Annotated in this window: 42 protein-coding genes, 1 tRNA gene and 1 riboswitch (1 of these 44 running past the window's edge); of the genes, 33 read left to right on the plus strand and 10 right to left on the minus strand. The window is 44.3% G+C overall.

The genetic code is table 11. The annotated features are described in order from the left end of the window. The 12 genes from JV36_RS0108240 to JV36_RS0108295 all read left to right on the plus strand — a co-directional run. Positions 1-335: the 3' end of a tryptophan 2,3-dioxygenase family protein gene (locus JV36_RS0108240; protein ID WP_032094457.1), read on the plus strand. The gene continues 757 nt to the left of window position 1, outside the view; only the last 335 of its 1092 coding nucleotides appear in the window; the start codon falls outside the window, past its left edge; it ends in the stop codon at positions 333-335. Positions 336-682: 347 nt separating this feature from the next. Next, the gene (locus tag JV36_RS0108245) at positions 683-3622 is read left to right on the plus strand and encodes a TonB-dependent receptor domain-containing protein (protein ID WP_032094458.1); all 2940 of its coding nucleotides are present in this window, start codon (positions 683-685) and stop codon (positions 3620-3622) included. A gap of 507 nt (positions 3623-4129) precedes the next feature. Then, complete coding sequence (locus tag JV36_RS0108250) at positions 4130-7030, plus strand: TonB-dependent receptor domain-containing protein (protein WP_032094459.1); 2901 nt, start codon at positions 4130-4132, stop codon at positions 7028-7030. 65 nt (positions 7031-7095) lie between these two features. Further along, positions 7096-8001 carry a class I SAM-dependent methyltransferase gene (locus JV36_RS0108255; RefSeq protein WP_032094460.1) on the plus strand — a complete coding sequence of 302 codons (906 nt, stop codon included), beginning with the start codon at positions 7096-7098 and terminating at the stop codon, positions 7999-8001. 5 nt (positions 8002-8006) lie between these two features. After that, the gene (locus tag JV36_RS0108260; protein ID WP_032094461.1) at positions 8007-9845 is read left to right on the plus strand and encodes a putative 2OG-Fe(II) oxygenase; all 1839 of its coding nucleotides are present in this window, start codon (positions 8007-8009) and stop codon (positions 9843-9845) included. Positions 9846-9877: 32 nt separating this feature from the next. Further along, positions 9878-10576 carry a 2OG-Fe(II) oxygenase gene (locus JV36_RS0108265; RefSeq protein WP_052010008.1) on the plus strand — a complete coding sequence of 233 codons (699 nt, stop codon included), beginning with the start codon at positions 9878-9880 and terminating at the stop codon, positions 10574-10576. 297 nt (positions 10577-10873) lie between these two features. Continuing rightward, positions 10874-11635, plus strand: coding sequence for a DUF3450 domain-containing protein (locus tag JV36_RS0108270; protein ID WP_032094462.1), 762 nt, complete (start codon positions 10874-10876; stop codon positions 11633-11635). A gap of 6 nt (positions 11636-11641) precedes the next feature. After that, positions 11642-13000 (plus strand): MotA/TolQ/ExbB proton channel family protein, encoded by a 1359-nt coding sequence (locus tag JV36_RS0108275; RefSeq protein WP_032094463.1) that lies wholly within the window; start codon positions 11642-11644, stop codon positions 12998-13000. A 1-nt stretch (position 13001) separates the two neighbouring features. After that, positions 13002-13526, plus strand: coding sequence for a MotA/TolQ/ExbB proton channel family protein (locus tag JV36_RS0108280; protein ID WP_032094464.1), 525 nt, complete (start codon positions 13002-13004; stop codon positions 13524-13526). Between the two features lie 11 nt (positions 13527-13537). Continuing rightward, positions 13538-13936, plus strand: a complete 399-nt coding sequence (locus JV36_RS0108285) for an ExbD/TolR family protein (RefSeq protein WP_032094465.1) — start codon at positions 13538-13540, stop codon at positions 13934-13936. Between the two features lies 1 nt (position 13937). After that, entirely contained in the window at positions 13938-14549 is a 612-nt protein-coding gene (locus JV36_RS0108290; protein WP_032094466.1) for an energy transducer TonB, read from the plus strand. Between the two features lie 2 nt (positions 14550-14551). Continuing rightward, positions 14552-15817 carry a tetratricopeptide repeat protein gene (locus tag JV36_RS0108295; protein WP_081926564.1) on the plus strand — a complete coding sequence of 422 codons (1266 nt, stop codon included), beginning with the start codon at positions 14552-14554 and terminating at the stop codon, positions 15815-15817. A gap of 269 nt (positions 15818-16086) precedes the next feature. Here JV36_RS0108295 and JV36_RS0108300 read toward each other — a convergent pair whose 3' ends face one another. Further along, the gene (locus JV36_RS0108300) at positions 16087-18660 is read right to left on the minus strand and encodes a GNAT family N-acetyltransferase (RefSeq protein WP_052010009.1); all 2574 of its coding nucleotides are present in this window, start codon (positions 18658-18660) and stop codon (positions 16087-16089) included. Between the two features lie 60 nt (positions 18661-18720). Here JV36_RS0108300 and JV36_RS0108305 point away from each other — a divergent pair, with 60 nt between their 5' ends. The 9 genes from JV36_RS0108305 to JV36_RS0108345 all read left to right on the plus strand — a co-directional run bounded on the left by JV36_RS0108305 (position 18721) and on the right by JV36_RS0108345 (position 26244). Continuing rightward, positions 18721-19146: an acyl-CoA thioesterase gene (locus JV36_RS0108305; RefSeq protein ID WP_032094467.1), complete on the plus strand. Its 426-nt coding sequence runs from the start codon at positions 18721-18723 to the stop codon at positions 19144-19146. A gap of 194 nt (positions 19147-19340) precedes the next feature. Further along, positions 19341-19445: riboswitch (TPP riboswitch) on the plus strand. Between the two features lie 56 nt (positions 19446-19501). Then, a complete protein-coding gene (locus JV36_RS0108310) occupies positions 19502-21598 on the plus strand; it encodes a TonB-dependent receptor (RefSeq protein WP_032094468.1) in 2097 nt (698 codons plus the stop codon). 12 nt (positions 21599-21610) lie between these two features. Further along, complete coding sequence (locus tag JV36_RS0108315; protein ID WP_032094469.1) at positions 21611-21874, plus strand: hypothetical protein; 264 nt, start codon at positions 21611-21613, stop codon at positions 21872-21874. After that, positions 21874-22512 carry a nicotinamide riboside transporter PnuC gene (gene pnuC / locus JV36_RS0108320; protein ID WP_032094470.1) on the plus strand — a complete coding sequence of 213 codons (639 nt, stop codon included), beginning with the start codon at positions 21874-21876 and terminating at the stop codon, positions 22510-22512. Before JV36_RS0108315 ends, pnuC begins: the two co-directional genes overlap by 1 nt. Continuing rightward, positions 22478-23413: a phosphotransferase gene (locus JV36_RS0108325; protein ID WP_052010010.1), complete on the plus strand. Its 936-nt coding sequence runs from the start codon at positions 22478-22480 to the stop codon at positions 23411-23413. Before pnuC ends, JV36_RS0108325 begins: the two co-directional genes overlap by 35 nt. Before the next feature lie 81 nt (positions 23414-23494). After that, positions 23495-23571: transfer RNA gene (locus JV36_RS0108330), tRNA-Trp, on the plus strand. Between the two features lie 238 nt (positions 23572-23809). After that, on the plus strand, positions 23810-24424 hold the full coding sequence (locus JV36_RS0108335) for a hypothetical protein (protein WP_032094471.1): 615 nt from the start codon (positions 23810-23812) through the stop codon (positions 24422-24424). A 15-nt stretch (positions 24425-24439) separates the two neighbouring features. Next, positions 24440-24892 (plus strand): ribosomal protein S18-alanine N-acetyltransferase, encoded by a 453-nt coding sequence (rimI, locus tag JV36_RS0108340; protein ID WP_152561499.1) that lies wholly within the window; start codon positions 24440-24442, stop codon positions 24890-24892. 431 nt (positions 24893-25323) lie between these two features. Further along, a complete protein-coding gene (locus JV36_RS0108345) occupies positions 25324-26244 on the plus strand; it encodes a DMT family transporter (protein ID WP_032094578.1) in 921 nt (306 codons plus the stop codon). 7 nt (positions 26245-26251) lie between these two features. Here JV36_RS0108345 and JV36_RS0108350 read toward each other — a convergent pair whose 3' ends face one another. Together JV36_RS0108350 and JV36_RS0108355 are read right to left on the minus strand one after the other, a co-directional pair. Next, positions 26252-28003 carry a diguanylate cyclase gene (locus JV36_RS0108350; RefSeq protein WP_032094473.1) on the minus strand — a complete coding sequence of 584 codons (1752 nt, stop codon included), beginning with the start codon at positions 28001-28003 and terminating at the stop codon, positions 26252-26254. Positions 28004-28392: 389 nt separating this feature from the next. After that, positions 28393-31377, minus strand: a complete 2985-nt coding sequence (locus JV36_RS0108355) for a TonB-dependent receptor plug domain-containing protein (RefSeq protein WP_032094474.1) — start codon at positions 31375-31377, stop codon at positions 28393-28395. Between the two features lie 385 nt (positions 31378-31762). Between JV36_RS0108355 and prfC the strand changes: the two genes are divergently transcribed. From prfC to JV36_RS0108370, 3 genes are all read left to right on the plus strand, one after another. Beyond that, positions 31763-33352, plus strand: coding sequence for a peptide chain release factor 3 (gene prfC, locus JV36_RS0108360; protein ID WP_032094579.1), 1590 nt, complete (start codon positions 31763-31765; stop codon positions 33350-33352). A gap of 9 nt (positions 33353-33361) precedes the next feature. Further along, entirely contained in the window at positions 33362-35092 is a 1731-nt protein-coding gene (gene argS, locus JV36_RS0108365; protein WP_032094475.1) for an arginine--tRNA ligase, read from the plus strand. A 246-nt stretch (positions 35093-35338) separates the two neighbouring features. After that, on the plus strand, positions 35339-35911 hold the full coding sequence (locus JV36_RS0108370) for an NADPH-dependent FMN reductase (RefSeq protein WP_032094476.1): 573 nt from the start codon (positions 35339-35341) through the stop codon (positions 35909-35911). Between the two features lie 81 nt (positions 35912-35992). Here JV36_RS0108370 and JV36_RS0108375 read toward each other — a convergent pair whose 3' ends face one another. Next, positions 35993-37234, minus strand: coding sequence for a DUF2891 domain-containing protein (locus JV36_RS0108375; RefSeq protein WP_081926566.1), 1242 nt, complete (start codon positions 37232-37234; stop codon positions 35993-35995). A 72-nt stretch (positions 37235-37306) separates the two neighbouring features. Beyond that, a complete protein-coding gene (locus JV36_RS0108380) occupies positions 37307-38353 on the minus strand; it encodes a PLP-dependent cysteine synthase family protein (protein ID WP_032094477.1) in 1047 nt (348 codons plus the stop codon). 393 nt (positions 38354-38746) lie between these two features. Between JV36_RS0108380 and JV36_RS0108385 the strand changes: the two genes are divergently transcribed. The 4 genes from JV36_RS0108385 (at position 38747) to JV36_RS0108400 (ending at position 44029) form a co-directional block, all read left to right on the plus strand. Then, positions 38747-39961: an endonuclease/exonuclease/phosphatase family protein gene (locus tag JV36_RS0108385; protein ID WP_032094478.1), complete on the plus strand. Its 1215-nt coding sequence runs from the start codon at positions 38747-38749 to the stop codon at positions 39959-39961. 106 nt (positions 39962-40067) lie between these two features. Beyond that, positions 40068-42959, plus strand: a complete 2892-nt coding sequence (locus JV36_RS0108390) for a ligand-binding sensor domain-containing diguanylate cyclase (RefSeq protein WP_235207796.1) — start codon at positions 40068-40070, stop codon at positions 42957-42959. A gap of 141 nt (positions 42960-43100) precedes the next feature. Beyond that, positions 43101-43511, plus strand: a complete 411-nt coding sequence (locus tag JV36_RS0108395) for a hypothetical protein (protein ID WP_052010011.1) — start codon at positions 43101-43103, stop codon at positions 43509-43511. Positions 43512-43600: 89 nt separating this feature from the next. Beyond that, entirely contained in the window at positions 43601-44029 is a 429-nt protein-coding gene (locus JV36_RS0108400; protein ID WP_032094479.1) for a DUF2177 family protein, read from the plus strand. Between the two features lie 5 nt (positions 44030-44034). Here JV36_RS0108400 and JV36_RS0108405 read toward each other — a convergent pair whose 3' ends face one another. After that, positions 44035-45126: a fatty acid desaturase family protein gene (locus JV36_RS0108405; protein ID WP_052010012.1), complete on the minus strand. Its 1092-nt coding sequence runs from the start codon at positions 45124-45126 to the stop codon at positions 44035-44037. After that, positions 45123-46199, minus strand: coding sequence for an FAD-binding oxidoreductase (locus JV36_RS0108410; protein ID WP_032094584.1), 1077 nt, complete (start codon positions 46197-46199; stop codon positions 45123-45125). The genes JV36_RS0108405 and JV36_RS0108410 overlap by 4 nt, the downstream gene beginning before the upstream one ends. Before the next feature lie 412 nt (positions 46200-46611). Here JV36_RS0108410 and prfB point away from each other — a divergent pair. Continuing rightward, positions 46612-47710, plus strand: a protein-coding gene (gene prfB, locus JV36_RS0108415; protein WP_152561495.1) for a peptide chain release factor 2 whose coding sequence is annotated in 2 segments (ribosomal slippage) — positions 46612-46686 and positions 46688-47710 — 1098 coding nt in all. Because the reading frame shifts where the segments join, the coding sequence is not laid out codon by codon here. Between the two features lie 23 nt (positions 47711-47733). Beyond that, a complete protein-coding gene (gene lysS / locus JV36_RS0108420; RefSeq protein WP_032094481.1) occupies positions 47734-49305 on the plus strand; it encodes a lysine--tRNA ligase in 1572 nt (523 codons plus the stop codon). 18 nt (positions 49306-49323) lie between these two features. Here lysS and JV36_RS0108425 read toward each other — a convergent pair whose 3' ends face one another. The 3 genes from JV36_RS0108425 to JV36_RS0108435 are packed head-to-tail and all read right to left on the minus strand — an operon-like array spanning position 49324 to position 51832. Further along, entirely contained in the window at positions 49324-50418 is a 1095-nt protein-coding gene (locus JV36_RS0108425) for a ketopantoate reductase family protein (RefSeq protein ID WP_032094482.1), read from the minus strand. A gap of 1 nt (position 50419) precedes the next feature. Next, a complete protein-coding gene (locus tag JV36_RS19220; protein ID WP_052010013.1) occupies positions 50420-51244 on the minus strand; it encodes a pseudouridine synthase in 825 nt (274 codons plus the stop codon). A gap of 9 nt (positions 51245-51253) precedes the next feature. Next, positions 51254-51832, minus strand: coding sequence for an Hpt domain-containing protein (locus JV36_RS0108435; RefSeq protein WP_032094483.1), 579 nt, complete (start codon positions 51830-51832; stop codon positions 51254-51256). Positions 51833-52171: 339 nt separating this feature from the next. Here JV36_RS0108435 and JV36_RS0108440 point away from each other — a divergent pair, with 339 nt between their 5' ends. From JV36_RS0108440 to JV36_RS0108450, 3 genes are all read left to right on the plus strand, one after another. Continuing rightward, positions 52172-55015 carry a M16 family metallopeptidase gene (locus JV36_RS0108440; RefSeq protein ID WP_442853187.1) on the plus strand — a complete coding sequence of 948 codons (2844 nt, stop codon included), beginning with the start codon at positions 52172-52174 and terminating at the stop codon, positions 55013-55015. Between the two features lie 61 nt (positions 55016-55076). Further along, complete coding sequence (gene gshA, locus JV36_RS0108445) at positions 55077-56696, plus strand: glutamate--cysteine ligase (RefSeq protein WP_442853182.1); 1620 nt, start codon at positions 55077-55079, stop codon at positions 56694-56696. Positions 56697-56763: 67 nt separating this feature from the next. Further along, complete coding sequence (locus JV36_RS0108450; protein WP_032094485.1) at positions 56764-57402, plus strand: transglycosylase SLT domain-containing protein; 639 nt, start codon at positions 56764-56766, stop codon at positions 57400-57402. Positions 57403-57671 lie beyond the last annotated feature (269 nt).

A 57671-nucleotide genomic window follows, 5' to 3' on the forward strand; every position in this document is an offset into this window, starting at 1 on the left:
TGAGTCACGAGGCGTTATTGTCTGCACTATTTATAAAGCAGTATTCAGAAGAGCCGGTTTTTAATCTTCCATTTCAACTTATCACTGCACTGACTGAAATTGATGAGCAATTAACTATCTGGCGTTATCGTCATGCCATGATGGTACAGCGAATGCTCGGCACAAAAATTGGAACAGGCGGTTCGTCGGGACATCACTACTTAAAGCGAACAACCGAATCAAATCGCATTTTCCTCGACTTCTTTAACATGGCGACCTTTCTCTTGCCTAAAGATGCGTTGCCAGAGTTACCTGATGCTATCAAACGAAAACTCGGTTTTTACTTGAGTGAGTAAATAAGAGAGTGCCAGCAAAATAAAGTGAAATTGACGCAAATGTAACAAAACGTGTCGTCAAAGTACGAGAAGTTGAAAAGCAGTTGTATGAAAAATGTACATTGCATTAAAACTATACGGTACTCTGAAAAAAATGTAATGAGTACCGTTTGTGTACTCTAGGCTTTACGTTTTCTGACTTTGTTAAAAAATAAATTGAACTTTTCAGCATACACTTGTAACTGCATGTATTGACCCCCGGCGTTTTTTTGTATTAAGTAAGGCACAGGGCAAAGCCCGATCATAAAAAGTTCGTAAAAACGAAATAAAAAACACACAAATAAAGTACTAGGTCCAGGGAGACTTACATGTTTAAAAATTCTAAGTTGGCTACGTCAGTCAAGTTAGCTTGCGTATTGGGTTCTGCACTCGCAGTATCTGCAAGCAACCTTGCCATGGCACAAGAAGCAACGAATGACAAAGCTGCTGAAGAAGCAGTTGAGAAAATCTCGGTAACAGGCTCACGCATCGCCCGTGCTGAACTTTCTACTCCAGCCCCTATCGTGTCAATTGGCGCAGAGCAGCTTGCCCGTTTCGATACTCCAGATTTGGGTAGTATATTGGCAGAACTTCCAGCAGTTGGCGCAGGCTCAACGCTTATCGGGAACAACAACAGCAACGCGAACGCGGGCTTAAGTTCTCCAAACCTGAGAAACCTAGGTGTTAACAGAACACTGACTCTTGTAAACGGTAAACGTCACGTTGCTGGTGCGCCTGGCTCATCTGCGGTTGATACCGGTACTGTTCCAGTATCTCTTATCAAAACCGTTGAAGTTGTAACAGGTGGTGCATCGGCAGTATATGGTTCTGATGCAATCGCTGGGGTTATCAACCTTGTGATGCGTGATGATTATGAAGGGTTCGAAGTCAATGCCCAAGGTAGTACAGATACCAACGGTATTGGCGTTGAAAGCTTCCGCTATAACTTCCTTGCCGGTGCTAATACGGACGACGGACGTGGTAACGTTACCTTCTTCGTTGAAAATCAAAGAATTTCAGAAGTGTTAACACCTGAGCTTCAACAAGCGAGAGCGTTTGGTACAGTTATTAACCCAGATGATACAGCTGAAGACGACGGCGTTGCAGATAGACTGACAGTACCTTTTGTAGGTTCAGAGTTTATTAACAGCACCACCGTTTTGAACCCATTTGGTGGTGGTCCTCGCATTACCTTCAACCCAGACGGTTCACCGGTTGACCAAGTTTCTCGTGACCTTACAAACAGCTTCGCATTCGGTAACTTTACTGAGCGATTTGACACAGTATTCTTCGGCGAAGACTTTGAAAACTTTACGCCGAAGCAAGACCGCGTAACGGTTGCGTCAACGTTCAAATACGACATAAGCGACAATGTTCGCGTATATGGCGACATTAAATATGTTGATACTGACATCGAGCAGCAGTTCCAGCCATCGTTCCGATTCGGTAACATCACTATTGATGTTGAAGATAATGCGTTCCTAGACCCAGCTACTAGAGCGCGTTTACTAGACGGCGGTCAAACAAGTGTGAGCGCAGCGCGTTTCTTCACTGATATAGGTAACCGTTCTGCATCTAACGACCGCTCTATGTTTAGAGTTGTGACAGGCTTCGAAGGCTTCGTAGATGTTGGTGAAACCATGTTAGATTACGATATCTCGTATAACTATGGTCAAACAGACAACACTCGTCGCACGCTTAACGACCTGATCCCAACCAACTTTGCAGCAGCTGTTGATTCTGTTATCGACCCTGAAACTGGCTTAGCAGCTTGTCGTAGCCAAGTACCTTCCGCACAAGGTGAAGGCTATGAAGATCCTGCGCTGGTTAATGGTGGTAACTGTGCACCGCTTAACATCTTTGGTTTCAATCAAGGCTCAGATGCAGCAAAAGATTTTGTTTCTGGCAACGTAACGCGTGAAGACAGTATTTCGCAAGAAGTTTTCTTGGCGCAATTCTCATTCGACACGTCTGCGTTCTTCGAACTACCAGGTGGCGCGATTGGCGTTGCATTTGGTTATGAAAACAGAACTGAGACGTCTGAAACAACCACTGATGAATTTACTAAAGCAGGTTTCTTCCTAGGTGCAGCGACGCCAGATGAAGAAGGTAGCTTTGATGTAGATGAATTCTTTATGGAAGTTCGTCTTCCTATCTTAGCAGATATGGAATTTGCGAAAGAGTTGTCTGTAGATGCTGCATTCAGGACGGCTGATTACTCTCATGCGGGTACTGCCGACGCTTGGCAGGTTGGTTTAGTCTACGCACCATTTGACGACGTGAGAGTACGTGCACAAATTGGTGAAGCGGTACGAGCGCCTAACGTGACTGAAGCATTTAGTCCTCAATCACCAGGTTTCGCTAACATCAACGATCCGTGTGATGCCGACAACATTTCGGAAGATCCAGATAGAGCGGCAAACTGTGCTGCATTGGGTATTCCTGCAGGCTTCCAAGCAAACGATAACGTAAGTATTGACATCATTTCTGGTGGTAACCCAGATCTAGATTCTGAAACAGCGAAAAGCTTCACTTACGGTGTTGTATATACTCCTACGTTCCTTGAGAACTTCTCTGTTACAGTAGACTACTATGACATTGAAGTGGAAGATGCGATTACGTTTATCCAGCCGCAAGATATCCTAGACCTTTGTGTTAATGGTTCTGCTGGTTTAGACGCTGCATTCTGTGGACAGATTACACGTGACCCAACTACTAACGATGTTGACCTTGTAACGTCTGGTTATGCTAACGCAGGTGCTCGTACATCACGCGGTGTCGACTTCCAAGTTCGCTACCTTGCTGACTTAGCTGATTTTGGTTTAGACCTTCCTGGTGAAGTTCGTTTCAACTTGTTCGGTACAAGAAACCTTGAACTTAACTTGTTTGCTTTCCAAGACCGTCCAAATGAAGCAAATGCTGAAGCTGGCGAAGTAGGTGATTCACGTGACCAGCTAAACACAAGCGTTGACTACAACGTAGGTGATTGGAACTTCAACTGGTCAAGCCGTTTCCTTGAAAGAGCAGCGCGCTTTGACGTTACACCTGAGGCATTAGGTGGTGCAGGTTCAACAGAAGATTTGGATATTCCATTCGTTGGTTCAATCTGGACTCATGACTTAGGCGTTCGTTACAACGTGAACGACGACACTAGCGTATTCCTAAACATGCGTAACGTGTTTGACAAAACACCTCCGGGCTACACGTTCAACCCACTTTACGACTTAGTGGGTCGCAGAATAACAGCTAGCGTTCGTATGAGCTTCTAAGAGCTCCAGCTAACTAACGTGTTATTTTAAAAAAATGAAGTGAAAAGCCTGCGCAAGCAGGCTTTTTTTTATACCAACAATGTCCCACTCATGATGTGCTTATTGTAAAACGCATCTCACAACAGGTAATTCTCTTCGATACACGCCTCTCACTTTAAATTCCCTTTTTAATGCCCTTCTTAACGCAGTTCTGCGGTTAAAAAAAATACAAATTGATTAATTGCGTCCGGTGTTCTCGCTAAAAATGAAATTTTTTTTAAAATGTAATCAAAAAACGTAACATGTTAAATAATGTGAGGTTTTGTAAATTTCGTATCTTTATTTGTACAAAATTTGCAAATAAGTGAAAAAAAATTGAACTTTCTACGTGTTTCGTAATGCATGGTGTGTTGACCGCTCGCTTATGTTGTGGGTATTATCCGGCTCGAGGTTTCCACCTTAACTATAATAAATCGTTCTAAACGACTCATAACTACCTCAGACAGTAGGTAGCCCAGGGAGACATACATGTTTAAAAAATCTAAAATCGCCACTTCTATAAAGTTGGCGGGCGCACTTAGTTTTGCAGCTGCTGCAAGCATCAGTGCACCGGTTTTCGCTCAAGAAGACGCTCAAGTTGACGAAAAGAGCGTAGAGAAAGTTCAGGTTGTTGGTTCGCGTATCCGTAAAGTTGACTTCGTAAGTAACGCACCAGTAGCAACAGTTGGCATCGAGCAGTTCGAACTAACTAACTCAGTTAACACTGAAGCACTTCTTAACACATTACCGCAAACTATCCCAGGTCTTGATCGTTCATCGAACAACCCAGGTGGCGGTATCGCTACTGTTGACCTTCGTGGTTTAGGTACTAACAGAACGCTTGTTCTTGTAGACGGCATTCGCGCTGTACCTAGTACTTCAGGCGGTACGGTTGATATCAACACTATCCCAGCGGCGCTAATCGAGAACGTTGAAGTTCTTACCGGTGGTGCATCAGCAGTATACGGTTCTGACGCGGTAGCTGGTGTTGTTAACTTCTCGCTTAAGAAGAACTTTGAAGGCGTAGATTTCAACACAAGTTTTGAAACCACCGAAGAAGGCGACGCTGAAATTTGGAACGGTTCATTAACACTTGGCGGAAACTTCGCTGATGACCGCGGTAACGTTGTTGTAAGCATGCAGTACACTGAGCGTTCAGCTCTTTTTGCTGATTCTCGTGCTATTTCAAGCATTGCGTTAACTGATGCTGCAGACGAAAACGGTAACCTTTTCCTTGAACCATTTGGTTCTTCTGGTGTTCCGGCAACTTCTGCATTCGTAAGTGGTTTACCTGAGTCATTCGGTGGTGCTGCAATCTTTAACCAAGACGGTAGTATTCGTCCGTTCGTTCAAGGTGGCGCTACAAACGACTTCTATAACTTTGCACCGGTTAACTACCTTCAGTTACCTCAGCAACGTCACAATATTACAGCAATGGGTCACTTCGAAGTAAGCGACACTGCTGAAATTTATATGCGTGGTAGCTTTGCGAACAGTGATGTTCCACAGCAGCTAGCTGCGACTCCTATTTTCCAAACGTCTACCTTCACATTAGATGGTAACCCGTTCATCGATCCAACTGCACAACAGATTTTATCTGACGCGGTAGGTGGTGACGTTGACACTGATGGCGACGGTATTGCTGATGAAGGTACTGCGTTCCTACGTCGTCGTCTTCTAGAAGTTGGTCCACGTATTGTTGAAGATGACAATACAATGTTCTCAATGCTTGGCGGACTTCGTGGTTCTTTCGGTGATTCAGCGTGGACGTATGATGCATACTTCCAAACTGGCCGTGTAAACCAAAACTCTATCCAACTTGGTAACGTTAATCGTGACCGTTACGACCAAGCGCTTCTTTTAGCGAAGGACGAGAATGGCGACGTTATCCTTGATGCCAACGGTAACCCGAGTTGTTCTGATACGGGAGCAAACGGTGGTCTAGTTGGTTGTTCACCAATGAATATTTTCGGTGAAGGCAATATGTCTGCTGACGCAGCTGATTTTATCAGAACCCGCGTTAACTCTTCTTCTGAGTACGAGCAAAAGCTTTATGGCTTTAACATCAGCGGCGACACCATGGATTTCTTTGAACTTCCTGGCGGTCCAGTTGGTCTAGCGTTTGGTTTTGAACGCCGTGAAGAGAGCTTCTCTTTTGACCCGTCGCAAGATTTAGCTGCAGGTACAATTGCAGGCTTTAACGGTTCAGGTCCAGTATCTGGTGAGTTTGATGTAAACGAGTATTTCGTTGAAGCATACGTACCGCTTGTAGAAGGTCTTGAGTTTGCTGAGCTAATCGACTTAGAACTAGCCTATCGTTACGCTGACTGGTCAACAGTTGGTGGTGTAGACGCGTTTAAAGTAGCTGGTTCATGGACAATCAACGACGTAGTTCGTGTACGTTCAAGCTTCAACCGTGCTGTACGTGCGCCTAACATTGGTGAATTGTTCTCTCCTCAGAACGAAGGCTTCCCTTCTGCTGAAGATCCATGTTCATCTAAAGCAACTGATCAATCAGCTGCGGTAAGTGCAATTTGTACAGCTACTGGTGTTCCAGCTGATGCAGTATTTACTCCTACATTGGACGCAGTATCTGGTCAGACTCGCCAAGTAAGTGGTGGTAACCCGAATCTTCAGGAAGAATCTGCTGATACTTTCTCTCTAGGTTTTGTTGTTACGCCAATGGATGACCTAAACGTATCAATCGATTACTTCGACATTGAAATTGAAGACGCAGTATTCGGCTTCGGTGGTGGTACAAACAACGTACTACAGAAGTGTTATGACCCAGAAGATGAGCTAGGCGGTGCAGGTTCAGCATTCTGTGACGTGGTAAACCGTCGCCCTGATGGCTCTATCGATTTCGTAGAAATCTTAAGCCAGAACGTTGGTGCGCTTAAACTTACCGGTTTCGACATGGTAGCTGACTATGCAGCGGAAGTTGCTGGTGGCAACATGCGTATTAACTACCTTGGTACATACACAACTGAGAACTCGTTCCAAACTGCAACTGGCGAGCCAGTAGTAGATTGTGCTGGTACATTCGGTAATACCTGTGGCGAGCCTACTCCTGAGTATGTTCACCGTATGACGGTAAGCTGGGGTATGGATGATTTCGACGCTCAGTTATTGTGGCGTTTTATCGGCGCGACAGAAGATGACGCCGATGGTACTACATACTTCCAAGAAGACACTGGTTCATTCAGCTATTTCGACCTTTCTGGTACATACCACTTAGGCGAAAACTATCGCTTGAATGCAGGTATTCGTAACTTGTTCGACCGTGAAGCACCACGCTTTGGTGATAACGCAGAACAGTCAAATACTTATCCTGCAACATACGATGTGTTCGGTAGAACTTACTTCGTAGGTGTTACTGCTAGCTTCTAAGCTTAGTTGTTAGATAAAAAGGTGGGCATTATTGCCCACCTTTTTTTTTACGTAAAAGGTAGATAATGAACTCAGTAGAAGAGTGGAACCAATATTGGAACAGTGCCAGTGCACCTCAATCCGATGCCTTGTTTACAGACGCTGAAGGTAAAGCGATAAAGGATTTTGTTGTCTTTTGGGAAGACTTCTTTAGTAACGGTGATAAAGACTCCCACATCCTTGATGTAGCATGTGGTTCTGGTGCGTTATTCAAAAGTGTATCCCACTTACCCTTAAGCAATATCGCGGGGCTTGATTGCAGTGAACATGCACTAGCGCTTTTTAAAGAGGCCTTTCCTCACTCCCGCACTATGCTAAATTCATCTAAAGAGCTTCCCAGCGACGTTATAGGCACCTTTGATAAGGTTGTCAGCCAGTTCGGTATTGAATACTTGGGTAAAGAGACGTTAGCCAAATTGCCGTCGCAGCTAAAGAAAGGCGCAGAATTCGTCGCGCTTTGTCATTATCAAGATGGACACATTCACAGCCGCTATGCCGCTGAAAAAAATGCGCTGGTGTTGCTGTCTGAATTAAAGGCAGTTGAACAAGCAAAACAACTGGCAACTGACTTATTTGTGAACCCAGACAGTGTTTTGCCGTCGATGTCGGCTTACTTCAAAACTCTTGAGGCTAATAAGCAGCACTGGAATGGGGGGGCTTTACATTTTATCCAAGGCGCTTACCAACTGCTTGGAAACTATAAGCAATACAATAAGAATGATATTGTGAATTGGATAGAGGGTATGGATAAGCAGCTACAGCTTGCTTACCAGAGAGTATCGGCCATATGTGACGTTGCGCTTTCAATGCAAGATGTAGACGATATTATTGCTATTTCCAATCAAGACCATCAATGTTGGACTGCCAAGCCCTTTTATATGGCTAACAGCAAACTTCCCGTAGCATGGGAACTAAGATTCAAAAAAGTGTAGCAACTATGTACGACCTACAAAAAACCTTGAGCCTGCATCAAGAGGGTAAATTAGATATCGCGGCTAAGAGCTATCAGGCTTTGCTCGCAAAAAGCCCTAATGATATCAATGTAAATTTTCTGTATGGAAAGCTGCTTAACGATACACAGCAGCCCAAAAGGGCAGAGGCATTATTGCGTAAAGCGTATAATGCGGTCTCGACAAATGTGGGCATTTTAACGGAGTATGCAAAATGCATGTTGTCGCTAGGTAAAAGTGAGGACGTCATTGGCCTACTGTCGAATCATTGTAAAACGTCGGTAGAGCTGTCTAAGCTCTTTCTTAAAGCGCAGCACCTTGTGTGTAATACCGCCGAACTTACCGAGCACTATCATAAACAATTATCTTACTGGAATGACTCAAGCAGTCTGATGCTAGTGATGGCTCAGCTTTGTGATGATAGGGGAGAGCTCACTGCTTCATGTGATATCTACCTTAAGATTCTCAATAAAGACCCTAACAATGTATTAGCCCTTCACAATTTAGCCACAATTAAGAGACGGCTAGAGTTGCCTAAAGACGCTCTTGCGTTACTTAAGCGAGCACAAGCTCTGGGCCTCGATTCTTTTCAGTTGCACCATAATCTGGGTAATGCTTTTTCTGATCTCAATGATATCGATAGCGCAATAGCCGCATATTCAAAAGCGATATCACTCAATCCCTATTATATTGATAGCTACAAAAATTTAGCCGCACTTTACAGTGAATCAGGCGACATTGGCTCTGCAATCGCGCTGTATGAAAACGCTATATCTGCCAATACGATATCTAAAGACATCATTCTAGAATTGATAAGAAACTATTTACGTGTAGGAAACACTGAAAAAGCAAAACTGCTAATTTCAAAATATTTTTCTGCTGGCGAGGGCTTTGCAAAAGACAGTGTTGATTTATATGACACCGACACCGACACCGACACTGACGGGGACATTGCGCTGGTTAATGCCGAAATAAAATATCTAGAAAATGATATTGCAGGTGCTTTTGATGCGCTATTTGGCACAACAAAGGACATAAAGTCAGACAAGGTACTGCTTCAGTGCGCAAAGTATGCAATTCAAACAAACAATACGTCTTTTGTTTTAGAACACATGCCTGAACTCACCAATAATAAAGACAGTGCAGTGATGGCAAAAGCTTATCTCACACTTGCCGAGCGTTTGTCAGGCCAAAACGCCCATAGGCAAAGTTACTGTCACTATGAAAGCCTAGTAAAAACCTTTGAACTTCCCGATGCTATATCTCGTGATGGTGCTGCCGATTTTTGTAAAAAGCTTAGTGCCTATCTATCCAGTCAACACACAGCCAAATCTGCGCCTTTGCAACAGACACTGAACGGCGGAACTCAGACTAGGGGAAATATATTCTCTCAGACTGACAACGAACTCATAGTATGCTTAAAAGCATTTTGCGAACAGTCAATTAAAGACTATATAAGCGAACTTGATAGCGTCGCGCAGGCTCATCCATATCTACCCGCGTTGTCTAACGACATAAAATTTGTCGGTGCCTGGTCGGTAAATTTGAGTAACAAGGGGTACCACACAAACCACGTGCATCCAGAAGGCGGCTTGAGTGCGGTGTTTTACGTAGATATACCTAATAATCTTAATAAAAGTAATGAAGAGGGGCATCTCGTGTTTGGCAAGCCTAACTTTGATTTGCCCCAAGATTTAACCCATGAATATTCAGTCATGCCAGAAATAGGTAAGCTGGTTGTGTTTCCCTCTTACTTTTGGCACGGAACAATCCCTTTTCATTCATCAGAAAAACGACTGACTGTCGCCTTCGATGTTTCATCCTAATCAACCTACTTCAAATCATTGACGAGTAACTAATGAATACCCCTTTTAACAATGACATAGACCTGAGTGAATTTAAAAATACCTTCGCTGATAGTGGCAAAGTAAGAGTTAACGAAATATTGCCCTTCGAAAATGCTGCGCATTTATATCAAGCACTGAGTGAGCGATTTATATTTGATAATGCTATGGCGATAGATGGACAAAATATTGTTGTGTCGCCAGATGAGTGGAAAGCGCTTACAGATGAGCAAAAAAAGCAGACCTACTTCAAATTGATGGAAAACGCGGCAAAAGGAAATGGATTCTCCTACGGAAGAAAATACATTACCGCTGATGAGCCCGACGAACTTATTAGGTCGTTTTATACGGTATTAAACAGTGAAGATGTTCTCAATGTGATGAGCGACCTCACTGGTGTTGGAGAACTCAATTATGCCAGTATGCAGGTAACGCGATTTATACCCGGGCAGTTTCTTACTCGTCATAAAGATGTTGTAGATGCTGAGGGACGTAAATTGGCCTATGTATTTAACCTATCTCCCGAGTGGCATCCAGATTGGGGAGGACTGCTTCAATTCTTTAATGAAGATGGTACTACCAGTGAAAGTTGGACGCCAAACTTTAATACGCTCAGTCTGTTTACCGTTGAAAATATTCACAGCGTGACGTATCTAACTCCGTTTGCTAAAAAACCAAGGTTTTCAATAACAGGCTGGTTTGGCAAGCGATGACGGTTTGGTAAGGCGCTTCTTCGCAGACTTTATTTACAAACTAACAGTACACAAAATGCATTGTTGGCATAACGTTTGTTTTTTAGTCAGACGACGCTTCATTTCAATGGTGTAAACATAGTGTTGCTTGACTAACCCTCACATTCCGTGTGAGTATAATAGGTTCGTAGTGCTGGTTAGCGCCTCATGCACTACATATTTGAAACAACATTGTAAAAATTTAATACGCCCCTTGCCCGAATATTTTCCTATCGGCGAGGATTCAAATAAGAAATTTGGTTGGGAACTATGTCCAAAATGAGCAAGAGAACTCTTATTGCTTCTACTGTTACAGGTGCATTCGCACTAACAGGTAGCGCAGTCTCTGCAGATACCCTTGATGATCTTCACAGAGAAGAAGCAAAAATTCATGCGGCTGCAGCGAAATCGCAAGAAAAAATCAACACGTTGTTTGAACAATCTCAAGAACTACTTGTTGAGTATCGTCAAACAGTAGACCAGACAGAAAACCTCAAAATCTACAATGATTATCTAGCTAGCCTTGTTGCTGACCAGCAGCGCGGCATCAACTCATTGCAACGTCAGATTGACAGCATTGAAGAAACTAAGCAGGGCATCGTTCCGCTTATGTTCCGCATGATTGATAGCCTAGAGAAGTTTATCAAACTAGATCGTCCTATTCACTTAGACGAGCGTCTTCAGCGCGTTGAGCGTCTTCGCGACCTAATGGCTAACTCTAACGTTACTGTATCAGAGCAGTTCCGCCAGGTACTTGAAGCGTACCTTGTAGAAGTTGAATACGGTACTAAGATCAATTCATACCAAGGTACAATCGATGATGCAGGTACAGAAGTAACTGTTGATTTCTTCAACCTTGGTCGTGCAGCACTGCTTGCGCTTTCTCTTGATCAAACTCACGCGTGGGTTTGGAACAACGAGAGCCGTGCATGGGAAAAACTTGGTGATGAATATCTTTCATCAGTTGTTGATGCAGTTAAGATGGCAAATGGCGTCGTTCCTGCAGATCTCATCAAACTACCAATTAGTGCAGCGGAGTAATAGTTAATGAAACCAGTATTCAAATCTCTTTTAGCCGCTGTGACACTTGCAGTTGCGGCAACCGGAGCACAGGCTCAGGAAGCAAAGAGCCTTAAGGATCTGCTTGACCAGGTTCAGCAGAACCGTGTTTCTGAAGCACGCTTAGACAAGCAACGTGAGGCTGAGTTTCAGTCTGCTCGTGCTGACAAGCAAGCGCTTCTAAGAAAAGCACAAAACGAACTAAAAGCAGAAGAAGATCGTGGCGATCGTCTACAACAGCAATTTTCTGACAACGAAGTAACGTTGAACGAAAAAGCGGCTGAACTAGACCAAGCTACAGGTACTCTTGGTGAGATGTTTGGTGTTGTACGTCAAGCGTCATCAGAAGCATTTGGTCGTATCTCTACGTCAATTGTAAGTGCCCAATACGCAGGTCGTGGTGAGTTCCTTGCTGCAATGTCAGAAGATTCTAAAGGTCTTCCTAACATTCAAGAACTAGAAGACCTATGGTTTGCACTTCAGAAAGAAATGACTGAAGGCGGTGAAGTTGTTAAGTTTACTACTGAAGTTGTAAACCTAGACGGCGGTTCATCTCAACAAGAAATCGTACGTGTAGGTACGTTTAACCTTGTTGGTGCAGACGGTTATCTTGCATACGACGCAGAAGCAGAAGTTGTACAGCCTCTTGGCCGTCAGCCAGATGGTCACTTTGTATCTTCAGCAAATGACTTAGTATCTGCTACTTCTGGCCTAGTTCCTTTTTATGCTGACCCTTCTCAAGGTGCGATCCTTGGTCTGTTAAAGCAAAAAGCAACTATGTCTGAGCGCTATCACGCTGGTGGACCGGTAGGTTACACAATTACAGTGATGCTAGTTATCGGTTTGCTTATCGGTGTTTACAAGCTAATTACGCTTACTGTTGTTGGCGGCAAAATGCGCTCACAGCTTAAAAACGTAAACAACCCGTCTGAAGGCAACCCTCTTGGTCGTATCCTTAAAGTATACGGCGAGAACAAAAATGCTGACGCAGAAAACTTAGAACTTAAACTTGATGAAGCTATTCTTCGTGAACTTCCACGTATCGAAAGCGGTATCAACGTAATTAAGATCTTCGCAGCGATTGCACCTCTACTAGGTCTACTAGGTACAGTACTTGGTATGATTGAGACATTCCAAACCATCACATTGTTCGGTACTGGTGACCCACGTATGATGGCAGGAAGTATCTCAATGGCTCTTGTAACTACAGCTCAGGGTATCATTGCGGCACTACCGCTAATCCTTACTCACAGCATCGTAGCTTCTCGCAGCAAGTCAATCATCCATATTCTTGATGAGCAAACTGCGGGTATCGTAGCTGCTCACTCAGAGTCGGAGAAGGCGTAATATGAATTACCTGATTGGATTATTTGAATCGGTCAGGGACTTTATCGCTACCGGCGGTGACGTGCTTTACTTCGTCGCTGCCGCGCTCTTTCTCATGTGGGTTTTAATGATTGAGCGTTATTGGTATTTAACCTCTGTTTTTCCAAAGGTGAAGAAAAACATCATCGCTAATTGGGATGCACGAGCAGATACTACTTCATGGTATGCGCATAGAATCCGTGACGCGTGGATTTCTCAAGCGTCAGACGACTTAACCGCAAGAATGCTAATCATAAGAACGATTATTGCAATGTGTCCTTTAATTGGACTACTTGGAACAGTAACCGGGATGATCAGCGTTTTCGAGACAATGGCCACACAAGGAACCAGTAATGCACGTCTTATGGCATCTGGTATCTCTATGGCTACAATCCCGACAATGGCGGGAATGGTAGCGGCGCTATCTGGGCTGTTTATCAGTTCACGTCTTGAAGCGAAAGTGAAGCTGGCAAGAGAAGGGCTAGTTGATAGCCTGCCACATCATTAGAGAGAGAGATTATGCCTCGAAAAGTCAGAACCGAGGAAGAAGATGCACAGATTGACATGACTCCCATGTTGGATATTGTCTTTATCATGCTTATCTTCTTCATCGTTACCACTGTTTTCGTTAAAGAAGCAGGGATTGAAGTTAACAAGCCAGATGCGAATCAGGCGGTTCTTCACAAAAACGCAAACATCTTTATCGCCGTAACGGAAGATGGGAATGTTTGGTTAGATAAACGTGAAGTAGCGCCAGATAGCGTAAGAGCGAATATAGAAAGACTGCTTACCGAGCAGCCAACTGACTATGTAATCATTCAAGCTGATGTTAAAGCGAAGCATGGTTTAGTAGTTGAGATCATGGATCAGGTCAAAGCCGCTGGCGTTGACCGAGTCTCGGTAGCGGCAAGGGGATAAGATGTTACGTATAATTGTATCTATATTATTAGGTGCTGGTGTTGCATTTGCCCTATTCGTTCTTATGGCCAAGCTGATTGAAAACTCATCTAGGCCAGCAGACGAAGTGCCGCCTGCACCCGTAATCGATATTGTGATGCAGGAACCAGACGACCAGACGCAAACACGTCAACGTGTTCCGCCTCCACCGCCGCCTCCGCCTCCACAGCCTCCTAAAATGGAGCAAGTAGAGCCAGAAGCTGCGGAGCCAGATGCAGATGGGTTTAGCTTAGCTATTCCTGCTATCGATACTGGCGGCGTAGGTGTAAACATCGGTGGTGTTGGTGCTATGCAGCGTGATGGTGAAGCAACGCCTATCGTTCGTATCGATCCTAAGTATCCGCCGCAAGCAGCCAGAGATGGCCGTGAAGGTTGGGTTAGGTTATCTTTCACTATCAACGAAGTTGGTGGTGTAGACGATATCGAAGTTATCGAAGCAGAACCTAAGCGTGTATTCGACCGCGAAGCACGTCGTGCTCTTCGCAAGTGGAAATACAAGCCTAAAATTGTTGATGGCAAAGCTGTTAAGCAAACCAACATGTTTGTACAGCTAGACTTCAAACTGGAGCAATGATAATGATGAAACGTTCATTCAAAATGTCAGCCGTTGCTTTAGTGCTAGGTGCAGGGGCGATGTTCACATCGTCTGCTGCCTTAGCGCAGTCATCTGCTGTAGTTTGTCCTGGATACGAAAAGGGCAAAACAACACTGGTTGGCGAGCGTACTGGTAAGAAAGTTCAGAAAGCCTTTGAGTTTTACAATGAAGACCAAGTCGATGAAGCGTTGAATATCCTTTATGATATTGACCCGTCTGATGACTTTGACAAGTCTTATGTAAAGCGCTTCATCGGAAACCTGCTTGCAGCGCAAGAAGGTAAAGGTGCCAAGGCTTATGGATATCTTGCAGACTCAGTTCAACCGAAGGTACTTAACGACCTAGAGCATTCTCAAACACTTAAATTGTTAGGTGACTTGAGTATGCAGGAAGAAAAGTTTACTGACGCGGTTAAGTGGTACAACTCGTGGATGGATTTCACGTGTAAAGAAGACGCTGATGTGTATACGCGTTTAACTCAGGCTTATTATGAATCTAAGCAATTAGATAAAATGATTGAGCCAGCGGATAAAGCGATTGCTTTATACGAAGAGCCAAATAAAAACCCGTATGTGCTAAAGCTTACTTCGTACTACGAGCGCAAGATGTTTCCTGAGACAGTTGCTGTAGCAGAAGAGTTGGTGCGTAACTTCCCTGAAGAGCCACGTTGGTGGAGTCAGTTAGGTTTCTTTTATCTTTCAGTGGAAGATTATAAGAAAGCACTTTCTACATTTGAACTAGCACACATGCAGGGCTATCTAGAAAAAGAAAGTGAAGTTAAAGCACTTTCTCAGCTTTACCAAACTAATGGCATGCCGTATCGCGGTGCCAAGGTAATGGAAAAGTTCATGAAGTCTGGTTTGCTAGAAGAAGATGAGAAGTTGTTAGCAAGTCTTGCTAACGCTTATCACTCTGCGAAAGAATTCAAAACTGCTGCGTCACTTTATGGCAAAGCCGCTAAAATGAGTTCTGATCCTGACCTTTATAAGAAGCAAGGTACATTGTTACTTGTTGCTGAAGATTATAAAGGTGCTATCTCTGCGCTAGAAAATGCGCTAGAGAGAGGTATCGAGAAGCCGGCTAAAGTTCACTTCACGCTTATGGAAGCGAACTTCTATGCAGGTAACTACAGAGAAGCCTTCAGACACATCCAAGAAGCTAAGAAAGATCGCTCACTACGCCGTAACGCCTCAGCGTGGGAACCTTACATCAAGGAAAAAGCGAAGAACCGTGGTATCAACATTTAATTGTTAATACCAACGCTTAGTAAGAAAGCCTCCTCACGGAGGCTTTCTTGTTTCTGAGCATATTAGAGATGAACTAATCAGGTGCATTTTTTAGAGAGGATTGTATAAAAGCCGAGGGTATATAAGCGGTGGCTGAAGCTATAGTCAAAGTGAGAGTAGAATAAAGAAGAAAGATCAAAGAAAAAAGAATAAGAGCCTGCTCAGGTGCAGCTACCAGCCTAACTATTTGCTATCAAGATAATAACAGCGTGCCGATAATAACAGTGTCCCTAATCTGCCATCTCAAGCCTGATGATAAAGCGGCTAATAATTTCTTTTAACGCAGCAGTTGTTCCTTTTTTCCCTTTTGTTTTTAGCGTGTTAGAGAGTGAATCATAGTTAGGGCGGGGTTGTTGTAGAAGTTTTATCAATTCACTTTGTACTTCATTAGCTTGGTTGCCGGTAAATTCTCCTATTGCAGTAAAGAGTGCATCAAAGAATGAATCTGAAGTAGAACGCGTTTTTTGCTGGTCTCTTTTTGGTGTACGTCTGGTTAATGTACTTTTGCTTAATGTACTTTTGTCCAATGTGTTTTTGTTTAATAAATCTTGGCTTTGTGTATCAGCGTTAGATTCAATATCAGTCAGCTTATTTGCGCTTACTGCCTGTGCAGATAGTTCATCCAATGTAGCGGTATCTATGTCATGTAAGGGGGCGCTCAGGTAACTCTCGGGGTATTCAGTGCAACAGAGTACAATTGCATTTATCTCTCCCCATATGTTATCTAGGCTTCGATAACCCGCTATAAAATGACGAAGTTTGGTAATACAAAGTAATTGCAAAGAAGCAGAGAGAGAATCATAGGTGGTTTGCTTATTCTTAGCGTCGTATATGCTGGCTAGTTCTGATGAAAGTGTTCGTGCTCGGTCAGAAAGAGGCGCTATTCGCAATACGCTTGTTTCACCACTCGCTTTGTTGGCTTTCTCACCTTTGTGTACGCATACAAATTCATTGTGTTGCCAAAATCTATCTAGTTTATCCTCTGAACCGTACGACGTGCTTAAGCTATCAATGTCAGCTTCCTTAGCAGCTTTTTCTATGGACGTTAAAATAGAGGTACCAAACCCTTTTCCCTGAAGTTCTGGACACACCGCAATACGGTTAATACGCCAATACTTCAACGTGGCAAGGGTAGGGTTTGCACTCATAAGCGTTAATTGCTGTGCGCCTAAATGTCCCTTAGGTCGACGTTCACCCGTTGCTATATTCTCAGCAATGTCTTTCAGTTTCTCGCCACCTTCCTCGTTAACAACCGCGGCACCAATTACTTTGGCATCCTGATACAATAAAAACACTATGAGGTCTGGGCTATCTAAGAGGCGCATTAAGTCATCAGGCGTGGTTTGGTAATGGGCAAGTGTTAATAGCTTCATCACGTCGCCCAGCGCTGTCTCACTGAGCCGTTGAAACCTTGTTTTGCTCAACGAGGTGTCACTAAACGAGTTAGTCGGGACTAATTGCGCTTCGACTGTTTTGTCGCTGTCTTCTTTATCGCATCCAAGAAACGATTCTGAATTTTCAGCACCTGTATCAAATAAACATGCTTTAGTGATAAAGCGTTCAATCGGGTCATGGTGCAACCAGCGAAGTGGCGTGTGTAACTCAACAATGTTGACAGATTTACCTTCACTCTCGTTTGAGTGAGCGTGTAATTTCGGAATAAGTTTATGAATAAAGCCGCTACCGCTGCCCTCATAACCTTGTAATGTGGTGCTAAGCAGCCACTGCTTATGATTTGTGATTATATTAAGCACTACGGGTATAGGTAATGAAGCTGCCTCATCAATAAAGACGATATTACAATGGCCGCTAGAGAGGACTGGGTTATCTGGTGCAACCCATTCAACGGTTCCCTCGCCAACGCACCGTTTTTTCTCAGGCGTTTTATTCAATACTTTATTCAAATTTTTATCCGAAGAAGAAAAAGACTCAACATGCGGATCTTTGCTATCGTCGGTAGAAGTTTTATTTTGTTCGCACATTCGGTCAATCTGGCGGAAAACAGCATGTACGTTTTCAAAAAGTGTGCTTGTTAGCAGAATATGTTGGCCTTCATTTAACAAGTGCCATATGAATATTCCTAGTAGGCTTGATTTACCGCGCCCTCGGGGTGCCGCTAAGATAGTATGCAAATTATCCTCTTTAAACTGTGCGCTCAGCGCATTAAATGCGGCTCTTTGGTCTTTAGAGCTGAATAAAGAGGGTGTTAAGTGTTGGCTATCCTGATAAGTCTCTAAATAACCCATATCCTGCTTTGCATCTAGATACGGTATATCTTGATTCGGTAGGCGGGTACCTTCAAGGCTGTGAATTGCGGTGTGCTTGTCATCTAAAAGTAATGTTATAAATCGGTTTAAATAAGCACTGTCATTACTTTCGTAGCCGTATGAAATGAAAGAGGCATGGTGTTGCTGTGGCCACTTATCAAAAGAAGGGCAGGTAACAATGAGGCAGCCGCCGTGCTTAATTGTGCCAGCCAGCGCCAAAAAGTTGCCTGGATTAAAAGACTCATGGCAATGAAAAATGGCAATGTCCCGTTCAGAGCCCAATAGCATTTTTCTGTTTTTACTTTTTAATTGGCTCTCGCTAAACGCTTCTGCACGACACTGGACTGGTAGTTCAGCGAGCAATACATCAATAGTATTCTCGATAAACTCAACGTCGCCAGATATAACAAGGAGTCGGCGATGAATCTGTGGCCGTTCTGCATTGTTTTGTGCATTGTATTCTGCATCGCTTTTTTGCTTTGCAGCCTGCGTGTAGTAAGGGGCGAGTAGCCAATCACGTAATTGTTGTAGCGCCATGAAGAGTTTTTTTCTGTATAATTGAACGCATATAGTAGCGATTTATATTAAGGAATTCGAATGCGCTTTCTTTCTCGGCGTTTAGTGATGCCAAACGACCTCAATTACGCCAACTCATTGTTCGGCGGTAGAGCATTAGAATGGATAGATGAAGAGGCCGCCATATGGGCTATTTGTCAGTTAGAAACCAATTGTTTGGTCACCAAGCATATAGGCGAAATTAGTTTTGAATCACCAGCTTTACAGGGCGATATCGTTGAGTTTGGTCTTGAGACCAAGGCAGTAGGGCGCACGTCTATTACGGTGAGCTGTTTAGTGCGTAATAAAGCCACTAAAAAGACGATTTGTTTTGCAGACGATATTGTTTTCGTTAAGGTGGACCCAGAGACGAGACAGCCGGCTTCTCACGGAAAGACATTAGAAGGGTTAATTGCGCAAACTGATGATGAAGTGCGCAAGCTCAATCTTAATATAGAGAATAGCTAAGTCGAGTTTAGTTCGTCACACTAAATTTGTAACGGCTTAGATTTGTAATAACCTAGATTAAATATGAACTTAGCTTAACGAGCGCTGCGCTTGACGGCGTGTTTCGAAGTGGTAGACTCCACGGCGTTCGTTAAGTTGATGACTTGTGCTCGTTTAATTCAAGCAGCTTGCACATGACGAGTGAGTCACTTGCGAATTATACCAAGGGGTGTCCGTTTTTCGGTCTGAGATCCACACTAGTGGGAACCCTTAAACCTGATCCGGATAATACCGGCGTAGGAATGGTTTACAATATAGCCTGATCACCTGCCGCTAAACCCGGATCTTTTTTCTTATTAAGAGAACAAGAGATCCCATGTACAAACAACTTTTCACACTCTCTCTATTGGCAACCTCAATAAGTGCGATAGCACAAACTGAAGCCTCTGATAACGCTCAAAAAAGCACTGACACCATTGACGATATTGAAAAAGTAGTGGTGACGGGCAATTTTCGTCAAACTACCCTAGCTCAGCTTAGCGCCAGTGCAACCATACTGAATCAAGAGCGCTTGCGCAGCAGACAGCCTTCTCATGTTGACAGTATTCTCAATAGTATTCCCAACGTAAATTTTGCGGCAGGTGCCTCTCGCGGCCGCTTTATACAAATTCGTGGTATTGGTGAGCGTAGCCAGTTTGCTGAGCCGATTAATCCGTCTGTCAGTTTTATCGTTGACGAGTTTGATTTTTCTGGTCTCGCTGCGTCGGGCATTATATTTGATACTAAGCAGCTTGAGGTTTATCGCGGTCCCCAGGCCACGCTATATGGCACGGGAGCACTAGCCGGAGCCGTTAAGCTATCAAGCAATGAAACAGGCAGCGAGGCGCCTGACTATGTTGAAGCGCGAATTGGCAATAAAGATAGCTATCGCGTTGAAGCTGCCACTGGTGATGACATCAACACCAATTGGGGCTATCGCGTAGCGCTGGTTCACAATCGAAGCGATGGTTTCGTTGAGAATACGTTTTTAAATAGAGACGATACGAATAATATTGATGAGACTGCGCTTCGTTTCGCTATAGATGGAAATGTTGCTGACAACAGCACATTGGCATTGGCTTATCGTTGGTATGATATTGATAACGGCTACGACGCATTCTCTTTAGACAATGACAACAGAACGTTGTCTGATGAGCCGGGTTTTGACGAGCACCAAACCCACGCAGTAAGTGCCCGTTCTACCACCACCACTGGCGCAGGCGACCTTATCTTAATTGCGACACATGCTTCTCATAACATCGCCTATGGCTACGACGAAGATTGGACATTCACTGGTTTCCACCCTTTCGGCTACACATCCTTTGATGCTTACTATCGTGATGTAGAAACACAGACAGGTGAAATCCGCTTTGTTTCCTCTCGCGATGCTGCCCTGTTCAATGGCATGACAGATTGGACGGTAGGGGCTTTCTATAAACAAACTGAGGAAAACTTGCTTCGTCAATATACGTATTTAGACAGTGATTACGCCAGTGAGTTTGCCCCCACAACAACCGCGCTTTATTTAGAAACCGAAACCCGCTTAAGAGATGATTTAACGCTGGTAGCCGGTATTCGCGCAGAAAATTATGATTTCGATTTTGCGGATAATCGTGGCCTGACCCGCGATAACGATACCAATATGCTGGGCGGCAAAGTGGCATTGCAGTACACACTGGGCAAGCACTTTTACTACGGCAGTATTTCACGTGGCTATAAAGGACCTGGCTTTAACCCTGATAACCGGGTTAACGACGAACAACGGTTCTTCGATGAAGAATACAACGTCAATTACGAACTAGGATTTAAAGGGCCGCTGTTAACCCCTGACTTAACGGCCCGCGCTGCTATTTTCTACATGGACAGGACAGACACTCAAGTTAGCGATTTTGATGTAATTACTCGTGAAGACGGCACGGCCGGATTTATCGATATTATTGATAATGCCGATCTTGGAACCAACAAAGGGGCTGAGCTTGAGTTGTCATGGTTGGTTTCTGATGTATGGCAGCTAAGTGCGAGTGCAGGATATTTGTCAGCCACATTTGAAGGTTATACGTTAGCCGATGGCACGCAAGTAAATGAGCAGCGTCAGGCTCAGGCACCGAAGTGGACAGGTAATCTATACAGTGAATATGCGTTAACCGACAATGTAACGTGGCGAGTAGATATAGATTATAAAGACGAATATCGCTTTTCAGACGGACACAACGTAACGTCGCCATCTACCACGTTGGTGAACTCAGAGTTTGTAGTAAACCATGGCAACTGGCAAACCTCTGTGTGGATCCAAAATGCGTTCGACAGAGAGTATTACACACGGGGCTTTGGCGGCTTTAGCAATGATCCAAGAGATGAATATGCGTTTGAAGAGCCGTATTATCAGCTTGGTAATGGCCGTCAATTTGGCGTAACTGCTAAGTATGAATTTTAAGGGAGTATGAATATGCAAGTCATGGTTGAATTGTCGTTATATCCGTTGGTGAATGAGTATATTCCTCCTATCCAAAATTTTATTGATAGGCTTAATAGCTATACTGAGTTAAGCATTAACACCTGTTCCACCAGTACTCAGGTCACTGGTGATTATACAAAGGTGATGGAAATTTTAGGAAAAGAGATGCAACGGACACACGAGGAAGTAGGGCAGGCGATCTTCGTCGCCAAATTTCTTAACTTTGATGCAATGCAATCAAGAAAGTCGTCGTAGTGGACGGCTTTCTTTCTGATTTTATTGCCCAAATAGCGGGCACCTCTCCATTAGAGTGGGTGGCCGTTGTGCTCGCTCTAGGGTATGTGCTGCTTGCCGCAAAGCAAAACAGTTGGTGCTGGGCGTGTGCATTTGTGAGCACTGGCATTTACACCTGGTTATTCTGGCAAGTCACGCTTCCCTTTCAAGCTGCCTTAAACCTGTTTTACATGGCAATGGCCGGCTATGGATACTATCAATGGTCGAAGGGCAGCACAGCAGACGGGCAGGTTAAGCCTGTGCGTTCATGGGCCCTGTGGGTTCATTGTTTAATCGTGCCTGCTATGCTGCTGCTTGCGTGGGCGTTAGCTCAAGTTGCGGGCTCACAATTTATTAGCGATTACTTACTCTTAGATGCCAGTATTAATTTACTCAGTGTTGTTACTACCTTTATGGTTGCCCACAAAATCTTACAAAATTGGGTGTATTGGTTTTTTATCAATTTGGCTTCGGCCTATTTATATCTACAGGTAGGGTATGCGTTATCTGCATGTCTTTTCCTAGGGTATGTGGGTTTTTCTATATTTGGTTACTATCAATGGTTCTCCCAATGGAAAGCGCAAGATGACAGACAATCAACTGCTACAGCTGTTACATAAGCCTCTAGGGCTGTCTGCTGAGGCAAGTTTGTATCGCTGTCCTGCAGGGGCGGTTAACCATGTGTATCATTTGCGGGATGCTAACCTTAGCGCGGCGGTAAAATGGCTTGGTGACGATAACTTCAGTGGCGTAAAACGACGTGAGCAATTTGTGCTGCAGCAATCCTTATCGCGTTTAGGCGCTGCGCCAGAACCCATTTGGTTGAGTGCTGACGAAACAATTTGGGTAGAGCTGTGGGTAGATTGTGACGCCAATCAGATAGAACAGGACAACAGTGCTCAAAAGAGCTCTGTGCAGAAAAACTATAAACAGGCAAATAGTCAACCAGAGGCGTTAACACCTCAGCAAATGGCGCAGGTGTTAGCACAGCTTCATGCATTACCTGTTAGCGGTCATCCTTTAAATCTGTATGAACGTTGGCAGCATTATCTTGAAGTGGCAAACATTACATCGACAAGTGCTTTATTCGATAAAGTGTGTGAGCTGAAACACCACGTTATAAATAGCGAAAGAGAGTATTGTGGCGACTCTGATGCCGAAAACAGAAGCAATGATAGTGTTGGTGAGAGCGACATCGTTATTTGCCACAACGATTTATTGAGAGCTCATGTATTAAAAGCGACGGCCACACCCCCTCTTCTGATTGATTGGGAATACGCTGCCATTGGCAATCGCTATTTCGATTTAGCATCATGTTGTTTAATCAATGGGTTTACAGATGCCGAAAGCCTTCAGCTAGTTAACACCTACGCCGATGAAATGGGCATTTGCCCACAAAGGGCATTGTCGCAGCATAAGTTGTTCACTGACATCGTGGATGTAACCAACGCGTTATGGCGCGCAGCAATGGATGCGACAGCGAATAATGAGACACTTTTGAATGAAAATTCAACGCATTGAGTGTAAATTAAGCATGAGAGCAGGGCAGCTAACAAAAAGTCTTTACCTTTTAATTGTCATACGTATAATGCACAGCGCGCTAGGGGTGTAGTTCGAATTGGTAGAACAGCGGTCTCCAAAACCGATGGTTGGGGGTTCGAGTCCCTCCACCCCTGCCACTTTCCCTCTGATTTATTTCTGGTTACTCTTTTACAAATTCTCGTAGAGCCTCGAACCTTAATGTAATTCCCTTTTATTCCTTGTTATTTAGTTCCCCATTTTTAATGTTTTCCAATTGTGCAAAGTCTGTGGAATACGATTAGTCATTCAATATCTCACGTCATTGCAGTACACTACGGATACGTTTCTACTACGCTATTTCTGCTTAAAGCATTAATCTAATTTGCCGGTATTATTATGCTCATTACGCCTTATCAACACGCTGTTTTGCAAGAGATGGGTATTCCCGTTTGGATATCTAAAGAGGCATATTTTGCCGCACAAAATAGTAAAGAAGGCAATGGGGCTAATAAGAATACGGGCGGTGAGAATACAGCTAAATTGCCTTCTAGAGAAAATGCGCCTGCTCCAGTATCTAGCAAGCCTATTTCACAGCAAGAAAAGCAGTCGAGACTTGATCAGCTAAGAGCCCATGTTGGTGGAGCGACTACTCATAAAGAAAGCCCACCCATTAAAGAAAACTCAGCCGCTAAAGAAAGCTCAGCCGCTAAAGAAAGCTCAGCCACCAATAAACCACAGCCCACTCAAAGCGATACCAGCTCTCAGTCTCAGCCACTGGGTATACCGTTAAGTGCTAGTCAGAAAGTAGCAAGCGCAGCATGGCTTTCCGATCTCACTTTAGCCTGCGTACAGCTAGGCCTCTCTTCGAGTCAGGTTAACGTATTCATTGGAACAACACTCAGTATTCGTAAAGACGCTATAGTTTTACCTGCACCGCCAACGCAGCTCAATACGCAGCAAAAACGAGATCTATGGCAGGCGTTAATATCAACTAGCCAAAATAGCGAGTAAGCACGAGTGCCAAACTTGACGATTGTAAACTCGCATACGCCATTAGATTCTCTTCACGAGGCCCATCGCATTCACGAGTCTGTACAGGTGGAACCATGGTCTTTCGCTACTTTTGAAGATTGCCTTACAGCACCTTATTACGGCGTATTCGCTTATCTTGAGGGAGAGGTTGTAGGGTTCGCCATTGTGCTTGAAGTGCTGTCAGAAGCCACGTTAATGGATATTGCCGTAGACAAAAAAGCAAGAGGTAAAGGACTTGGTAAAGCGCTGCTTACCTTTGTACTGGAGCAATCTAAACGTCGCAGCATGGATGAGATGTGGCTTGATGTGAGGGAAAGTAATGAAGTTGCTATTTCCCTTTATAAACAACAGGGATTTTCCTATATAGATACAAGGAAAAATTACTATCCCACAGAAACAGGCAGAGAGAATGCTTTAGTTATGAAGTGGAGTAATGCTGAGCCGTAGAGATTGTCACAGCCCTTTGACTGAGCCCACTAGGCCTACAGGACTGTTTCGCGATTAAAATGCTTCCATTTAGCCCAAAACTCGTACAACAAAGATCAACACGCCCTAATTACAATCGCATTCGATAGCAAAGATGCTCGATTATGATGATGCAGTCCAAAGGTATCTTAGTCTATTAAGCTGTAACTAAAAGTTGACCATTTGGTCATATTCCGTTTTGCATTTTTCCGCCCTTCATTTCAATTAGGCTAGTTTTACCTTATAGTCGCGCTCTTTACAGATAATACCAGTGCACCTGCGGTAACACGCCGCGATGACGCACATTTTAAATCTCGCTGAGTGGGTAATTATCTATGCGGGCTGGTATAAGAGGTGCTCAATACCTCAGTGCGCAGCAACAGCGCAAATGTAGCCAATTGGATCTAATAACCATGCAACACACTTCCACAATAGATAAAACCCAGTCTAAAGGCATTAAAATGCTTTTAGTTGCCGTGCTGTGCTTGGGGTTTAACTGGCCCGGAATGAAAGTAGGGCTTGAGATAGTTTCCCCGCTGTGGATGGTGAGTTTACGCTTTTTACTCAGCTTACCAGTATTAGCGCTTTTTGTGGTGTTAACCAAGAAGCGTTTACCTATGCTCAATCGAAAAGACAGGTCCGTCATTCTTGTTGTCGCTTTTTTTCAATTTATTTTATCTATGGGCCTAATTACGGTCTGCCTCCAGTTTATTCCTGCAGGAACGGCGAGTATTCTCATTTACACCACGCCGCTTTGGATGTTGCTAATTGACACCTTATGGTACAAACAGCGTGCACCATCAAAGCGACTCATACTTACTGGTATATCCACTATTGGCTGCGCAATGATTTTGTTTGCATCTGGTGAGTCGGGCGCACGCCTGCCGTTGTTGGGAATGTTAGTCGCCTCTGCGCTTTGGGCTGTAGCAATCCGCAGAGTGTCATTTCACAAGTGGCAAGGTAGCGTAATCGAGGCAGTATTTTGGCAGTTCGCCATCGCAGGAATTGCTATGGTGGGATTAGCCTTGGCTTTTGAACCTATCCCAGACTTTGCACTTTACACATGGGCAGACTGGCTTCTATTAACCTACATTGGTCCTGTGGCAACAGGATTGGGGTTTGGGTTAATGGTGGCTGCTGGGCCTAAGCTTCCTCCTGAAAAAATTGTGCTTATTTCTACGCTGACTCCAATAGTGGGCTATGTAAGTTCAGTGATTATTTTACAGGAAACCTTATTGCCAATGGTGGTCGCTGGCGCAGTGTTGATGATTGCTGCACTGATAGTGAACGGGTTGTCACCGCACACGTTGAAAAAAGTGTTCCGGCTGCCCTAGGCGCTTTTTACTCCCCCTTTTTGGCACGAACTATACAATTTCGACCTTTGTTTTTCGCAATGTAAAGGGCTTTATCTGCCCGTCTAAATGCGTCGACCACATCAGTTTGGCCTGTACACATGGTAAAGCCAATACTGGCACCCACTGTTCTATCCCCTAATTCTGAAAGAGAAAGCCCGTTGATGTCATCGTGTACGTTATTGAGCATATTATAAAATGTATTGTCATCCATATCTCGCGCAATAATGGCAAACTCTTCTCCTCCAAAACGGCCCGCTAACAGGTTATCGCCATTAAGCGCGTCTAATGTGTTTGCAACCTTTTTCAATACAATATCGCCCACGTTATGACCAAAGGTGTCGTTAATGGTTTTAAAATGATCAAGGTCGATAAGCGCTACCGCAATATTCCGGTCGCCTCCTACTAGGTCTTCAAAACTTGCGTCCACAAATAAGTCGACACTTCTTCTGTTTGGTAGGTTGGTAAGCGCATCTTTAGATGCTAATTCAGCAAGCATTCTGTTTGACTGCTCGAGTTCTAAGGTTCTCTCTTTTACTAACGACTCTAAGATGGACGTTTGTTCGCTTTTCATTCGTGCCACCTCCTTTTCTGCATCCCTTTCTTTTTGAAGTCGCTTTATCAAGTAATTGGAAGTTATTACTATCATGAACATGCAGGTCAGTAAGATCCCAGCCATGAAGGTGGCAACAGGGTCCCAGGTTGAGAGTGTATTATTGAGCGCGATAAGCACTAAAAACAAAGAGCTTACTGTTATGGGCAACATGGCAAGTGCAAACCGTTTTGCTATGTCTGACCCTCGCTTATGCTCCACTATAATTACCACAACAGAAATTATTAGGTAGGGAAAGAACAGTAAAACGGGAAGCCGTAACGCTAAATCTAATCCCAAGGTTTGCCATACAGCGATACCAATAAGCGGCAGTAAATAGCAAAACCACTTGATAAATTTTTCACCGTAAATCTGTCTGCCTGGTCTTTTCAATACCGTTACTATCACCCCGAAGGCAGAAAGTAGCAGTGCGTAAATACTGACAGCGTAGCTGATATCATTAAGTTCAGGGGTTTGAGGCCATAGTATTTCAAACGCGTAACCGAACACTCTGAAAAACCAAAAGGTGGTTGCAAAGATAAAAACCGCGAAGCTTAAAAACGCAATTTTGCGCGTGGCAAAAAAGACCAAAAATGATAAGGCAGTCAATATGGCCATGGCACCAAAAAAGGCCATGTCTCGCTGTAGGGTATCGACATAGTCATTAATCACTTTCTCTGGTGTGGCAAGAGAGAAGTTGTAGCGAAGAATTTCACCCCGCATATGGCCGGTAAACGTCACGCTGCCATTAGCGGGCAATATTGATGGAAAGTGGTAATTCGGTAGGTTAATCTCTCTTGTAGAAAAGGGGAGTGCATCACCTGTGTTCCATACCCGTCTACCGTCTGATACCTGTAGGTGTTTAATAGCAGGAAACGTAATATTGAACCATACCGGTGTAGGTCTATTACTCTTACTTTTTACTTCTATTTTAAAGTGCAGATATTGACTGGGCTTCCTGTCTAAACCACTTGGGTCATCAACCCAATTTTCACGGCCGGTTAATACAGAGGTGTTAGATATGGCGAACTGTGCATGCTCAGTGAGTGCTAACTCTTCATTCGTATCAATGAAAATTACATTACTGTTTACTGAAAAAACAAACACGCTGTAGAGCATGAATGTAAGAAACAGTTTCAACCTCACCATCGAAAACATCCTTTTAATATAATTTTCTACTATGTCTTTTTAGCACAAGAATGGATCCTAATCTTAACACTTTCAAATTAATACATGGCGTTGCATATAAATTGACCATGCCAATGCGTTAATGTTTTACCCTAATTTCCCATATTCTTTCATAGGAATAAACGGTTTTAGTGTCAATAAGGTTAGGTGGCGGCGAGTAGAAGCAAGAGACAAGATTTCAACCCTGCCCCAAAAAAATCAGACAATATCAGAAAACTGCAGGCTGACGTCCAAGATAGTAAAGGCAAAAATAATAAAGGCAAAAAAAAGCCCGAGAATATCTCGGGCTTTGACTACATGTTTATGTTTTAAACTTATGTTCTAAACGTGTTTTATAACACGGTTGAGTTTTAGAACTTACCTCTTAAACCAGCAAAGAAGTTTGTGCTTGTGTCATACACTGTAGGGTAAGTATTACCGTTACCTAGCGCTGGGCCAGCACCTGAGTAAACAGGAGGCTGTTCGCCAAGTAAGTTAAGTGCACCAAGCGTAAACTCGAAGTTATCTGACATGTAATACGTTGCCGAGATATCTAAGTAGTTAATAGCATTGAAACCGGTTTCTAGATTATCGTTTTCATCATCGTTATCGGTTGCACCAAAGTGTCTCCACGTTGCTGTAATATCGATGTCTAGCTCGGTGTTCCACGTTGCCATAAATCTATGACGGTATTCTGGGTTTGGCGCACCACACGCGTTACCAAAGAAGCCCGCACATTCAACTGCATCACCACCAGGGAATGGCACTGTATCTAGCGCATCAAGCAATGTTGCTGCGTAATCTAGCTTGATGTTGCCAAGCTCAGTATCAAAGTTATAGCCAACTTGTAAATCCACACCCGATGTTTCAAGGGTTGCAATATTCAAGTTTGTTTGCTGGAAACCAACACCAAACGTACCTGCTGCAAGTGAACCTGCAGATGAACGTGTGATTAGACCACAGAATGTTGGATCACCTGTTTCTAGACAGTTGTCAAAGATAGTCTGTGCTGGAATACCGGCAGAGATAGCGTCATCTACTTTAATATCGAAGTAATCGATACTGATTGAAAGGCCCTCAATGCTTTCAGGTGTAATTACAGCACCAAAGGTTACTGTGTCAGCAGTTTCTGGCGATAGGTTAGGGTTACCACCTGTTAGAGACTGTGTTTGACCTGAAATTACGTCAAGGATGCCGCCATACTGAGCCGCAGTTACACCCGTGCGCGCACAAGTTTCTAGTGACGCAAGAGGGTTACTACCCGCACACGGATCGTATAGCTGCTCACCACTTGCATCAGTACCTTTAGGACTTAAGTTTGGAAGACCTGTGTTTTGACCTGTGAATAAATCAATGACGTTAGGAGCACGCACCGCTCGTTGGAACTGTGCACGTAGTTTAACGTCTTCAACCGGTGTCCACGATAACTGATAGCCGTATGCATTGGTATCAAAGCTGTTGCTTGTACCATTGCCGTTTGCATCGTAATCAGAGAAGCGGTATTGCGCGCTCAGCACTAACTGCTCAGCAAAAGGTGCGTCTGAAAGTAAAGGAACTTGTGTTTCTAAGAAGAATTCGCGAACTTCAATAGAACCCTCAACGGCAAGAGTCGCACCGCCCACACCGGTAAAACCACCGCCTTGAACTTGGCTGATTTCATCAGGTGAAGAGGCTAGCGTATCTTTACGATACTCAACACCCATCAATAGGCCAATGCCATCGTCAGCAGTAGGTAACTGAATACCGTAATCGCCTAGGTTAGCTTGAATGTCTGCGCCAAACACTTTCTGTGAGGTTTCGCCGTTAACGATACCAATACCTTGAATGAAATCGAGCTGGTCTTGCGTAACTTGGCTCTCACCGCCTGGGCGTTGGAAAATGTTGTAAGGTACACAACCGCCAGATTGGTCAGTACACACGACATTGCCGTCGGCATCTGTAGTGGCAAGTAACGCTTGTTGTAGGTTAGCTACAACAAAATCGTTTGTAGAAGCGCTTTGATCGCGAGTTTCAGAGATTTGACCAAATACGTTCCAGGCCCATGTATCGTCGATAAAGCCTTTTAAGCCACCCACAAAGCGCCATGTGCTGTTTTCAAGACGAGAGTCACGAGCTCCACCTTCCACGTTACGGTGAGAAGCGGTCACGCCGCTAACAATGGCATTGTTGGCGATATCATCAGCAGAACAGCCAAAGATATCTGTAAACGCAATACCGCTGTTGCCTTGAATTAGTGGGTTACCACAGTTTATGTCATAAGCACCAATACCAAATGATGCACTCGGAGCAATTTGTGCGTTACTGGTGTTGTTAATAAATGAGAAGTCTGCATAAGCTTCTAGGTTTTCAGTTAAATCGTAATCGCCTTTCGCGTAAAAGTGATAACGCTCTGAAGGCCGTTGGAAGAAGTTTTGCGCACCAAAGTTAAAGGTTTGCGCAGGTCCGCCAGCGTAAGGAATGATGTTGCCATTTTCTTCTTGGAATGCAAAACCACCCGGGCCGCCAAATAAACGGAAGTTAGCAGAACCAACACAGCCTAGACCTTCAAAGCTAGATGCGCCGCTGCTTTGGCCAAGAGTACACGCAGAGAATACGCGGTCTGCTTGAACAATTTCATTTCTGTCTTCATAAGAAGCATAAATGGTTACGTTACCTTTGCCATCGCCTGTTGAGGCGCCGAACATGGTATAGATAAGAGTTTCGTCGCCATCCATGGTTGAACCAGGAATAGGCTGGTTAGCTGCGTTTAAAACGCCTTCGTAAAGACCATTGTCGTTATCGGCGTAGTTTGAACTAAACTGACCGCCGAACTCTACGCCTTCAAAATCGTCACGAAGAATAAAGTTAGCAACACCACCAACAGCGTCTGAGCCGTATACCGCCGATGCACCACCGGTTAGGATGTCTACACGCTCAAGCATTTGGGTAGGCACTAAATCGACGTTAGCTGCCGCTGTGCTTGATGAACCGTAAGGCAGACGTTTACCGTCGATAAGCACCAAAGTTCTGTTAGCACCAAGACCACGCAGGTTTAGCGTTGCCGTACCTGTTGCGCCGTTTGATACTTCAGAGGCCTGACCTGCGAACACCTGAGGTAGCACATTTACGAAGTCTTCTACACGTAAGTTACCACGAGCAGCAGCTTCAGCACCTGATACACTTAGTACTGGTGTAGCAGCTGCAATATTTGGGTTTGAAAGTAGACGAGAACCTGTAACTTCAATTTTTTCGACTTTTTCGTCTTCGCTGTCTGCATCTTCTTGTGCATACACATTGCCGGATAATGCTATGGAAGCCGCAGCTCCGAAAGCGCAAGCTAGTCTGACTGACTTAGCCAGCTTGTGGTTTGTAAACATTGTAGTCTCCCTAGACTGTGTGTTGTCTTAGAACTTTTGATTTTTTTTATGTGTGCGTTTTTTTTGCGCACATCTAATGTATACACAAAGCTGTCATATAATCAACTGAGCTATGTAATATTTACAAAATATATGTTTAAAATTGAACTCTTTATGATTCAGGTTAATAAATTCTTTTGCTGCTAAGCGTGTAAATATTTCTTGGAATAAGGCTCTACTGTTACCGACGGTAAGATGCTAAAATCACCAACAATTAATACACCACCCGAATTTTGTTTTTTCATTACATTCGCTAAATGGAAATTCAATGCATTGTGGTTCAAATGTCGGAGTCGAGTTGGCTAATCAGCACGACATCCAAAAGCACAGAAAAAGATTATTATTAATGTCAGATCTAAAGCTTCTTGAAGAAATAGGAAAGCGACGCACGTTTGCGATCATTTCACACCCTGATGCGGGTAAAACCACCATTACTGAAAAAGTGTTGTTGTTCGGTCGTGCTCTTCAAACCGCAGGTACGGTTAAAGGGAAAAAGTCGGGCCAGCATGCCAAATCAGATTGGATGGAAATGGAAAAAGAACGTGGTATTTCCGTGACGACCTCGGTTATGCAATTTCCTTACAACGACCATTTAGTGAATCTACTCGATACCCCAGGGCACGAAGATTTCTCTGAAGATACCTATCGTACACTTACCGCTGTTGACTCCTGCTTAATGGTTATTGACGCCGCAAAAGGGGTAGAAGATAGAACCCGTAAGTTGATGGAAGTTACTCGTCTGCGCGACACGCCAATCGTTACCTTTATGAACAAGCTCGACCGTGACATTCGCGACCCGTTAGAACTTCTTGATGAAGTTGAAACCGAGCTAGATATTCTGTGCGCTCCTATTACATGGCCTATTGGCAGCGGAAAGCGATTTAAAGGTACTTATCACCTGTATCGCGACGAAACCGTGTTGTACCAAAGTGGTCAAGGTCACACCATTCAAGAAGTACGCACTATCAAAGGGCTGAATAACCCTGAGCTTGATGAGGCAGTAAGCAGCGAGTTAGCAGATATACTGCGTGATGAACTCGAATTAGTACGCGGTGCGTCAAATGACTTCGACAAAGAGCTGTTTTTAGAGGGGCAATTAACCCCAGTATTCTTTGGAACCGCATTAGGTAACTTTGGCGTTGACCACATGCTCGATGGCTTAGTCGAGTGGGCTCCAGAGCCTTTAGGTCGTGATACTGAAGCAGGCAAAGTTGACAGCAAAGACGCCAAGTTCAGTGGGTTTGTATTTAAAATACAAGCTAACATGGACCCGAAACACCGAGACCGAATTGCGTTTTGCCGAATTGTGTCGGGTAAATACGAAAAAGGCATGAAAATGCGCAATAGCCGTTTAGGTAAAGACGTTCGTATTTCTGATGCGCTTACGTTTTTAGCCGGCGACCGCTCTTTGCTTGAAGAGGCTTATGCCGGCGATATTATCGGTTTACACAACCACGGTACTATTCGCATAGGTGATACTTTTACCTCTGGCGATAACTATCGATTCAGCGGTATTCCTAATTTCGCTCCTGAACTATTTAAACGCATTCGTCTAAAAGATCCCCTTAAACAAAAGCAATTGTTAAAAGGCCTTATACAGCTTTCAGAAGAAGGTGCAGTTCAGGTGTTTCGTCCGCTTGCGAATAACGATCTTATTGTTGGCGCCGTTGGTGTGCTTCAGTTTGATGTGGTGGTTGCGCGTCTTAAGGCTGAGTACAACGTAGAAGCCTTGTATGAGCATATCAATGTAAGCACAGCGCGCTGGGTTTATTCTGATAGCGAGAAAAAGCTAGACGAGTTTCGTCGAAAGGGTGAGCAAAACCTTGCGCTAGATGGCGGAGACAACCTCACTTACATTGCACCGACTATGGTGAACCTTCAGTTAGCGCAAGAGCGCTACCCAGACATTCAGTTTACGAACACGCGCGAAAATTAAGAACACACTATGAATATACATGCTCTATTAGTTAACCGATTCAGCGAAGCACTTCAAAAAATGGGCGTTGAGAACGCGCCTATTCCTGTTTCTCGCAGTGCCCGTCCAGAATTTGGTGAGTATCAGTTTAACGGCGCCATGGCGTTGGCTAAGCAATTGCGCCAAAAACCTCGCGATATTGCAGAGAAAATCGTCGAAATAGTGGAACTTGACGACGTATCTTCAAAATTAGAAGTCGCCGGTCCGGGGTTTATCAACATTCACTTGAGTGACGAATGGCTTGCTAGCCAATGCGAAATTTCACTCGCAGACCCTCGCTTAGGCATCGCTAAGTCGGATGAACAAAATATTGTTGTCGATTATTCTTCACCAAACTTAGCTAAAGAAATGCATGTAGGGCATTTGCGAACCACTATTATTGGTGACGCGGTAGTGAAAGTGCTTGAGTTTTTAGGGCATAAGGTCATTCGCCAAAACCACATGGGCGACTGGGGTACACAGTTTGGGATGCTGTTGGCACACCTGTCTGACAAGCTCCAAGAAGAAGTGGCTGAAACTGCGCTGTCTGACCTAGAAGATTTTTATCGCGAAGCTAAAGTTCGTTTTGATGACGAAGAGGGGTTTGCCGATCGTGCTAGAGAGTACGTAGTGAAACTTCAAGGCGGAGACAAGCAGTGTTTAGCACTTTGGGAGAAGTTTATCGATGTATCGATTGCTCATTCAGAAGAAGTGTACAAAAAGCTTAATGTCAGTCTAACTCGCAACGATATTATGGGTGAGTCGGCGTACAACAGCGATCTGGCTAGTGTCATTGCAGACCTTAAAGCAAAGGGAATTGCTGTTGAAGACCAAGGTGCTCAGGTGGTGTTTATTCCTGAACTTGCCGACAAAGAAGGTAATCCTGCTGTTTATATCGTTCAAAAATCTGGTGGCGGATACCTTTATGCCACTACCGACCTTGCAGCGATGCGCTATCGCAGCGGTAAGTTAAATGCCGACCGCACGCTGATACTTACCGATGCCCGTCAGGCGTTACATTTTAAGCAAACTGAAATTGTAGGCCGCAAAGCGGGCTTTATGCTTGAAACACAAACCTATGAGCACTGTCCGTTTGGCATGATGCTAGGCAGCGATGGCAAGCCTTTTAAAACGCGTACGGGTGGAACGGTTAAGTTGGTAGAACTGCTAGACGAAGCTATTGAGCGCGCAGGTAAACTGATTGCTGAACGTGACAACGATTTAAGTGAAGATGAACTGAATGAAGTTGCTTACAAAGTAGGTATTGGTGCGGTGAAATATGCCGACCTATCTAAGAACCGTACCACTGACTATATGTTTAACTGGGACTCGATGTTGAGTTTTGAAGGCAACACAGCGCCTTACCTACAGTATGCTTATACTCGAGTGAAAAGTTTATTTAGAAAGGCTGGGGTAGACATGGCGTCTATGCCGGTTGATATCTCATTGGTGGAAAAACAAGAGCATGCGCTAGCTGTACTTCTTTTACAATTTGAAGAAGTTATCAGTATGGTGTCTCGTGAGGCAACGCCGCATATTCTCTGTACTTACCTGTACGATGTGGCATCAGCCTTTATGACGTTCTATGAGGCGTGCCCAATGCTTAAAGACGGCATAGAGCCAACAGTTCGCGACAGCCGGTTGGCATTGTCAGCTTTAGTTGCCAATACGTTGGAAAAAGGTTTGACCCTTCTCGGTATCGAAATACTAGAAAAAATGTAATCTACGTCATACATTGCACAGTATGAACTAGTTATATGAGCAAGAGGCTGGCAGTAATGTCAGCCTTTTTCATTTCTGCAAGCCAGGTCAACAAGGCTTTGTCTTTATGGATTGAAGCTTATATCGAAGCGCGTATACCGGTCAGCTTTTTTACATAAAAGCTGATAGTAAAAGCAGCGTGGCCATTACAAAAAAATAACGACAAAACAACGACAAAAAAACGACAAAACAACAATAGGAAAACCAATGACAAAAATTCTCGCATTCGCTGGTAGTACTCGAGACGGTTCGTTTAATAATGCTATCGTAAAAGTCGCCGCTGAAGGGGCAAAAGAAGCAGGGGCCGATGTAACCGTTATCAACCTAGCTGATTATCAAATGCCAATATTCAATGAAGACGAAGAGGCTGAGTTTGGTATTCCAGAAAAAGCATTGGCGTTTAAAGCGCTCTTAATGGAGCATGATGGTTTTCTTATCGCGTCGCCTGAATATAATTCCAGCTATCCTGCTTTGCTGAAAAACGCTATCGACTGGGCTTCTAGAATGAGTGAAGGTGAAAAGCCGCTTCAAGCATTTAAAGGAAAAGTTGCCGGTATTATGGCTGCATCTGCTGGTGGGTTAGGTGGCTTAAGAGTGCTGGTAGTGCTTAGAATGCTGTTGGAAAACATCGGCGTTATTGTTAGTCCAAATCAAAAGGCTATTGCGAAAGTAAACACCTTGCTTGACGATTCTGGCAGCGTAAGCGATGAAAAAACAATAAAACAACTTAAGAACTTAGGAAAAGAAACCGCAAAGCTTGCGCGTAAGCTAGCTGTTTAATACTGATTGTGGGTAAAGCGGTTGATCTAACACATGTTGGTCGTCAACCGCTTCCCAATTTACAACATTAACAAAAAGCCTCTAGTTTATCCCTCTCGACGTTTCCAGATAGCTTGCGAAACTGCCAAGCCAGTGGCTTCCCATATAGTGCATATCTTCAAGGATTGCGTTTAGTCCTGCATCGCGATGTGCTTTCATCACATTTTGCAACGCGCTTACTCGCGGATCATTTGGGTCTAACGCACTTACCATGCCCTCAATCATCCACGCTCTGCTGATATTTAAACCGTCTAAATGTGCTAATTTTCCATCAGATTTATCGGTTACCGTAGCGGGCTGCAACCAATCGTTGCTTGTGCTAGTGAGCGTAGGGAAGAAGTCAGTAAGCCATTCGCCGTATTCTTTCTTAGATAAAACTCGGCGCATTAAATCTGCTTCTGCCAAGCAGGGTGAAAGAAAGTCTTGCCCTGATGGCTCATAGCTTATTGGGCAGCGGGTATCGCTTTTATAATAATCTTTTATTCTTGATGTGAGTAGGGCTTCAAAGGATTCACTTTTTGCAATACGACTCCAATCTAGCATTAAGCCAAATGCAAAGGCAGTTTGACTGTGTTCTCCTGTGCGTATGGGGTAGGCGAGCTTGGGTAACCAACTTTCTATTCGCTCAACAATAATGTTTTCTAAAGGCTTAAGTCGCGAAAGCCATGTGGTTGCTTCAGGCAACGACGATTGGCGCAGCTCAGCAGTTAGCTGTAAGAACCATGCAAGGCCATAGGGGCGTTCGAATGCGCTGTTATTTGGCCGTTGTATTGTTGCTACTTCGCCTTCGATATTTTGCTGGCTAAAACTTTTATTCAAACTGGCAATAATCGTGTCTTTTGAAATGTTATCGCCGCCAGTATTGAGCATGCGAACCAACAACCAATGACCGTGTACGGAAGAGTGCCAATCGAGACAGCCATAAAATGCAGGGTAAAGAGCTTTCGGCGTCTTTGCATCGGCATTGCTGCTCATAGTGTGTTTAATGATATTGGGGTATTCTTGGTGAATACATTGAAGGGCGAGGTCTGAAAATACCTTCTCGTAGCCACTATCTTGTTTGATATCTCTGTTACTTGAGTCATATACTGCACTAGTACTACTTTTTGCGTTGTCACTGACGTGTGCAACAGCCGTTGTATCGCTAGTTTTCAAACCAGTAGCAAGGCCTTTAGCGTTCTCACTAGCGCTACTGTTCAAAGAAGCATTAGCGCTGAATGTAGCGCTGGCGAAAAATGAAATAGCGGTTAGAGAGAAGAGAATGGCGTTTTTGACCTTTCGCATACAGATTCCTTTTTAGTCAATGTGAAATTACCTTCTAAGAGATAACTTTCTAAGAGATAAACGTATAAGAGATTAACTCACTTCTAGGGTGTTTAATATCTCTTCATAGTCACATGTATTGCCTATTTCTCTGTCAATCCACTCGCGATTATAATAGGTATCTAGATAGCGCTCTCCGCTGTCACACATTAGCGTAACAATAGAGCCTTGCTCGCCTTTTTCTAACATAGTTTGAGCAACTGCCAGCGCACCCCACAAATTTGTTCCCGTGGACGGGCCCGCTTTTATACCCATCGTGTCATTTAACCAATGCATGGTGGCCACGCTTGCTGCATCAGGAACTTGAATCATATCGTCGATAACATCGCCCTGAAATGAAGCCTCTACTTTGGGCCTGCCAATACCTTCTATTCTACTGCCTCTATTGGCCGTTAATGAGGAGTCTCGTTGTTTATAGCTGTCATAAAACACGGAGAACTCCGGGTCTACCACCACCAATTTAGATGCCATACCTTTAAAGCGAATGTAGCGCCCTATGGTGGCAGAAGTGCCGCCCGTACCCGCACTCATCACTATGGTATGGGGCAGAGGGTGAGGTTCGGCCTCCATTTGGTGAAAAATACTCTCAGCGATGTTGTTATTTCCTCGCCAATCTGTGGCGCGCTCTGCAAACATGAACTGATCCATAAAGTAACCGTTATTCTGCGTAGCAACATGAATTGCCTCATCGTGCATTTGTGTCGGGCAGTCGACAAAATGACAGCGGCCTCCAAATTGCTCAATAAGCGCAATTTTTTTAAGGGCGGTAGAGCGTGGCATAATGGCGATAAATGGAACGCCAATCATACGAGCAAAGTAGGCTTCAGATACCGCGGTGCTTCCAGAAGATGCTTCCACGACGGTAGTGTGTTGATTTATTTTGCCGTTACACAAGGCATATAAAAATAGTGAGCGGGCGAGACGATGCTTTAAACTGCCGGTGGGATGGGTACTTTCATCTTTTAAGTAAATATCGATACCGTTAAGTTTGAGTGCATCGAGTTTGATAAGGTGCGTATCCGCTGAGCGCTGATAGTCCGCATTTATTTTTTTTATCGCTTGGGAAACCCAATCTGCCATTACAATCCCTTAAAACATGTCGCCAGAGGAAAATATGACTGTAGAATAGCAGTGAGTTTTCAGTTTTTCTGTGCGTTTTTTTCTATATTTAATAAATTAATTGCGACTCAATGCCAAAAACTAACGATTAAGAGGTTTTTGATTCTATATGACGTTTTTGAAGCGAAGTGTTCGGCAGTGATACGTGCATAAATTGTTTGGGCTTCATAAAAAACTTGGTATCTTGTGCTAGAACACTAGGACACTAGGACACTAGGACACTAGGACACTAGGACACTAGGTCACCAGGTCTTAAGTCTTAGGTCAGTTCATTTCACCCTAAATCATCATGCCCAAGGACAACGTGTCTTAGATATTCACGTCTTAGGTAAATTATAAATTAGGAAAAATACTATGAGAGCTCTGCTACTCATTTTTTTATTTATGCTGTCGCCATATTGTCTTTCTACTGAGACACTGAAAGTCGCTACGTTCAATGTCAGTATGGAGGCGGGAAACTACCCTGAGGCTTTAACAAAAACGAAAAATTCACAAGGGACAAAGCAAAAGTCCGCGCCGAGTATTGACGTGCTTCAACGAGTGCTAAGTACGGGAGAGCACCCGCAAGTTAAAAATGTGGCTGAAATTATTCAGCGCGTTAATCCAGACGTACTGCTATTGAACGAGTTCGATTATATTGCGGATAAAACCAAAGGTGTCGACGCCTTTATTCGCCACTACCTCAATGTTTCTCAAAATGGCCAGCAGGCTGTTGACTATCCCTATACTTATATTGCACCGGTCAATACGGGGCTTGCCACGCCATTCGACTTAGACAATAACGGTCGGGCTGAGCAGCTTGGAGGAGATGCTTACGGTTTTGGCTTATATCCAGGCCAATACGGTATGGGACTGTTGTCGAAATATCCCATCGACATCGATAATATCCGCACGTTTCAACGGTTCAAATGGCACCACATGCCTCATCCACAGCAGCCATATATACCCAATTCCCAGCAAAAAGAGACTGAGTGGACGCCTTGGTATGATGCCACAGAGTGGCAGGCGCTGCGTCTAAGCTCAAAGTCTCACTGGGATGTGCCAGTACTGATTAATGGCGAAAGCATTCATATATTAGCGATGCACCCGACGCCGCCTTCTTTTGATGGGGAAGAGGATAGAAACGGCAAGCGCAATCATGATGAGATTCGTTTAATGGCAGATTACTTATCGCCAGATAAAGGAAGCTATATTTATGATGACAACGGCAAAAAGGTGAGTTTGCAACACAATACGCTATTTGTACTTGCTGGTGATTTTAATGCTGCCGACATCGGTGATAAGTACCGTGAGGGTGTTATTGAGCAACTAACGGAAAACCCGTTAGTTAATAATACAGTTTTGCCAATAAGTCGCGGCGGGGCAGAGTCGTTTGACGTCTCTTACAGTGACCGCTATACGGCAAGTTGGGGCGCTAGGGCTGATTATGTGCTACCCTCTGCACAGTTCGACATCACTGACGCTGGCGTTTTCTGGCCGACAAAAAACAGCGAGCTTTATCGTTTGGTGGACGGAAGGAAGGCAAGTTCGGATCATCGCTTGGTTTGGGTTACGTTAGCACTTGATTAACCCTTCTATTCGCAAGCTATGCGCTTTCCACACAGTGCTAGCGTTTGTTTGCCCAGTAAGGTATTGCTTTGCAGCAGTAGTATTATTATTTGAAAACGAGAAACCGTTGAAATATTTTTCTCTCCCATTTGCGTTTTTTGGCATGCTGTCAATGTTATTGCTAGCCCATGCAGGCTTAGTTTATGCCGACGGTATCGTACCGCTCAATCGATACTTTCCTCAAACATGGGGTACACAAGATGGCCTACCTCACAACACCATAAACGCGCTCGCGCAGACTCAAGATGGCTATCTATGGGCCGGCACTTGGGAAGGCTTGGCGCGATATAATGGTGTTGAATTCGATGTGTTCACACGGGGAGAAGAAACAGGCCTGCCTGACTCAGGGATCCGAAGCCTGTTTTATCACTCAGATTCCCAAGAATTATTGGTTGCCGGCAGTAGAGGAGGACTTTCCGTACTCAACCAACAACAATGGAATGCTCAGAAAACGGCTACATCAATGATCAACCACGGCTTCAAAAGTAGTGATAACACCGTGTGGCTAGCAATTGAAGACGGTGGACTTGAGGTAAGGTTTCCAGATGGTACAGGCGCTCAATTCCTCTCCCATACCAGCGCCTATCGAGTAATTGAGGACAGACAAAAGCGAATTTGGATCGCAACCAATGCGGGGCTCTACGTTTACAAAAACAATGATGTGGAATTGGCAGCGCCTAACATTCCGGCGCTATCTGGCCCATCTTTTACTTTTGCCCTAAACCAAGATGGCAACGTGCTGATAGGCACTGAGCAGGGGGTGTGGCAACACAAACCTGAAGGTTTTTCAATGTTACACCCAGCACTGGCAAGGGAATCAATCAGCAGTATATTACTGGATAGTCAAAACAGCATTTGGGTGGGCACCATCAATCATGGTTTGTATAGGTTAAGTGGATTTGGTCTAGAAAAGCTTGATGCAAACGTTGGGCTTCCAGATAACCGTATTTTCTCTTTGCTTGAAGATGCGGAAAAAAGCATTTGGGTAGGCACCAACGGCGGTCTTTTTGCGTTGCGACGTGCGCCGTTTACTACGTTTACGCAAAGCCAAGGATTAAGTGGCGACTACATTCGAACGGTTATGCAGCACAACGAGACTATTCTTGTTGGCAGTAGCAATGGCCTAGATGTGCTAAAAGACGGTCGTTTTACGCCGATACCATCTCCCCTCAAGCGTCCTACCTCAGTATTAAGCTTAGCTAAATACACTGACAATGCAGTATTAGTGGGTACCTATACTGACGGTGTCATGGTGTTTAATGATGAGAAGTTAACGCCTTTTCTAAATCGTGCTGGTGGATTACCCAGTAATGAGGTGAGAGCTATTTTACATGCCAAAGACGACAGCGTGTGGTTTGGCACTGCACACGGTTTAGTCAGGCTGCTCCCCGATGGTAGCCTTGAACATTTTGATGAATCAAGGGGGTTGCCTGCCCATTTCACCATGGGGCTAGCAGAAGACAAGTTTGGTCGAATTTGGGTTGGTACTGGTTTGGGCGTTGCCTACATTGACAATAAACGAGTGTATAACATCAAATTTCCCGAAAGTTCTGATGCACAGTATGCGTTTAGTTTTCTTGCCGACAATGACGGGCTCTGGATGGCAACCGATAGGGGCGTCGCTTTTTTTGACTTTGCGAAAAAGGCAGTGACACTTGCTGGGCGTGCTCAAGGCTTGCCTGTAGACAAAGTATTTGCCATACGGTTTGATAAAAAGGCGCGTGCGTGGATAAGCTCCAATCAAGGTGTCTTTTTAATTTCTCGTCAAAACTTACAAGCATGTATGGAAGACACATCGAAACAGCTTGAGTTTGAGCAGTTCAAAGAGGCCGACGGCCTACAAAGTATGCAAATGAATGGTGGGTCGCAGCCTTCACTTTTTGTCAGCGATGAAGATAGCATTTGGCTTGCTACCGCTAAAGGTCTCGCCAACATACAGCCTCAAAGCTTAGAACGCATCAATGGTTTCAACATTCCTGTGAATGTAGAGCAGGTTTCACTTGATGGTAGAGTAATACCTTTACTTCAAAGTGATAAACCAATTGAAGTATTACCGAATATCGACCGCATTACGTTTGAATATGCCGGGCTGGGTTTTGCGATGCCCTCTCGAATTGAATATCAAACTAAACTGGTGGGATTTAACCAAAACTGGTTAACTCGAGACCAAGTTAGGTTAGCGGAGTATACCAACCTAGCGCCTGGTAACTATATATTCAAAGTGCGAGCTCGTTACCCCAATGGACAATGGCAAGAAAGTCGTATGCCAATCAGTTTTGTTGTACAGCCTAAATTTACACAGACTTATGTGTTTAAGCTCGGCGTAGTTGTCATTATTTGTTTATGTATATTAGTGCTGTTTAGATTGCGTTTTCATCATTTACGAAAGTCAGAAGCCCTGTTACGAGAAAGAGTATTAGCGCAGACAGAATCACTTGAAACGCAAACTAGGCAATTTGAATATCAGGCCACTCATGATGGATTAACCGGCATAGCCAACCGACGGGCCTTCGATGCCCGAGTAGTTGAATTGTTTGTTCAAGCTAAAAATAAGAAGCAGCCACTTTGTTTAGCGATTATCGATATCGATCATTTTAAACAAGTTAACGACCAGTACTCCCATCTCATCGGTGATAATGTCATAAAAGAGGTTGCGGCACTCATCGAAAAAGCGCTACCCGTCGACGCTGTTTGTGCTCGTTGGGGCGGAGAAGAGTTCACTGTTTTGATGCCAAACTTTGATTTAGCCACCGCAAATAAGTGTATTGATACGCTCCGTTTATCCATTAAAAAACACGATTTTAGCTGGATTGCCGACAACCTAAGCGTTACCGTAAGTGCGGGTGTCGCGAGTATCAAGTTCGCTAGTGATCACGACAGGCTGCTAAATCAGGCTGACCAAGCGTTGTATCAAGCCAAGCAGCAAGGTCGAGATAGAGTCATTGACTACAGCTTTTGAAGTGCTGTAGCGCTAAGTGCAGAACCTGAGCCTTTGATAACGCGAGACAGCATGTAAGTTAGTGCATGCGTCAGCGTTTAAGTTAGCACTGGCAGCGAAAAGCCCACTGATAAAAACCAGTATAAGAGCAGAGAGTTCTATATGCGTTTACTAGCGTTTGTTTTTACCTTAACGCTCGCCGCCTGCGGTGCGCAGCCTAATGAAGACTTCATTGATATAGAAGCGATACAGAATTTAGAGCAAGGCGTCGATCACGACCTTCCCCTTATTGCGCAAGCATATTCGATAAAACGCAGTGAGCTGTGCGAAAAAGAGGGCGGCACATGGAAGCAAAATGATAGCAAGCAATCTGCTATTTGTGTGTTGCCCGCGAGTGATGCCGGAAATGTGTGTTCTGATAGCTCTGAATGCACAGTGGCGTGTGTGGCAAAGAGTGACAATGTCACTGCTGGAACGAAGGTTGAAGGCATGTGCTTAGAATCTACCAATCTCTTCAACTGCCCAATTTATGTGTCAAAGGGCGTCGCCGAACAAAGTATGTGCGCTAACTAGCTAATGCGATGCTCACTACAAATTGACTCCTAACGAGTTTTCACCTAACCAATTTATTCCTAACAATTTATAAAACAGGGACATGTTAGATGCTTCAAAATATTCAACACTTTGCAAAATCCATAGCGGTTTCTCTTTTCGCTATTTTCATCTGTTTTGGCGTGCTCGATTTCCTGTGGCTAGGCATTATTGCCGATAGCTGGTATCAAACCGAAATGGCGCCGTTGCTACGCTCGCAATTTATTACGTGGCCGTGGCTAATATTTTATCTTATGTACGGCTGTGTTGTATTTGTATTGGCAGTGGTAGCCAACCGCGACAAGTCGCTATTGTATGCTGGTATTGATGGCGCCTTACTTGGGCTTGCCAGCTATGGCGCTTACAACCTCACGGCGTACAGCATTATCGACGGCTTTACCCTGTTTATCATGCTGATAGATTGGGCATGGGGAACATTCCTAACCAGCGCTAGCGCTATGGCAGGCTGGTTAGGATTCAAAGCAGCGCTACGGAAATAGCTGTTTTACGGAAATGAATAGCGAACAATGCGTTTTAGCACGCTGACATACTGCTTAAAAAATCCGCCAGTGTTGTAATGCATGCCGTGCTCTTTGAAAATGGCTTGTACCCGGGGTGCCATTTCTTTGTAGCGGCGTGCGGGAATATCTGGAAACAGATGGTGCTCTATCTGAAAGCTCAAGTGGCCGGTAAGTACGTGAAATAACTTGCCGCCTTTTATGTTGGACGAACCAAGCCCTTGTCGGTAGTACCATTGCCCTTGGGTTTCATCAATACAGTCTTCAGCGCTAAAGGTTTGCACATCCCCCGTAAAATGCCCGCAGAATATGATGGTAGATGTCCATAAATTCCTTAGTAAGTTGGCCACCAAGTTACCGGTGAAAACGTAAAGAAAGAATGGGCCAGCGAGTAAAGGGAATAACACATAGTCTTTAACTAATTGACGGGCCCCTTTGCTAAAGAAGCGACGCTTTAACTCAGCATGTGATAATTGATTTTTGCGGTTGTCTTTTTTCTTACCAAAAAATACGCGCTCTGCCGCCATCTCATGATACGACACCCCCCATTGAAACATGACGCTAAGCATTACGTAGGTAACGAACTGCCAAAGATTTTTTACGCGCCAGCGAAAGTCATTCGACAAGCGCAGTAAGCCATAACCAAAGTCTCTGTCTTTGCCAATAATATTGGTATAGGTGTGGTGTTCGTAATTATGCACACGATTCCAGCTAGAGCCGTCACAGGCAATATCCCACTCATAGGCTTTGGAGTTGATGTGCTTATCGTTCATCCAGTCGTACTGGCCGTGCATAACATTGTGACCAATTTCCATATTATCTAAAATTTTAGCTGTGGCTAAACTCAGCACACCTACTACCCACAGCAGTGGTTGTATAAACCCTAACATAAGCAGTATTCTGCCGGTCCATTCACACGCACGCTGGGCCAATATTACCCGTCTAATGTAGGCGGCATCTTCACTGCCAATTTTACTTTTTACGTCGGTTTTAACGGCATCAAGCTGAATGGCAAGTTTGGTATAGTCAGGTATCTTTGTATTGCTATTTACGGTGTTTGTATTAATTGTCCTAATCATGCTTGAAGCTCCAAATCGGTAACGGCTTGAGATACACAAAGTTGAATTAGCTGCTCGGCGTTATCTGATAGCGCGCCGGTTCGAGTATCTCGAACCACGCCACGTTTTTTTACGCACTGGCATTGGTGACAAATGCCCATGCCGCATCCGTAGGTAACAGGTCGGTTAGCTTGCTGAAGTTGTGTTAATAGCGTTTGCTGGTTATCTACTAAAAGAGAGCTTCCGTTATGGCTTAAAGAGAAAAAGGCTTTTTCACCACTGGCTTGCGCAGTTGCCACGGGAAATGCGGCAAAATGTTCGCTATCTAATGACACATCATTAGCACGGGGAAGATTCGCATATGTATTTGCCACTTCATCATAAAGAGACTTCGGGCCGCATACCATCCAGTGTGCATCAGTGTGGCTAGCCAAAAGCTGTTCCACCCCGCCATCTTTTTGGCGACACAGTAATTCGTAGGTGAAGTAAGTATTTAGGCGCTTATATTCAGCAAGCTCTTGTGTGAGTAGATGCTCATTCTCTTTAGCGAAATACAATAAGTGAACAGGCCGACTTTGCAGATTATCGCTACTTGCACTGTTTAGATCTTCTAGCATAGCGATGAAAGGCGTAATGCCCGAGCCGCCAGCTATCATTACAACGGGTTTGATTTGTTCAGGTGCTGCTTGTTCTAATGAAGAGGTCTCAGGCTTATTTAAAAGCGCTGCGTTTGTTATAACAGTGTTTGGCATAACAAAGTTGCCCATTGGCGCAGAAATATTCACTGACACTTTTGATGCCGTTTTTGATAAAAGGGCGTCCAAATATGGCGTTAGCGCACCGTCTTTCTTAACCCGTATCACCAATCGAATAGTGCCTTTATCCTGTCGGCTCTTTTGGCCGCTGGCGATGGTAAATACCCGAGTGACTAACTTGCCGTTTACTTCTATGGTAAGCGCAATATGTTGACCAGCGGTGTGTTTTGGCCAGCGCTTTTGTGGCGCAAGTACAAGCTGCACCGTCGTGGCATTTAGCGTAGTTGCTGATTTTACGCGAGCCTGATAATACCCGTCCCGCCATGATGGATTCACCATTTGAAAAACCGTTTCCCAATATCCTGCCCACGTAGCGTGGTGGAAGAAAACGGCTGCGGCCTTATTTATTAATGTTTTCACTGCGATGTTTACTCTTTGCTCTTTTATTGGCTTTTGTATTGGCTCTCTGGGAGCCTTCAAAAATAGGTACGGATAGCGTTTTTACTATCACCAAAGATATGTAAAACCTTTGGCTTACACTTGTACGCTCAGTCAGCGCACAAGTGTAAGCTTAAAAAAATAAAAAGCAAGAGGGCGATTATTAAATGTTCAAACACGACAAGCGCAATTAAGTCAAAAAGGGCTGGTAAAATAGGCTGTCTAAATTGAGTCTTATTTACTGCAGCCTCTATCAAAATTGCTCTAAATTCGGTAGTATCCGCGGTCTTAATTTTTAATTAATAAGCGGACTATGTTTGAAATTAACCCGGTTACTAATGCGATAAAAGATATCCGCGAGCGCACCGACGCGCTTAGGGGGTATCTTTGACTTTGATGCGAAGTCAGAGCGTTTAGAAGAAGTAAGTCGAGAACTTGAAAACCCAGATGTGTGGAATGAACCAGACAGAGCGCAAGCACTGGGAAAAGAAAAGGTAGCCTTAGAGCAAATTGTGGAAACCATTCACAATTTAGACCAAGGCACCGAAGATGTTGAAGGTTTGGTTGAACTTGCCGTAGAAGCCGAAGACGAAGAGACATTCGAAGAAGCGCAAAATGAACTGAATAGTTTAATTGAGGCGCTAGAGAAACTTGAGTTTCGCCGTATGTTTTCCGGACCAAACGATGCCAACGATTGCTACATTGATATTCAATCTGGGTCAGGCGGTACGGAAGCTCAGGATTGGGCGAATATGCTGCTGCGCATGTATCTTCGCTGGGGTGAAGCTCACGGTTTTAAAACCGAACTTATCGAAGTATCAGACGGTGATGTTGCCGGCATAAAAAGTGCGACATTACGCATTCAAGGTGAGTATGCCTTTGGCTGGCTGCGTACCGAAACAGGTGTTCATCGCCTTGTTCGAAAGTCGCCATTTGACTCTGGCAATAGAAGACACACCTCGTTTTCTTCGGCGTTTGTATACCCTGAAGTTGACGACGATATTGATATCGATATCAATCCTTCCGATTTGCGTATTGATACTTACCGAGCATCAGGTGCCGGTGGACAGCACGTAAACCGAACGGACTCCGCTGTGCGTATTACCCATGAGCCCACCGGAATTGTGGTGCAGTGCCAGAACGATCGCTCGCAGCACAAAAACAAAGATCAAGCCATGAAGCAGTTGAAAGCGAAACTCTATGAGTTTGAACTGCAAAAGCAAAACGTTGAAAAACAAGCGATGGAAGACAGTAAGTCAGATATCGGGTGGGGGAGCCAAATACGGTCTTACGTATTAGACGATTCTCGCATAAAAGATTTGCGTACTGGCGTTGAAACACGCAACACCCAGGTTGTCCTTGATGGCGATTTGGATAAATTCATTGTAGCTAGCCTGAAATCTGGGCTGTAGACCGAACAACGAAGTGAAAGGTTATGACTGACCAACAAACTGACGATAACAAATTGATTGCAGAACGCCGTGCTAAGTTAAGCGCTATTCGTGAGCAGTGCCGTGCAAACGGTTTCCCTAACAGCTTCCGTCGCGAAAATTACGCCGACGAATTACAAGCTAAGTTCGGTGAATTCGATAAAGAAACGCTGCAAGAGCAGGGTAATAAAGTAAGCATTGCCGGACGTATTATGGCGAAACGCGGTCCATTCATGTTGCTTCAAGACATGACTGGACGTATTCAGGCCTATGCTGATAAAGAAACGCAGAAAGTGCTTAAAGCCAAATACGGTGCGTTAGATATTGGCGATATTATTGGTGTTGCCGGTGATTTGCACAAATCTGGCAAAGGCGACTTATACGTTAACATGGCCGAATACGAGCTATTGACTAAAGCACTGCGCCCATTGCCTGAGAAGTTTCATGGTTTAAGCGACCAGGAAACCAAGTATCGTCAGCGCTATGTGGATTTGATCACCAGTGAGCAAACCCGTAAAACCTTTATGATCCGCAGCAAAATTGTGAATGGTATTCGCAATTATCTAACTAAGCGCGACTACTTAGAAGTAGAAACGCCAATGCTGCAGGTTATTCCAGGCGGCGCTACTGCGAAGCCTTTCGTTACGCACCACAATGCATTAGATATTGATATGTATTTGCGTATTGCCCCTGAGCTTTACTTGAAGCGCTTAGTGGTAGGCGGTTTTGAACGTGTGTTCGAAATCAACCGCAACTTCCGTAACGAAGGTTTATCAACTCGTCATAATCCAGAGTTCACTATGCTTGAGTTTTATCAAGCCTACGCTGATTACAACGATTTGATGAATCTTACGGAAGATATGCTTCGCACCTTGGCTGAAGATATCCTTGGCACTAGCATTATCACCAATACTACAAAAGACACTGATGGCAACGTAACCAGTGAAGTTCAGTACGACTTTGGCCAGCCTTTTGAGCGCTTAAGCATGGGTGATGCAATTCTGAAATACTGGCCTGATGCCAATGAAGCGGCTATCCGCGACCCAGAAGCTAACCTTGATGCACTTAAAGCCATGGCAAAGCAGCTGCATATTAAAGAGCCTGAAGTGGATGGAATTTGGGGCGCAGGTAAATACCTTTGCGAAATCTTTGAAGCTACTGCAGAAGAGAAGCTTGAGCAACCAACGTTTATTACCGAATATCCATGGGAAGTTTCTCCGTTAGCCCGTCGCAACGATAATAACCCGTTTATTACTGACCGCTTTGAGTTCTTCGTTGGTGGTCGTGAATTGGCCAACGGTTTCAGTGAGCTTAACGACCCAGAAGATCAAGCGGAACGTTTTGCTAAGCAAGTGGTAGAAAAAGACGCTGGCGACGATGAAGCTATGCATTTTGATGACGATTACATTCGCGCCCTTGAGTATGGCTTACCGCCTACAGCGGGTGAAGGTATTGGCATCGACAGATTAGCCATGTTGTTTACCGACAGCTCAACTATCAAAGATGTTATTTTGTTCCCTCACATGAAGCCTCAAGCAGGCAACGACGCTGAGGCAAAAGACTCAAAAGCCGAGTAAAATAACCGAATAAAAAAGCTAGACAAGGAGCGCTTTCACGCGCTCTACAAGAAGGGTATTGGTGGGAACGCTAATACCCTTTTTCTTTGCCATAGACACAATATAGCCGTTGATCGCGTCTATCTCAGTTTCACGTTTATACTGTACATCTTGATGCATACTGGAAAAATTACTGCCCGTCGCCTTTGCTACCTGCATTACCTTGTCTTTAACTTCACTAAGGTCAAAGTGCTCACCGCAAGCTCGAGCTACTGCAACAAATTCTTGGCAGATATCGTGTATCAGTTCGCTGTAGCTCTCATCACAAATAGCAAGGTTTGGGACATTATTAAGGGCAGTTAGTGGGTTTATGACTGCGTTTACTGCAAGCTTGCTCCAAAGTGCGTGTAGGATGTTGTTGGAGAGTGCCACTGGCGGCAACGCCTTATTCAGTAATGTATAGGCTCTCACCAGCTGTCTGCTTTCATACTCTGATTTTGATAACGGGCCTGCTTTTGATAGCTTGTCTGTTTTCCCTAAACTGTCTGTTTTCAATAGACTGTCAGCATTGAATGAGTCGGCTAACGTACACAAGTTAGGGTGTTTTATACTGCCTAGTGTAGTACTTCCCAAGCCCGTATACACAAGCTGTTGCTGTGCATCGTCTCTGTGCTTTTTCAACGCACCGTGGCTCGTTGTCGCTAATAACAGTGGATAGTCATCACCTAGTAAAGCCCGCGCTATTTCTTGTCCGCCCATGCCATTTTGTAGCAATACGATAACCGGTTTGGCATGTAAAAACGGTAGCCATTGGCGAAGAGCCGATTCCAGTTGATACACTTTAAGCGGAAATATTAGTACATGGTTGGCATCAATCTTTGTGGGTGATGCAATAGCGCCGTGTAGGGGAAAAGAATGTCCATCAAGCCATGTTGCTTCGTTTGGAATGCTAGACTTGTTTGGAGTGCTAAAAAATGTAGAGAGTGTTGGTTTATCACAACGCTTGGTAGCTTCATTGCGGTGCGAAGACGAAAAAAAACGAGGGTAGCGAGTATAAGTCACCTTGTGCTTTTCAGCGCCCGCCGCCAAAAGACTCCCAATAGCACCACTGCCCACAATATGTAAGTGCGTCATATCAGCTTGGCTTTCCGACCGCGTTAGGTGCACTTTTATGAGCGAAGCGAGAGGGGAGTGCAGGCCACGCAAAGTTATCGGGGTTTGCGATAGTCAAAAGCCACTGCTTAACGGTTTCGTCGATAAATTCATCGCCCTCTAATAAAGGCGCGGTAAAGGTCAATGTGCCGCTTTTCAAAGGTAATGAAAGTATAAAGGCGTGCAAATACAATCGGTCGGCACTGCTACCGCCGTAAAGTGAATCCCCTAAAATAGGTGCGCCTATGCTTTTTAAAGCAACTCTAATTTGGTGAGTCTTACCTGAATGGGGCTTTAATAAAAAACCGCGGATCCCTTGTTTTGCCGACTGGCTAAAAAATTGAGTGACGGCGGGGTTGTCAGTGGTTTTTAGCAAAATGTGTTGACCACCTCGTCGGTTTTTCATGTCGCCGATGATTAAGCCCTGCTTTTTCTTCGGCTTTTTATCACTGAGCGCTAAGTAGTACTTACTTACCTGGCGAGTCTCGAATAGCAAACCAATTTCTGCTGCCAAATGCTCATTTTCAGTAAGGCATAAACAGCCAGAAGTGCCGGTGTCTAAGCGGTGGCATAGAAATAATTGAGGTACATTTAACTGCCGTTTTAATAACTCGACTATACCCAACTCCGGTTCAAGCTTTGAACCAAGTTCTGCATCGAGTTCTGAACCAAGTTCTGTTTCAAGTCTTGTACAATGTTTTGAACCGTGCTCGCTATGCGTAGGTGACCTAGTATGCATGGCAATGCCAACGGGCTTATTGACAACAATAACCCCGTTGTTTTGATAAATAATAGGAATGTGCTGCACTACCTAACTTCACTTAACGACTAGGGTTGCTAGAGCTTCTTCGTAGTCTAATTCGTCCACCGCCTCAATAATTGCTGCACGTTTTTCATCGCTAAGGTTCATGGCATTTAGCCAGTCATCGAGGGTAGTTTGTGAAATAAACTCACTGGCTTTTAGCGCTGCCACTAGCTGTTTCTCAGCGCGCTCTGCAGCTGCGCTATTTGTCACATTATTCGTCACATTAGTTTGCGTTTCAGATACAGCGGGCTCAGCAGTCACGCTGTCTATTTCGGCAACCGTGTCATTAAGCAATGCAACAAATTGAGGGTAATTATCGGGTAGCTGTTGCTCGTTTCTAATTGCGCTTTCTATTTGCTTGCTGTCATTGTGAAGTGCGAATAAGCCCAAGTTACCGGTTACACCTTTAAGCGTGTGCATAAGAGAGTAGGCGTCGTCATACTGCTCTTTTTCCATAAGCGCTTGTAAGTTTGCATCTAAATTTCGGTATTCATCTGTAAATTTACCGAGTAGGGTAAATAAGAGTTTTTTGTTCCCGCTTAACTGCGACATTCCAAATTCGAGATCGACTAATGTGGTTGACTTGTCCATGCAAGTATCCTTCTACAACACGTTAAGGCGACGTTATTCCAACGTCGTTGGTCATTGCTTTACTACCATTGAGCGAAACAACATGGCACTGGTTTACATTACCAGAGATGATAGAGCGTATAGTGGTGATAGTGTATTTCAAGATCGCACAAATTAATACAGCCATAGCGTTGCCTGTACAAGTAAAGCATTAAAAATTCTGTTAATCTTCAATGCAAATGCAACGCCCTCCTCCTGTTGTAAAATAATAAAAACACCGCTTTAAAAAGCGCGGTTTATAACGTTGTTAGTTAAAAAGGAAATAACATGCCGCTACATCCCTCCATCCGTATCGTCTGCATGGCGCTTCTAGTGTTAATCATTGGCGCTTGCCAACGGGTGCAGGTAGAACAACCGCAAGAAGAAAACTCAGTTTCTATTCCTTTTGAGAAGTACACCTTGGATAACGGCCTAACCGTCATCCTTCACGAAGATAACTCAGACCCACTTGTGCACGTAGACGTGACTTATCACGTTGGCTCTGCGCGGGAAGAAGTTGGCAAATCAGGATTCGCCCACTTTTTTGAGCACATGATGTTTCAAGGGTCAAAGCACGTTGCTGACGAACAGCATTTTAAGGTTATCACCGAAGCAGGTGGAAACTTAAATGGCACAACAAATACAGACAGAACCAATTATTTTGAGACCGTACCTGCTAATCAATTAGAAAAGGTTTTGTGGCTTGAATCTGATCGCATGGGCTATTTACTTGAAGCGGTAGACCAGAAGAAGTTCGAGAACCAGCGGGAGACCGTCAAAAACGAAAGGGCCCAACGAGTCGATAATCAGCCCTACGGGCTTCGATTTGAGCTAAACGGCGAAGCGCTCTATCCCGAGGGGCACCCTTATTCATGGTTAACAATAGGCTACGTTGAAGATTTAGACCGCGTAAACGTTAACGATTTAAAGGCATTCTTTAAACGTTGGTATGGACCAAACAATGCAGTGCTCACCATTGGCGGCGATATTGATGTGGCCAAAACAAAAGCCCTTATTCAGAAGTATTTTGGCGATATACCCGCAGGGCCAGAGGTTACGGATGCTAAGCCTCAGCCTGTGACGCTTGATGAAACGCGGTACTTAACCTTAGAAGACAAAGTACATTTGCCCCTGCTGCAAATAACCTACCCCACCGTTTATGCCCGTCACGTTGATGAAGCGCCTTTAGATGTGTTGGCCAATATTCTTGGCGGTGGTAAAACGTCGTTGTTTTATAAGAACTTGGTAAAGCAAGGAATGGCGGTGCAGGCCGCTGTGTCTCACCCCTGTCGCGAGCTAGCCTGTGAGTTTCAGCTATTGGCCTTAGCCAATCCCGCTAAAGTGACATCGCTAGCGACACTTCAACAAGCGCTCAACGATACATTAAAAGAATTTGAAACCCGAGGGGTTACCGCCGATGACCTTGCCAGAACGAAAGGTCAGTTAGAATCTAGGACGGTATTTGGGCTTCAAAGTGTTTCGGGTAAAGTCTCTGCGCTTGCTGCAAATGAAACCTACTACAACACGCCCGATCTCATTGCAGAGGACATTGCGCGATACAATTCGGTTACCGCTAGCGACATTATGCGTGTATACAACGACTATATTAAAGACGCCAACAGCGTTGTATTAAGTGTTGTGCCAAATGGCAGCCCTCAGCTTGCTGCAGCAGAGCCCACTTTCGAGCGACCCACGCGCACATTGCCAGATGACCAATTACAACCTGAGCATCAATCAGCCTCTGATAAGCACAAAGGTGACAATGAGTCGTTCGCTAGCGCAGCGTCAACGTTTGATAGAAGCATTATGCCAAGTGCTGGGCCTGCGCCGGTTTCTAAAGTGCCAGACTACTGGGAACGTTCGCTACGTAATGATATTAAGGTACTTGGCGTAACCAGTAATGAAACGCCAACGGTAACCATAACCTTAGGCATGGACGGTGGCATGTTGCTAGATCCAGAAGGCAAAGCAGGCACCGCTTACCTTACGGCGCTACTGATGAATGAGACCACGAAAAACTACAGTAATGAAGACTTAGCAAACGAACTTGCTAAGCTAGGCAGTTCAATTCGCTTTAGCACGGGTGGAAGGTTCACTCAGATGTCGGTGTCTACCTTGACGAAAAATATTAAACCCACGCTGGCGTTGATGGAAGAGAAACTGTTTAACCCTGCATTTACTGAAGCAGATTTCTCGCGCATGAAAGAACGCGTTCTGCAGGGCTTGCAGCAGCAGGCAAAAACGCCCTCTAGCCTAGCGCAGAGAGCCAAAGACTTAATTTTGTTTGGGGAAGAAAATCGAGTAAGTTTGCCTGATGGAGGCACTATAGCGTCGGTAAACAATATTGCTTTGGATGATGTAAAAGCATTTTACGAGCGCTATTATTCACCCGCAAAGGCCAGCATGGTTGTTGTGGGTAACCTGACGCCAGAGCAGACCATGGAAGCGCTTGGCTTTTTAAATAACTGGGAAGGGCAAGACTATGATTTTGTCGATTACCATGAATTTCCTCAGTACGAAGAACAAAACCTGTATGTAGTACACAGTCCTGATGCGGTGCAGTCGGTGGTGTATATTGTGGATAGAGGATTACCCTTTGATGCCACAGGCGAATATTTTAAATCTCGTCTTATGAATTTCCCGCTAGGTGGAGCCTTTAACAGTAGGATCAATTTAAATCTACGAGAAGATAAAGGTATAACCTACGGTGCGAGCAGTGGCTTTGTTGGTGGAAAAACCTTAGGTTGGTTTGAAGTGAGTACTGATTTAACCGCAAAGGATACTGCACTGGGCATTACAGAGATTTTTGCCGAGATAAATGCGTATAAAGAAAAGGGCGTTACTGAGTCTGAAATTGAATTTATGCGAAATGCCTTTACATTAAGTGATGCATTGGCATTTGAAACACCCTCTAGCAAAGCTCGCTTTTTACGACAGTTGCTCAGCTATGACTTGGAAAAAGGATATCGAGACGAGCAGCTCGACATCATTAACCGCATAGATAAAGCGGCTATTAACAGGCTAGCAAAACAATATTTGAATGCTGATAAGATGCAAATTATTGTAGTGGGTGATAAGACAAAGATTTTGCCACAGCTGAGCTCATTAAATATACCGATGGTTGAATTATCGGTAGAGGACAACAAGCGAGAAGCGTTAGACTAAACAGCCAACGTATCTTGAATTTACACTATTGCCGCCCATGACTTCTAAACTGGGCGCAATAATGACATCACGGAATACCATTTTGACAGCAGACAACACTTGTTTCGACGCGCGCGTTAAGGCGCTTAAATCGCCAGAATTTTTAGCCTCGTTAAAAGACATAAAGCGTGGTGTAGAGCGAGAGGCGCTTCGAATCAATCCAAACGGTACGTTGGCACAAACGCCACATCCTAAACCGTTGGGCTCGGCCCTGACTCACGAATCTATCACGACAGACTTTTCTGAGTCTTTGTTAGAGTTTATTACTCCTCCAGAGGCAAGCTCAGCAAAGACCGTTGCACAACTTCAAGATATTCACCGCTTTGTTGCAGATAATATTGAAGAAGAGCAAATTTGGCCGCTTAGCATGCCCTGCTTTATTGATGATGAGACCGAAATTCCCATTGCCTACTTTGGCGAGTCTAATGTGGGTAAAATGAAGCGTGTGTATCGCATCGGGCTTAAAAATCGCTACGGTAGTATGATGCAGGCTATCGCGGGTGTTCATTTTAACTTTTCCTTACCAGAGAGCTTTTGGGCACTGTGGGCGAAACAAAACGGTACTACTCATTCACAAGAGCAAACGTCGGCAGAGTATTTTGGCCTTATTAGAAACTATCGTCGCTTATGCTGGCTAATTCCTTATCTGTACGGTGCGTCTCCTGCGTTGTGTAGCTCGTTTTTAAACGGCAAAGAATACAGCCTTCCGTTTAAAAAAGTGGGTAAAGGTACACTGTATATGCCTTACGCCACATCGCTTAGAATGAGCGACTTAGGCTATACCAGCGCAGAACAGTCTTCGCTAAAAATTTGCTACAACGAATTGGATAATTACGTTCGTTTGTTGCGCGAAGCGATGAGCACACCTTCCACTCGTTTTGAGCGATTTGCCTCAGGTGAAGGCGGAAATTATCAGCAGCTCAATCACAATATTATTCAAATTGAGAACGAGCTTTATTCTCCTATTCGTCCTAAGCAGCCTACTGAGTCAATGGAGAAACCCACCGACGCTCTCGTAAGGCGCGGCATTAGCTATATTGAAGTACGTGCATTAGATGTAAACCCGTTTTCTGCCATAGGCATCTCTGATACACAGTTCGATTTTCTTGATGTATTTCTGCTTTCCTGTTTGCTGATGCCCAGTGAAGCGTTAGACGAACAACAGCTTAATGAAGCAAAAGAAAATATGGATCGCGTTGTATTGGAAGGACGAAACCCGGAGCTAATGCTGACAGAAAACGGCAACGCGGTATCCTTACCTCAATGGAGCGAAAAGCTTTTTGCATACTTTGGTCAAGCGGCCACATTGCTTGATGAAGCGAATAACACAAAACAATACACCAAGGCGGTGAGTGACGAATACGCTAAAACTCAAAACCCCGCTTTAACCCCTTCAGGGAAAATGCTTCAGTCTCTGTTAGATGGTGACAAAGACAATAGTATTTTTGGGTTAGAGTTAGCGCAGAAATACAGCAACGAAATGAAAGGGTTTGACTACACGTTTACCGATAGTGCTGAGTTTGTTAGACAGGGCGAAAGCTCTTTTGACGCACAGCGAGAAATAGAGGCGTCAGATGAAAAAGACTTTGATACCTTTATTACTGACTATTTTGCCGAACCCCAAGCAAAAAAAAATGCCTGACATAGGTCAGGCATTAAAGGGTTCCAGGGAAACACACATTTTACTAGAACATTAATTAAGACACGCTATGAGCCAAAAGTTCAAAAAATGGGTTGTTTTTTTATCAGCCCTTATCGTTCTTTTTCCGCTGTTAATCGCGGGGTGTGCCACAACGCCCCCGAAAAACAGCAGTAACTTGTGTGAAATCTTCTACGAAAAAGAAGATTGGTATGATGCTGCTGCCGATGCAAGGGATAAATGGGGCGTTCCCATTCACATACCCATGGCGATGATGTACCAAGAGAGCTCCTTTAGACACGACGCACTGCCTCCCAGAGACTATGTTTTCTTTGGATTGGTTCCTTGGGGAAGAGTGAGTTCGGCGTATGGTTATTCACAAGCGAAAACGCCTACGTGGGAAGATTACATAAGAGAAACAGATAGCAGTGGCGCAGACAGAGACGACTTTGAAGATGCCATTGATTTTATGGGCTGGTTTATCTACAAATCGCAAAAGGTTAATGGTGTGTCTAAGTGGGATGCTTACGCCCAGTACCTTAATTACCATGAAGGTTGGGGCGGGTATAAGCGCCGCAGCTACGATAGAAAGCCATGGCTTAAAAAGGTGGCATCAAAGGTCAAAGCGCGCTCGTTACGCTATGCCACTCAGCTAAAAACCTGTGAAGAAGATCTTCAGAAAGGTTGGTTTATGAAGCTATTCAGCTAAAGCTACTTCGTAATGCGTTTGTTCTTGTCGCTCTGCGGGCTATTATATGCTCTTTGAAATTAGACTTTGAAATTAGCCTATTGAGCTAGCGTATTAATAAGCAGCATATATCAAAACAAAATCATAAAACATTAGAACAAAAAAAGAGGGGGTAGATTATCTCTACCCCCTCAGCGACGCTAAGCTAAGACCGTTTTTTTGACCCAACGTCGAACAGGCATACTCAATGTATTGCAAATGAGAATGATTTGCAATAGCAATTTGATGTA

Origin of the sequence: Alteromonas sp. LOR, assembly GCF_000753865.1 — a bacterium.
Classification (GTDB): domain Bacteria; phylum Pseudomonadota; class Gammaproteobacteria; order Enterobacterales; family Alteromonadaceae; genus Alteromonas.

Excerpts from the sequence above, each read along its gene's own strand:
- JV36_RS0108325 (WP_052010010.1), top strand. The coding sequence starts at position 22,478 with ATGACAGACAATCAACTGCTACAGCTGTTACATAAGCCTCTAGGGCTG.
- JV36_RS0108285 (WP_032094465.1), top strand. The coding sequence starts at position 13,538 with ATGCCTCGAAAAGTCAGAACCGAGGAAGAAGATGCACAGATTGACATG.
- JV36_RS0108380 (WP_032094477.1), bottom strand. The coding sequence starts at position 38,353 with ATGGCAGATTGGGTTTCCCAAGCGATAAAAAAAATAAATGCGGACTAT.
- JV36_RS0108250 (WP_032094459.1), top strand. The coding sequence starts at position 4,130 with ATGTTTAAAAAATCTAAAATCGCCACTTCTATAAAGTTGGCGGGCGCA.
- JV36_RS0108300 (WP_052010009.1), bottom strand. The coding sequence starts at position 18,660 with ATGGCGCTACAACAATTACGTGATTGGCTACTCGCCCCTTACTACACG.
- JV36_RS0108270 (WP_032094462.1), top strand. The coding sequence starts at position 10,874 with ATGAGCAAGAGAACTCTTATTGCTTCTACTGTTACAGGTGCATTCGCA.
- JV36_RS0108315 (WP_032094469.1), top strand. The coding sequence starts at position 21,611 with ATGCAAGTCATGGTTGAATTGTCGTTATATCCGTTGGTGAATGAGTAT.
- JV36_RS0108260 (WP_032094461.1), top strand. The coding sequence starts at position 8,007 with ATGTACGACCTACAAAAAACCTTGAGCCTGCATCAAGAGGGTAAATTA.
- argS (WP_032094475.1), top strand. The coding sequence starts at position 33,362 with ATGAATATACATGCTCTATTAGTTAACCGATTCAGCGAAGCACTTCAA.
- JV36_RS0108280 (WP_032094464.1), top strand. The coding sequence starts at position 13,002 with ATGAATTACCTGATTGGATTATTTGAATCGGTCAGGGACTTTATCGCT.
- JV36_RS0108450 (WP_032094485.1), top strand. The coding sequence starts at position 56,764 with ATGAGCCAAAAGTTCAAAAAATGGGTTGTTTTTTTATCAGCCCTTATC.
- JV36_RS0108350 (WP_032094473.1), bottom strand. The coding sequence starts at position 28,003 with ATGGTGAGGTTGAAACTGTTTCTTACATTCATGCTCTACAGCGTGTTT.
- JV36_RS0108305 (WP_032094467.1), top strand. The coding sequence starts at position 18,721 with ATGCGCTTTCTTTCTCGGCGTTTAGTGATGCCAAACGACCTCAATTAC.
- JV36_RS0108385 (WP_032094478.1), top strand. The coding sequence starts at position 38,747 with ATGAGAGCTCTGCTACTCATTTTTTTATTTATGCTGTCGCCATATTGT.
- JV36_RS0108295 (WP_081926564.1), top strand. The coding sequence starts at position 14,552 with ATGATGAAACGTTCATTCAAAATGTCAGCCGTTGCTTTAGTGCTAGGT.
- lysS (WP_032094481.1), top strand. The coding sequence starts at position 47,734 with ATGACTGACCAACAAACTGACGATAACAAATTGATTGCAGAACGCCGT.
- JV36_RS0108440 (WP_442853187.1), top strand. The coding sequence starts at position 52,172 with ATGGCGCTTCTAGTGTTAATCATTGGCGCTTGCCAACGGGTGCAGGTA.
- JV36_RS0108375 (WP_081926566.1), bottom strand. The coding sequence starts at position 37,234 with ATGCGAAAGGTCAAAAACGCCATTCTCTTCTCTCTAACCGCTATTTCA.
- JV36_RS0108265 (WP_052010008.1), top strand. The coding sequence starts at position 9,878 with ATGAATACCCCTTTTAACAATGACATAGACCTGAGTGAATTTAAAAAT.
- JV36_RS0108425 (WP_032094482.1), bottom strand. The coding sequence starts at position 50,418 with ATGACGCACTTACATATTGTGGGCAGTGGTGCTATTGGGAGTCTTTTG.
- JV36_RS0108345 (WP_032094578.1), top strand. The coding sequence starts at position 25,324 with ATGCAACACACTTCCACAATAGATAAAACCCAGTCTAAAGGCATTAAA.
- JV36_RS0108255 (WP_032094460.1), top strand. The coding sequence starts at position 7,096 with ATGAACTCAGTAGAAGAGTGGAACCAATATTGGAACAGTGCCAGTGCA.
- JV36_RS0108310 (WP_032094468.1), top strand. The coding sequence starts at position 19,502 with ATGTACAAACAACTTTTCACACTCTCTCTATTGGCAACCTCAATAAGT.
- JV36_RS0108395 (WP_052010011.1), top strand. The coding sequence starts at position 43,101 with ATGCGTTTACTAGCGTTTGTTTTTACCTTAACGCTCGCCGCCTGCGGT.
- prfC (WP_032094579.1), top strand. The coding sequence starts at position 31,763 with ATGTCAGATCTAAAGCTTCTTGAAGAAATAGGAAAGCGACGCACGTTT.
- JV36_RS0108400 (WP_032094479.1), top strand. The coding sequence starts at position 43,601 with ATGCTTCAAAATATTCAACACTTTGCAAAATCCATAGCGGTTTCTCTT.
- JV36_RS0108410 (WP_032094584.1), bottom strand. The coding sequence starts at position 46,199 with ATGGTGAATCCATCATGGCGGGACGGGTATTATCAGGCTCGCGTAAAA.
- JV36_RS0108355 (WP_032094474.1), bottom strand. The coding sequence starts at position 31,377 with ATGTTTACAAACCACAAGCTGGCTAAGTCAGTCAGACTAGCTTGCGCT.
- JV36_RS0108370 (WP_032094476.1), top strand. The coding sequence starts at position 35,339 with ATGACAAAAATTCTCGCATTCGCTGGTAGTACTCGAGACGGTTCGTTT.
- JV36_RS0108245 (WP_032094458.1), top strand. The coding sequence starts at position 683 with ATGTTTAAAAATTCTAAGTTGGCTACGTCAGTCAAGTTAGCTTGCGTA.
- JV36_RS0108290 (WP_032094466.1), top strand. The coding sequence starts at position 13,938 with ATGTTACGTATAATTGTATCTATATTATTAGGTGCTGGTGTTGCATTT.
- JV36_RS0108405 (WP_052010012.1), bottom strand. The coding sequence starts at position 45,126 with ATGATTAGGACAATTAATACAAACACCGTAAATAGCAATACAAAGATA.
- JV36_RS0108335 (WP_032094471.1), top strand. The coding sequence starts at position 23,810 with ATGCTCATTACGCCTTATCAACACGCTGTTTTGCAAGAGATGGGTATT.
- gshA (WP_442853182.1), top strand. The coding sequence starts at position 55,077 with ATGACATCACGGAATACCATTTTGACAGCAGACAACACTTGTTTCGAC.
- JV36_RS0108275 (WP_032094463.1), top strand. The coding sequence starts at position 11,642 with ATGAAACCAGTATTCAAATCTCTTTTAGCCGCTGTGACACTTGCAGTT.
- JV36_RS0108435 (WP_032094483.1), bottom strand. The coding sequence starts at position 51,832 with ATGGACAAGTCAACCACATTAGTCGATCTCGAATTTGGAATGTCGCAG.